The organism is Bacillus mycoides (assembly GCF_018742245.1).
GTDB classification, from domain to species: Bacteria; Bacillota; Bacilli; order Bacillales; family Bacillaceae_G; genus Bacillus_A; species Bacillus_A cereus_U.
This window is the reverse complement of sequence record NZ_CP036134.1, coordinates 1-52,218: the sequence shown is the minus strand read 5'-3', so window position 1 is coordinate 52,218 and position 52,218 is coordinate 1. Positions and strand designations below refer to the sequence as shown.

The window sequence follows — 52,218 nt, the reverse complement described above, 5'->3', positions numbered from 1 at the left end:
CTTTAAATCCAGGGATTTGGCTACCCTTTGCATTGCTGTTACCGACATTGTTTTTCGCTCCTTTTTCATTTAGATAACCTTCAAATTTAGTTCCGAATAACGTTTCTGGTCGTAAGTACTGGTTCATATTCGAATCAGTAAGCCATTGTACTGTTTTGATATCAATAACTTGTTTAAAATCTTCTATAGTAAAGCCGTCCTTAAACCTAGCGTTGATTAAGGTTCTTGTTTTGGCTGTTTTATGTTTAAAGGATTTACTAGCTTTTTCATTTAGATAAGAAACAATATCCTCATAAGGTATTAGCGATTCCTTGTCGTCTTCGTCAGAAGAAGACATAGTATTTTTTTCTTTTTCTTTTTCTTTTTCTTTTTCTTTTTGTCCCCGTATCGTGGACGTATCGTGGCACGTATCGTCAAGACCCGCATAAACACTGACTTTTTGTACTAATGACGTGTTTTCCGTTCGTTCTAGCACCATTCGTACTAACGATAAATCTTTAATGCTTTTAAGTTCTTTTTTGATACAATCCTCAATTGGCTTGCCACCTTTGTTAAGGTTGTATTTACCCCAATTTAGTATGCAAATTTCTCTTGTTTCCTCGTTATAAACCACCAATTCATGATGATTCATAAAGCGATCTAATAAGGCTTTTGCACTTTCGATTGAGTAACCTAATTCAAAAGCCATTTGTTTTCTAGTTATCTGATAAACCCCAATTTGGTTTGTATGTTCGTTTGTCATTAGATAGAGGTAAAAGTATTTATCCTCTGGTGTCATCTCTTCTGAAACTCTTGCATCTGACCAGAATGAAGTCTGTACGTGTCTGTATTTAGCCATTTAACGAAACCTCCATAACGCCATCTTTGAAAGCTTTTTGTATACCTGTGAATTCTAGGTCTGGAAGTTTAACAGTTGGTAAGTCGTTTGTCTGTCCATCAGTGTTCAACTTCGGTTTTAAAGTAGTGATATAGTACATCTCGTAAATATGAGCATCACTTACTGTTTCGGTTAGTGTGTAAGAAAAGCAGCTAGCTTGTCTTTCTTTTATCGAACTTGGTATTCTTTCTCCTAAATTAGATGTGCTTTTTCCGATATATATCAATTCACGATTTTCATCGTATAAGAAGTAAATGCCAGCTCGTTTCGCTAAGTCTTTTTGTAATTTAATGAACGCGTCCGTATATTCTCTAAACCCTTTATCTTTAGGTAAATACACGCGTTTTTGAGGTGTGATTCCCTTGTAATAGTTGGCATATAGATAATCTTTAGCTTCATCGTTTAATTCGTCTGTTGTAACAGCTTCTAAATATAGATTGTGTACGAATTTGTAGTAATCGATATTCTCTTCAAACTCTTCTCCCGTTGTAGATGAATTAAGCAAGTAAGTTAAAATTCTAGTTGGTTCGCGAAGTTCTAATCTGTAAATTACATCAGTGTAATCTTCATTAAATCGGAATACTTTATCTGTCATCATTTTCAATTCTGCTCGCTCTTGCGAATCTAATCCAATACCGTTTTTCTTTAGAAATTTCATACAAACATTAAAGTAGTGTATATTGCTTTCGTATTTATAACTCACTTAGTTCACCTTCTTCATCCAACATTCATAGCTCGCACGATCTTCCATGCCTGTGAATCGAATTTTGTCCTTTCCTTTAAACTTTCCGTCGTTATAAAATGTCTTTTCTGCTCTATACACCTTTTTGATAGGAGTTATATAGTCATAACCTCTAGCTTCTAAATCACGAACTGCTTTTAACATTTCTTTCATTGATCCACGTCTTACTGGCACTTGGAACATCACGCATTCTCCCTTTCGCATATCGCTATACCATCTTTAACACTAGATACTTTGTAACCTGGATAGCGATCAGGAGTGATGTACTCAATCGCCTTAGCTTTTGCTTCTTTCTCATTTCGTGCGCCCTTCCATACCCACGCCGGAAGGACGACTTTAGATTCTGTTTTATCTAACATGGTTTCATCTCCTTATTAAGCTGATTGTTGATTCGCTTGGAACATCATATTTATAGCTGTTTTTATCCGATCATCTGCCTTATCGTTTTTTACTAGCCATTCAAGGTAGCCTTTATTCTCTTTAAATATTGTTCTTAATGTTTTCCCTTCATGTTTACCAAATGTAAGAACTATCTCTGCGCCTTCTGTAGCATTGGTTGGTAAAGGCAAATCTTCTTTCTTTTGGTTATTTGGAGCTTGTCCACTATTACTCTTTTGATTAGGTTTGTTACCTTTTCCGTAAGTAGCACCGTTTCCGTCATCATCTTCACCAGTATTCAAGCTAAGGAATGCTGCTAATGAATACCTTCTTGCGTAAGTAATGCAACTTCCCACTGCTTGTGGATCGTTCTTCACTGGCTTCATTGTTAGTTCGTCTGACTCAAGCCATTCGCCACTCTCGTGCAAGAGAAGTGTTTTTAACGTTACATTTTGACCGTCACCGCTTGGTATTTGCATGATGCTTAATCCGTGTTTAGAAAGGATTGGTCTAATTTCGTCTATAATTGTGTCTAGCGTTGCGTAATTGTTTTTGAAGAAAGGATTGTCTGCATCCTTAGCAATTTTGTTAACCTCTGAATTGAATTTCACTAACGCTTTAGCTAATTCAGTAATCGTTTCGCTTTTATTCACTCTGTTCAGCCCCTTCTGTCATAATCTCTAGTGTCGAAAGAGTTTCTTCTATATCTACAATCGTTAGTTTTACATCTGCAATGCCCTCGCGAAGTGAAATCTCGTGTTCTTTCAAATTCTTTAACTTATACTCATAATCACTTAACTTCCGTTTCTCGACCCCAAGTGACTTTTGCAATTCCTTTATCGCTCGTTTCAAAACGGAATCACCTCTTCTTGTTGACTAACCTCGTAAACTTCCATAAGCGCTTGTAATCCGCATTCATAAGCCACAACCATTGATGAGGCACCAGGTTCTTTACTTTGCTTATATCGTTCAACCAAACTCATAAGAATTTGAATTTCAGCTTCAATTTTGTTTTGTAATCCCATATCATTCACCTGCCACTTTCGCTATCGAACGATCTTTTACGAATTGTTTAATACAATCAGCCTCTGCATGTATTGGATCTCCATTACAATCAAGATATCCTTCGCCATAGTAGATTTCTCCACCGCAGCCAGTGCAGTAATCCATAAAGTCTCTTGCTGATGAATCGTGAGTATTACCAATCAACATTCCGTTTTCTAACATTTATTATTCCTCCTTGTTTTTAGGAGAAAAGATTTGGTATAATGTAAGTAGAAAGTTTTACATTTCTTTTCTCCAAACCACATTAGGCGTAGTGTGGTTTTTTATTTTGTCTTGATTCCTTTTCCCCAGCATTTATAGATAGGGATGATTGGCATAAACTCGACAATGTCAGCCTTCCATTCAGGCGGTTCACCTTCAAAACGACTATCCACTTCATAATGTTCAAATCTGCATAAGTACTTGTTTCCTTCTAAATCATTGCAATATGTTGGTTCGAAACAAGGTGTCATATCAATCCCTCCTTAATTCTTTTCCCATCTACCGATCCGAGTTAAATCATTCATAAACTTTTCTTGATTCATTTCGATAACCGCTTCATGCGTAATGTGTATACTCGCTCTCTTCAATACTTTTTCTTTTAGCCAAAGCGTTCTACCGAAATAGTAGACATAATGGGTTCCGTTCTCTTTTTGCTGTAACATGACATTTCCATACCGTTTGAATGTGTTTCGGATTTCTTTCACTAATTCGTCCCACTCTTTGTTAGCGAACGATGTTTTTATGTCGTTATACCAATTGATTTTTTGATAATCCGTATCATCATCTGGATCGCTAGTACAAACTTCTTTCCCGCGATTTTCTTGCGTTAAATATTGTTCATACGTAAGTTGTACCTGCTCTTGTATCTCAACATGATAGAAATAACCTTGCTCTTTTGGTTTTGGGCTATAAAAGTTACTCATTTTCATTCCCCTTTCTTGATGCTTTACGCATCGAAATATCCAGGAACAGTTGTATTGGTGGGGGCACCAAGCACTTTAGGTTTTATGTAGTTCCTGGACATTTCGACAAGCAAAGGCTTGGCTTGTCCTATTTGTTTACTAGTAGTTGTCGCCAAATGTTTCTAAATGCTCGTCAGTGAAATCAAGTAACTGATCTGTGAATTGAGGGTCGTTTGCCATCGCTTCAGCTATTTCATCAAATCGACCTTCTGAAATCTCCCATCCTTTTTCATCGACTAATAATTCCAATTGATGACGAATTACCATTTCATACGCTTGTCTTAATCCCATTTTCCAATTCCCCTTTATCAGTTATTTAGTTCACCATTCCGACAAGAAATCATAGTCTATATTTGTAAATTTGTGGTATCATCAGATTATAAGGTTGGTGACTCGACCTTATACCCTTATACAATGAGTCTTGAGCTTCACACTCAAGGCTCTTTTTCTATTTAGCTAGAGTTATAAACTCCTTATGCATTTTCTCAACCTTATCTGCACTGTTATCTACCCCTCTAGCTCTTAAATCCTTTATGATCCATAAGAGTTTCTTTTGTTCGTATTCATCTCGCTGCTGTTTATCCATCACTTTTCATCCTTCATAATCCGTTTGTCTATCCGATCCATCAGGTAGATGAATCCTGCAAGTCCGATAACTGCCACCAATATCATTAAATGTGAGAATGTGCTTTCTTCCATTGTTTACACCGCCTTCTGTTCATTTTCTTTCTTCAGTCGGTCTATGATGTAGGCTTGTCCTTTATGTTTTTATCGATATACATCTGCAAATTTTGAATTATGCCATCTAACCTGCTTTTTTCTTGTTTCATATGGTTATCCTGTTCTTTAATAACCCCCAGTACGTATTGGGAAGTTTGTTCCTTGAAAAGCGGATGTTCTAGTAACATTCCTGTATCACCATCACAACAATCAGTTATAAACTTTTCAATTTTAGACTCTGCATCAAGTTTGACTTTGTATTGAAACTCGAGAAAGATAAAAGGGCTATCAATACACTGACACACATCATATTTAACGCAAGTTATACCTAGTCGTTTTGCAACCCTTAAAGCATGTTCTGTAAAGTCATATCCCATAACGACCATTTCAATATTTTTCGGATAGTCGTCTGGATAACTAAGCATGTAATCAAATACTTGATATAAATCTCTACCTTTCACCTTGTCCTTTTTCAGTTCAATTATCATTAGGTTGTTTACACCTTCTATAAGTAGATCAATACGACCACCTGCAACTTTTACTTGTCTCTCAACTTTGTAATTTTCGTCCCAGTTCTCTATTTCCGCATAAATAACGTCTTCTAGATAAATTTCTTTGCTAAATCGGTATGTCGAATTAACCTTTTCAAGAGCTTTGTTATATTGGTTTTTAATTAGGTAGTCATTAATTGTTTTCATTCCAATTAAGGAAGGCAAATCATTAGACCAACTAGCGGCCATTCTCATTGAGTTGTTACTTTCTTCAATTTCTTCTCCAAATTTTTCTATAACGCTATTGTTATAAATCTCGATTATTTCTGCGTATCTTCCTCTGCCGAATTCTTGGAATTTACAATACGAGAAGATTTTAATAAAAGTCATATATGCTAACGGCGAATTAATTGTCATTTTTTCACCGTATGCCCTCTCCATGAATTCGATTGCTTCTTGTCCGTACAGTTCTTCAATTTCTTTAGGCGTTACAATGTTATATTTTTTAGTTTTGATTTTAGATTGTTCCATTTCTTTATTTCCTCCTTTAAACTAATCTTGGTCGCCATGCATTTATGTAAGATAAAGCTTCATCAAAGTCTTTTTGGCGGATGTTGCAATAACTGTTTACAGCGAATGCTGCTTTTACGTCTTTCCAAATCGCTGAGAACAATTTCTTTTTGTTATTATGTACTGCTTGGTTGACCGTTCCATCTTCCCAAAGCTTGTACACTCTGCGTGCGACTGAATTTTTAATAGAAAGTTGTTGGCTGTAATCCACTGTCATTCGTTCTTGTACTGTATGTTCCAACTTCCCTAAGCGATCACCGTGATTCATCATTTCCGTTGTCATGATGTTAATCATTTGTAGCGGATGCATTTGTTGTTTAATGTGTTGTTCCATTCGGTTAAACTCGTTTATGTATGACTCTTTCATCTGCGCTGCTTTTTCCCCCGTATATCCCATTACCAGGAACATGAGTCCGTCACGCTTAAGAAGATATTTCTTATTTCGCTTTCCGCTACGATCCTTATATTCACTTGCGCCAAAATTGGCTTCAGTAAATTCTTTGCTGCACTGCAGTTCTTCTATAGAACGAATAACTTTTGCGTGTTCTTTTCCAAACACCTCAGAAACTGTTAAACTGTCAGTTACAATTTCATTCCCTTCCATAAACACCAAATGACTAACTGGATGCTGTACAACTTGCAATTGATTCATTTTCTTTCCTCCTTTTGCATTTAAGGTCAAGTCTTAATTTTTTAACATGACCCTAGGTCAAGTTTATATCCTTTAAAAAATGACCTTATCCTACTAAGTCATCCATTGTTGTTGATAGTGAATTTGCTATCTTTTTTAGGTTTTCTATACTTGTTGATTTTTCACCTGATTCAATCTTGCAAACCATACTCTCACTGATATCAGAGAGTATTCCGAGTTGCTTTTGTGTAAGGTTATTTCTTTTACGAAGTTCTCTTATGTAACTCCCTTTTATTTTCATCAGCTTCACCTCTCGATTACATTTTCATTGTATAACTAACATGACCCTAGGTCAAGTATTTATTTAAAATATATTTTTTATTAAACAAGAAATGGACTGTGGGTCAAGTTTTATGTAGAATATAAACTATAGATAATAAAACAAAAGCATTAAAATAAATATAAAAAAAGATTTCAAAGGGGAATTTAATTATGTTACCTATACTATCCATTAGGATAAAAGAACTTAGGAAAGAGAGAAAGTGGTCTCAAAAAGAATTAGGGGAAAAAGTAGAAGTTAGTGAATCGTTTGTTTCTAAAGTTGAATCTGGAAAGAAGCAACCTTCAAGAGAAGTAACTACTAAAATTGCAGAAGTGTTAAATGTAACAACTGATTATTTATTAGGGAGATCGGAAGACCCCGAGTTAAATGAAGAAGAAGATAAAATTGTTTCTGAAGAAGGAAAGAACATGTTGGCAATAATAGAGAGTCTTCCTGAGAATGAGCGAAAGAGAGCTTTGGAACAATTAGAAATGTATGTGACTTATATGCAAAGTAAAAAGAATGACTAATCAAAGAAGACTACCTCACGCGGCAGTCTTCTTTTTTATGTATTAGGTTTCTCTTTATATGATTCGTCTAAAACGATTTTTAAAATATCCTCTGCCTTTGGATTACCCTGTTTCAATCCTAATTTAGCCGCCATTCTTACTAATTGCTCTTTTGTCATCCCCAACATCCCTCAATATCTTCATAGTAGTTTGTGATTTTTTCACAATTGGTAAGTGTTTGCTGAAAATGAAAAACACTTACCAATCCCTAGAAACAGCGAATGACATCGCCATTTTGACGATGTCATTCATATATATTATATTTAATTATTTATTCATCAAATTTGTTTTATATCAACCGGAACCAGTTCCAGGATCAACCATCTTATATAGTACTGGAGCTGTTGAAGCTTCTTGTTTAGGAGCTTCCTTTACTGGTGGATTCAGTAAAACTGCTCCAACTAATAGTAAAGCTGGTACTACTCTAAGGATTTTACGCATAAAATACCTCCTTAATTTTCTAAGTATATTATACCATATTTACTATATTATCCCTAGGTTTTTCTTCGGTAATTGGGAGTAAAAAATATTACCTAATTGCTCGAACTTATTTAAGGACTCTGCGAATAATTTTTTATCATTTTTGGCTAAAGCTAGATAATATAACTGAAATGCAGATAGTTCTCCATTTTCCTCTTTGAGACGTTCTAACATCCGGATAGCTTTTTCATTATCCCCTAATTGAATTTCTAAATAAGCTTTCTCAGCTATATGGATCGGATGAACATTATTTAATCCAACTTTCCACATTATTTTTAAAAATTCAATCGTGTTTACCATCATATCGTTACGTAAACTCATACGAGCATTAAGTTTCTTCTCTAACATTTCAATTGCTTGGTTAATGTAATGTGTTGCTGTTTCAAAACTTTCAAAAGTGTACGATTCTCCTAAGGTTCCATATGCAGTAGCTACAATCATTGGAAACCGTCGTCGTAACTCTTCTCTATTTATAATTTCATGACATGTAGTTCTTGCTTTTTCTACTTCACCTGACATTAACAGTCCTTGAATCATACATTCTTTAATTTTGTATTCAAAAGAGAGCTTTAAATAAGGATCTGAAATTGAATCAACCTCTTCCAATAAGATAGCGGCAGTGTCATTCAGCAATTTGAAATTCCTTCTATCAGCTGTTGCAAATAACGATAAGATTTCAAATAAAATTTGCATTTCGGTTGTAGATAACTTTATTTCCTTCTTTGCCTGATGTAGTCGTTTTTGCAATTTCCTCCCTGACAACTCGCCCTTATTACGTAAGTAAATTAGTTCATAAACATAAGCCCATTCACGATTATCTTTATCATGAGATGTTTTTTCGTCGTCAATCAATCGTTTTAATAACTCTAGCTCTCCATGTACGGCAAGAAAATCCATTGCTATTCTTTTATTAATGGGCTTATCTGTTTTGGAAAAATATCTTTCACAACATGTTCTTCTTGTATTTACATCGTCAGGGAAAACTTCTTTTAATAATTCACCATAAGTATTAGACCTCATTTGAGACTTCCCATTAAGAAAATTCGAAATGGTAACATGCGTTGTATTGATCTGTTTTCCTATTTTACGAGTGCTCATTCTGTGAAAACTGATTTTATTTGAAATCTTATTTAATACTTCTTGCACAGTGCTTGTCCTCCTTGTGGACAAAAGACACGTAAACCCCGTTTTATTACATATAAAGGAAAACGCGCCACTTTCAATCTAAGTTGTGTTATAATAGGTATGTACAAGATCTGCGACAATGTTCCCTAGGTGGTTAGGGGGCAGTGTAAGAGTGCGTCAACACTACTTACACCGCGGGTCTTTTTTACGTCCGTTTTTTTAGTTACTTTCATAATAACATAAATTTGCCAAGATTCAGTCATGGAGTTATCAGATAAATCTTGAGAAAGTTAGAGAAACGCTGTATATCAACGTTTCTCATGTTTTACGGAATAAAATATACAATGACGTATTAAAAGCTCATGTACATATATTACCATACAATCGAACTTTTGTTCTATTTTTATTTAGAGGATGACTAATAATTTATCATTATACTACATTTGACAATAAATCTATCATTTATAGTATATCGATATTCATATAACTATACTGATAGTATGAAAACTTTAGGTGAAACTTTAAAAAAACTTAGAAAAAGTCGTTCGTTAAGACAAGCGGATTTAGCTCATGATCTAAACCTTAGTCGGAGTCAAATTAATAACTACGAAAATGGTTTTTCTGAGCCTGATCTTACGACAATGTTTCATCTCGCCTCCTATTTTAACGTAACGTTAGACGTGCTTACTGGACGTACTGACGCTACGAATGATGAAATGCTACATAATACTCTCAATGGTGTTCAAAAAACGTATGGAGCGTTATCTGAAAGCCAAAGAGAAAACTTCTGCAAACAACTTGACTATTATGTGAGGTTCTTGGGTGAGAATGATGAAATACTGTGATTAAAAGTGGAATGTTGTTCTTCTGTTGCTTCCATCATAAAAGAAAACATTTCCAATATCTAGAGGTAAAATTTTACATAATTTGACCAATTGTGGTAAGGGAGCAAAATGCTCTCTTTTTTTATTCCCTTCGACAAAATACGACAAATAGGTGTATCTATTTCTGTTATGATATTTCGAGAATCTTACATATTACATAACTGGAGGAAACAAAAATGAAGAAACCGTTCTATAAAAAATGGTGGTTCTGGGTTATCGTTGTAATTATCGTTGCTGCTGCTGCGGGTGGTAATAGTAGTGAAGATAAAGAAGAAGCTAAAACAACTTCTACTGAACCAAAACAAGAGGCTAAACAAGAAACGAAGAAAGATGAACCTAAGAAGGAAGAACCTAAAAAAGAAGAGCCTAAAAAGGAACTTTCTAAAGAAGGTGAGTCTTCTAAAGTTAAAATCGCTGTAGGATCTGTTGAATCAATCGATTCTGTAGGCGGAGAATATTTAAAAGAGAAAGCGCAAGGCGTATTTAAAGTAGTTGAAATTACTATTACAAACAATCAAAAAGACGCTATCACTATTGACGCTAACAGCTTTAAATTAGTTGATAACCAAGATCGTGAATTTAAATATTCTACACAAGCTCAAATGGCTTTTGATGTTGGAAATGGTGGCAGTTCTGATTTCTTCTTAAAACAACTTAATCCTGGTTTATCCCAAACAGGCAAAGTTATCTTTGATGTTCCTGCTGATGCACAAGGCTTAGTTTTAAAAGCTCGCGGCGGTATGATGGGTAAAGAGATTAAGTTAAAAGTAGAATAGTTGAAGGCACTCAAAAGAGTGCTTTTTCTTTATGTACACTATGAAATTTCACGTACTATATCTGAATGATAAAACCAATTTCAGAAATAGGACATAGTCTAACAATCCCCCACCATAATAAAAACCCCCTAAATAGGAGGTTCATAGAATAACTAGCTTTAAGAGACACACTAGTACGCAATACTACAAGGGCCCATATAACTATGCTTTAAAGGACAGACCCTGGGACACTTATATTAGTTTTATTAATCTAGCTACTACAGACTTAGAAAAACCAGTTATTTCAGCGATTTTTCTACTTGATAAATCTGGATCGTTATCTAAAACACTTCTAACTTTTTCTAATTTTTCATCTTTCTTTTGTTTTTCGTTTGCTAAATAAGATTCTCTCTCGACTATACCGTTTTCTCTTCGCTTACTAACTTTACGTTTATACTTTTCTTTGTCGTCAATTAATGTATCCATAATTTCAAGCTCTTCTTCTGTCAGTTTAATATCTAACTTATTAAAAATCGTTTCTGTTTTCATTGGCTTTATTAAACCGTAGGGTAATCCTTGTTTACTGAAGTTGTTAGCCGAAAACGCATCAAAAAACGCAATTGCATCTTTGTATGCATCTTTCGCTGTCCGTTCTATTTCTTTTCGTTTCTGTGGTTCTTTGAACTTATTGTTTAATTGAAACGTCATTTCTAACGTTGCTGTTTGGTTTTTAACGATTAAAGCAGTGGTAAAGGCATAAATGTATGTCATGTCGTGTCTGTGCTCAATTTCGCCGTTTCTGAGCGTTACAATCTTCTCTAAATCGGATTTCCTTTTTGTATTCAAACTATAAAGGTTCATCACGCCTTTTTGACTCGGAAGAGTTGAAATTGACCCTTTTCTACGTGTCGCGGTGCGTTTTGGTTGCCTCTTCTTCTCTAAAGGTGGAACGTAATCATATAATTCTTGTAAATCGTGCTCACGTCTTGTCCAAATTTCAAGACCTATTTGCTTTCCCGTTTTACTATGAGTCGTGTAAGGCATACGTAAAACCCTTGAAAGGTCACTGCATGATCCGTCGGCCCCTAATGGCATTAACATCTTTATGAAATGATTCGTTATGTATTGAGATAAAAACGCCATTTGCGGCGCTGCTCCACCTTGTACAGTGTAAATCAATTGCATTCCTCTTCCGTACATTACAAGGTTTGGACATGGTAACAATCCTTCAGCAATACAATCTTGTAAATTCCGAATCACGTATTCTTTTGAAATATCCAACTTGTAAAAATCTAAATCCACGCCAATATTTCGTATTTGCTTTAAATCCGTCGCTTTCCTACTTCCGAATGTGAAACTATTCAGAGACAGATAAAAGTCCTTATTTGAAGGATTAGACATATTTGAAAGAGTTTTAACGTCATTCGTGCCTATCCATAATTGTTTCTTCTCGCTACCGCTTAAATCTAAAACGGCTATATATCCACTTTTTTTGTACTCTGATAGATAGCATTCATGCCACTCATCAATAAATGATTCCTGTGATTGCCGTATAGCTAACACAAATAGACCTCCTTAGAGAATAAAAGGAAGCCACACAAGGATATAAAAGTATTTACCTTATTGATTAAATTTGATATCATAGAGACATAAATTAATTAACAACAGGGTATACACCTTGTGCAACTTAACAGAGAGTCTTAATCCTTCCGTCGACCAAAACATTAGGATTAAGGCTCTTTCTCATTTATTCGATTATTTTCTACAACAATTGTAATACAAGTTACATAGAGTTACAAGGAGAAGGAAGATAAGCGTGAAGCTTGTCTTCTTTTTTTATGGTTAATAAGTTTTTAGGGGATTTCAACGAATCTTAGGGAGGACAAGCCTATGTCTTCCCTACCTCGCAACATGCATTTTTATCGATATTGCGAAGCCGTTGCAAAGAAAATGGAATCGCTAAGTTATCAGGAATAAAAATAACTGGAGTTTAATAGTATGATTGTGTAGAGTTTTAATATTTTTATTGAAACACAGTCAGTCTTCTGTATAATTAATTTATAAATAATAAAGTTTTATACAATTATTCGAGAAAGGTTGTGTATTTTGTGAAAAAAGTATTAGTAATTGACCATGGTAATGGAAATATTAAAGGTAGAAGTGAAGTTGCAGCAGGAGTATTACCTTCATTAGTGGCTTTTAAAAAAGATGTAGGGGAATCAATCACAGGTAAAAAGACGAAATTAAAGACTTATGAAATTGAAGGTATCGAATATGTTTGGGGGAAAGACATTACAAAAGTAAAAGATGTCTTTGCAACTTACGGATTCCAAAATAGATATAAAGAGCCTTTATACAAAGTGTTAACAAGTATCGCTCTTGCTGATCTTGCTCTTAAAAGTAAAGTGCAACCAACTGATGAAGTAATTGTAATCACAGGAGTACCGAGTAATGAAATTGGTACAGAAGCTGCTAATGATTTAAAAGCGGTGTTTGAAGGACTACATACAGTAAAAGTTGATGGTAAAACAGTAAAAGTTAATGTAGAAGAAGTTATCATTCTACCTCAACCAATTGGAACAGTAATGGGCCAATACTTAGATACGGATGGGTTCGTAGCAGACGAACGTTATGAAGATATCCATGTAGGAGTGATTGATATCGGAACAGGAACAACAGATTTAGACTCAATCACTGGACTACGTCGCGAAAATGAGTTCAAGTCAGTTGAAGCTGGAATGAAGGATGTTTATCAAGAAATCGCGGATTATATCAATTCTCAAAACTCTAATGCAAAAGTGGAATACTACCATGTTGAGCCTTTCTTTGAATCAGGACAATATAAACTTTCAGAGCGTCACATTATTGATTTCGAAGAAATTAAACCAAAAGCTGTATTCCAAGTATCTGAAAAGATTAAACAAGGTATTAAAAACGCATGGAAAACGTTTGACCGTTTCGATGAAATCATTATTACTGGCGGTGGAGCAGAACTATTTGCAAGTGCTATTGAAGATTTAGTTGGTGGTGTGAAGGTAGCAGAAAAGCCGCAACAAGCGAATGCAGAAGGATTTTTCAAATACGGAATGTTTAAAGTGAGTGAAGAAGATGGCGAGTAAAATTTATCAACTCCCTTATGATGATGTGTTAGATAAGGATATTGAAGATTTTTTAAAAAAGATTCCAAGAAGTCGTAAGGCTGAAACGTTACGTCATGTGATACGTTATTATATCGCTTGTAATGGTGGTAGTAGTGGCATCCATATGCCTAATACAAGTGGAGCACCTATCGTGACAGTGGAACCACAAGTCCAACAAGAAGCACCTAAAAAGAAAAGACCGACGCTACCTAAAGATGGTAATTTCGGTTACTAAATGATTATTTAACAAAAATATAACCCCTCCCTCCCTTTTCTCAAAAAACAGCAGGAACGATAGCATGTTGGAATTATGGCCCTGAGAATACAGAGGGGGAGGAGGTTAAAATTGAAAGGGGAGAGCATCATGAGCAATGTTAACCCTATGTTCGAGACTCCTAAAAAATCTACTACAATAACAAACCCGCAACCTCGAAAAACTCGTTCTGATAAAAAGAAAGACGTAAAAATCCCCGTAAATGAAATACAAAGACAACTAATAAGAACCTCAGCATTCCAAGAAGGAATAACCACTACACAATATATGTCCAAATTAATCACAGAACATCTCAGAATCGATTATATCAGCGAAATACATGCATACGAATATAGAGACACTAAAAAGTACATTCATGCGAAATTGGAGCAGGAAACGCATTCTAATCTTGTCCAATTAGCAATCGAATGGGGAGTTTCACAAAGAGCAGCTGCAACACGAATCTTATGCTTTGCATTACGCACAATGTGAGAGGTGACAGCATGTATAGTAAATACGATGTGATGACAAAGGAAATACAGTTAATGAGTGCCAATAACTGGTGGGAACGAACTAAGATTGAATGGACCTTAAAAGAGAAGTATCGATTTGAAGTTAAAATGCTAAAGATTTATTTGTTCAGAATGAATATCATAATTGAAGATATGGAAGAAGAGGAATACGAATGTAACGCAAGTGATTTAGCTGAAATACTCGTTGAGGACTTTCTCGAACATATAAGGTCTAAGAATAGCATGGAACAGTTATATCAGATTCTAGAAAGTAAGAAGCACTATACAGATTACGAATTAGAATTCAATGAAAATGATGAACGATACGGAATGATAACTGTAAAGATTGATAGAAGAACATTAAGGCGGATTGAAGTATTCTTTTCCGATATGGCTCATTCATTCCCACTACATGGATATACAGCTGATAAATTGATTAATATCCTAATGTGTGACTACATGAAGTATTATGCTGAAGAACCAGGAAAGAAGCTCTCCTTATTGAAACGTAGATTTTCATGATGTTTAGAATTCCTATTTTCGGGATGTTTAAAAAATGAAATCTTTGACCACTCTTGTACTAAGAATTAAAAACAGGAGTGATTAAAATGGGATGGCTTATTTCTGGTAAAGGGAGAAAATCAAAACTCTCCAATTTTCTGGAGAAAAACAAAATTACTCAACAAGAATTAGCGGAAAGAAGCGGTGTCAGTAAATCTACAGTTAGTCGTGTATGCCAAGGGGATAAATTCTCACCGACTATGAAGAATGCACAAAAGATTATTAAAGCGTTGAAAAAGTTAACGAATAAAGATGTCCATTACGATGATTTTTGGATGTAAATAATAAAAGCCGCCCAACAGGACGGCTTTTATTATTGTCAATCAAACTATTCTTTTGTATAGAAGTATTTAAGTCCTTTAGCATCTAACCATGCTGTTGCTCGATCTAGTTCATTCCCTTGACGATATGCTGTTTCAAATCTAACCAACCCTTGTTTATCTCCATAAGAGATGATACGGGATTCATAACCGAGGGCATCCATCATTCCTAACATTTCTGGCACTAACGCTGTACCAAACTCATAAGTAACAACTTTACTAAATTTATTCACTGTAATTTCCACCTCTCTATTATTTGTACTTGATTGAATTGTTTTACCAACAATAACTTCAGCTACAGCTTTAGCGGCCTTATCGAAGTTAGCGCGGTATTTCTGCATGTCCATTTCATTATCGATAAAACAGATTTCCGGAAGTAGGCCAGTTTTCGTTTTATTGATCCAACCTAATTCAGTAGAGAATTGAATTCCCCGATTTCTTAATCCAAAAGCATCAGCCATTGCTTTTGAAATCTTTGCTGCTAGTTCTCTATTACCATATGAAGGATGTAACCAAACTTCACAACCTGTACCACCTGGAGAAGCGTTTAAATGAAACTGTAAATCTACATCGCTATCTTTCACACGTAAATGGTTATTAGCTGCATTGCTCCAAACTGCGGTTTTTGTTGTTCCCACTTCATCTGAACAGTTCACATACTTCCATCCAGCTGCTTGTACATATTTAGCAACTGCATCAAGGAACTTTCTATCCTCCACATGTTCAATTCCATATTCACTATTTGCACCTGGTACAATTTTGTTATGACCACCTGAACCAGCAAATTTACCCATTATTGAACATCTCCTTTTTTCTCTTCTTGTTTTTGTTTACCACCTAAGATTTCAACTGCATTTGTTAATGCTGAAGGTAGCGGAATTCCCATACGACCAGCATTTTCTAAAAGGGAAAGCAATTCGTTTCCGATAAAGAAAAAGATTGTCGCTTCACGAATAGCACTATTGCTACCAAACGCTGAGTCTAGCTGTGCTGCCACTCCAACCAAAAGAAAAAGCACCACCTTTTTGGCGATGCCTTTGAATCCTACTTTACTTTTCAATTCTCCGTTATATCCTGCTGCGAACACTCCTGTTATATAGTCGATCGCTGCCATGATTACTAAAACTTTCAACGTCGTATCCCACCCTCCTAAAAAGTACCCGCAGAAGGCACCAAATGCAGCTACAAATGTTTTCATTAATACATCAATACGATCCATATTTCCATCTCCTTTTTGGCAATAAAAAAAGACCAGCTTATTGCTGCTCCGGTTTCTTATTTATTAATTGTCGTAGTAGTAATTCTTCTAATTTTGCGATTCTGTTTTCTTGCGTTGCTAACTGAGTAGCTTGCGCCTTGACAGTTTCCTCAAGAGTTTCAATGCGCTCTCTATCTGCAAGTTGCTCAATACGGATTTTTTGTTGTGAAGCGATGCTCATAGTCACTAGAGGGTAAGCCGATACAGCTTTTCTATCATCAGTAGCTAAGCAATCAGGCATATCCTCAGCAATAAATCCATACTCCATGGGGACGTCCTTGATAGTTGGCATTGGCTCTTTGTAGCCACCTTCAACGATAGCAGAACGTTTAGCATAAAGCTTAGCCATTTCATTCTTACGGTGATACTGCTTAGGCTTCAGCTCCATAAGAGTCTCAAGAGCATCTACTTGAATGTCCTTAATAGCTGTTTTTACTTGCTTAGTTGATTCCCACATGTTTTGAGTTAGATATACTTTATCTACACGGATATTCTGCAAGGCACTACCAGACCCATTATTAAACTCGACTCCATACTTAGTATATTGGTCATGATTTGGAACACGTAATATGACTCTATCAGCAATCTTGATATCTACGGATTCCCATTCCTCATTCATACGAGCCCTTCTATCGTGAATTTCTACAGTACGAGTTCTATAATCATCAGCACCCTTACTAGGACGACTATGGAAGCCATACACACCACTATAAGCTTCAAACTTCATTGAGCTAAGAGTCCTCATATTTATATCCTGTAATGAATTAGGGGCTTGAGTTGTATCTACTTTAAAGTGTCCTTTAGTAAAGAATGATACATCTCGTCCAGAATCAATCCTTATATCTCCCATGTATCCCATTTTGATGAGCGACTTGTAGTTGATGTCATTACCGTTACGAGAATCGGCCATACCTATGCGGACATCCATTAGAGAATTATCTCCAAACTTTGGAGTCCTTTGCTCTACAAAGAGAGTCCCTGCAATGTCAACCTGATTCGTGCCATTATAGTTATTCCCTAACACCAGAGCAGTCCTTACAACGCTATTATCTAGAGGGACAAATCCTAAGTAGCCTCTCACGAGATCCGCCCCTGATTTAGTTTCAATAAGGGATAGATTCTGCTTCTCAAGTTTCATCCAATAAGGGGAGTTCGCTAAGTCTGCTGTAGTGATAACTACTCCGTCGAGACGTCCTGACTTAATAGAGTCAGCCGTGACAGCCCCTCTAAGGTTTATCTTTTCCGCTTGAATCAATACAGCTTGAGCTGTTTGGTTAATCGTTGAAGCAATATCCCCCGATTTAACTCGTAAGTCGATCTGCTCGGAGTTTAAATTAATTTGTGACTCATGGCGCTCAACCATTGCTTTATCACCAAAAGTACCGTTAGCTTCTTGCTTTGTATATACTTCCTCTTTCACAGCTCTAAGATTAATAGCTTGCGTGTTTTGTTCGATAGCCGTCTGCATCGTAGTTACTTTTTGGTTGAACTCAGAAGTAGCAACTTTCTTCCCTATCTCGCGGACCATTGCGTTATAGTCTCCCATATCCTTAGTGTTAGGGATAAATACGCTCTTAGTTGTCCCTTTTTGGAACATAGGGTTACTCATGTATATAGATCCATTACGCCTTACACCACAAGTTATCTGTAGGTGAGTTACCGCTATTTTCATAGCAGGAAGAGTAACAACAAACTCTTTCCATACGCCGTTTTCGATTACCTCATTAATGTTAGAACCTACAGCCCCTACTAGCTTGTTACCGTTAAAAGCTTTAATCTCTGCATAGAGACCGTCATCTATGGAGTTTTTATTTGTAGTGTAAACCATAGCCCTATATGTGTAGTCACTATTGATATCTACATCGCCTATAACTTGGTTGATACCTGTCCAAGATTTATCCTCATGGAAGTCAGCGCAATAGATATTGATTGAGTTTTCTCCACCGTATTGAGGTTGTACAACTGGCTCGAATTTTCCTTTAGAAGTGTCAACCGTATATGTTCCCCACTTATCAATAGAAGGCAAGTCTTGAATAGGGTCACCGTATTGATTTATCTCTTTCCACCTAAAGGGAGCATTTAATATAAGGTTTGGCTCTCCTATGGTCCCTACATAGTCTTCCATCTGCTTCTCAGATACTTTCAAGCTAATCTGATTGTTTAGCTGTGTGATAGCGCTTGTGTTTTGTTGAATAATGTCCCCATGCTGACCTTGTGTTTGCGTTAGCGTTGTGATGGTTTGAGAATTTGAATCTGTAGTCTGCTTAACTTCGTTCAGCGTTGTTTGCATTGTTCCTTGGTCTTTTTGTACTTTTGAGATTGTAGCAATATTCTCATCTACCGTTTGTTTAATCTCGTTAGTCTTCTGAATAGCGTGGTTTGTATCTTCAGGAGCAGCCCTCCAAGTGTAGACTTTATCCCCAACGGTAATCTGTGGAGATGCTTGTTGATACCATTGGTCACCTGCTAAGCCTTCCCATATCTCGACACGTAGCCAGTCTTCAGTGTTCCACCCTTCAATGTTCATCATATTAGCTGTTACCTCAAATGATACACTTGATCGACTCCACTCGGAAGTTACAGGAACCATTTCTGTACCGGTCTTACTCCCAGTGAAGTAGAAACTATGGCGCTTCTCGCCGCTAGGCAATCCCTTAATACGAGTGTAAATTGAATAGTTAAGAATATCTCCTGTTTTAACTACTTTACGTCGCACTAAATCTGCGAAGTTATAGGCGATGCCTTGCCACGCGCTCTGAGTTTCTGCTACACGGTTACTCATGAAAGTATCTTCTGCAATTCGTACTGCTGTATCATTCTTTAACCACCAACGATTAGTCCTATCGGGTCTAGTTAATGCACCCTCAAATGTCCCTGATTGAATCATTAAGTTTGTTACGTTGTCATTGATGTTGCTAACTTTAGTCTCAACACTAGTAATCTTCTGAGTATTCTCATCTACTGTTTGCTTAATCTCATTCGTTTTCTTAGTTATTTCTTGTTGAGATATTTGGATATTGCTCCAAGGAGTAGCAAATGAGCCTTTTTCTACTTTTAAGTTTCTAAACCATATTTTCTTTCCGTCTGACTCTGCTCCTTGTGGGAATCTGATGCGAAACATCCAGGCTTTGCATTTTACATCTAACTGGAATGTATATGACAATCTTCTCCAGTCGTAAACTGTCTCTACAAACTTACGTGTGGGCGCTGTCCATTGACCGCTCACATATTGAAATACAACTATCTCTACTGTAGAAGTCTCTGCTGATAAGTCTGCTGAAATAGTAATATCTTTCAGTACATCAAAGCCTCTCAGGTCATTTTGTAAGTAGTCACCAATTTGGAAAAAGGAATCTTGGTTGTTTGTACATACCATTGTTGTATAGTCATTTTCAAATGTGTGAGTAGCTTGGTGGAAGTGGCTAGATACTGGATCATTACCGATGATAAACTTAGGGAGCACATGGTCAGCAGAAGAATCATATAGGTGGTTCTCATTATTGATAGAACCCTCTATTTTTGTAATTGTAGCTGTGTTTTCCTCGGAAGTTTGCTTTACAGTGTTCACCGTTTGTTTAACCTCTGTTAAGCCATCGCTTAATTGATTTATTTCTGTTTTCTCAGCTTTTTGAGTTAAAGCTTCCTCTGTTTGCTCTACAGTCAATTTCATATCTGTGAAACGTCCATCTTTAAAGACAACATCAGGTATTTCTATAACCTCTTGTTTTAATTTGTTAATGTCTTGCTCTGCTTTTGATACAGCATCTTGTAAATCACGAGCTGCTTCTTCAAGAGGTTTCGTATCAGGAGTAATTCTTACCCAATTCCCATCTTTCCACAGTTTCATAACTCTATTGTTCGGGTCCGAATTGTCCACCCAAATAGTTTTACCGTCTTTCAATCCCTCTGTAGGTGCTGTTGGTTGTTCAATAACATTTGCTGTATTTTGTTCTACATAATCAGCTGTAGCTTCCGCTAAGTCCTTAGCTGTTTGACTTTCTTTCTCTGCTTTCTCTGCTGCTTTCTTAGCTTCCTCAGAAGTTAACTCCGTATTACCTACACGGTTAGCAAGCTCATCGAATAGCTCTTTTGGGACCTTATCCCCTAAGCTAGATAGAATACGTTGATATAGACGACGTAGCTCTGCATTAGGATCTACAATCTCTCTATAGTTACCGAATTTATACTTAGTAGCTCTGTTATCCTTGAAAGACTCATCTCCTGCGATTACACGAGCTTCTAAGTATAATGGAGGCGTTAAAGTGATATCTTTAATACGGATAGTATCACCTTCATTTACTGCTTCATGCTCAAATCCCGGGATACGTGAGATATCAACAGCGTCCACTTCATAACTAACTATGGTATCAATACGCTTTTTGATTTCTGTCTTACCAAGCTGTAACAGTCGTGCAGGAGTCATATCCTTGTTGTCAGTCTCTGGAGTGTAGAATCCAAAACGATGCTTCCCGTTACGGTTCCAACGTTGATACGCGTCTTCATCTACAATATAAGGTACTCCATTGTTGACGGACTCAATAGTAATAATCTTCTCAGAGCCATCCTCATTTTCTCCCATAACGTAGGGAATCAATGCAGTGATAATAGCTTCAGAGTTTTCTGTACGGCGGATACGGTTAAGGTCTTTACCTACAGTGACCTCTTTGCCATTATCTCTGCCTCTACGCTCAATGAAGTCCACTTTACGCTTAATAGTATTAGCGCCTCTGATTTCCACTCTGTAGCGTAACTCACCCTTCTTCTCAAATAGTCCAGGTAGTTGTGAAATTAAACCAAGAGGAGAAACAAACTCTTTAGCTGTCATTGTACGTTTACCAGTTACCTCTACAATGCCTCGCTCCCAATCAGTGTTCTTAGTAGCAAAGTCAATATATTGCTCAGGAGTCCTAGATTCAAACTTTTGAGGTTTGATAAAGTCATCTGCATCCATTAGAATCCACTCACCAGAAGCGAATACCTTTAGAGTTTTATCTGTTGAGTCTTTATCTGTCTCGGTAATCACATAAGGGATAATTACGCCTGGGCGTGTTTCTTTTAGGATTAAGTTTTGCTGCTGCATATAAGGTGCAAACTTTGACGTTTCCAGAATAGTTACATCTAAAGTATCAACGTTGTTTTGTAACTCCCAATGGCGTATGTCCTCTACGTATTCACTAGGCTTCAATGACGCAATAATTTGCTGTGTTTTATAATCTACTATGTGTAATTCGCCACTTGGTTTTCTCATGCCTTATAGATACCTCTCTCTATATTTTAGTTTAGCCCTTCCCACTGAAGCAGGACGGACAATTATTTCATTTGCTCCTTCATCTACTGTGGGATATTCACTAAATAGATCCTTATAAGGCATCGCACTTCTTCCATTGATGCTTACAAGTGAATTAGCTGTATCGATAACTACTTTGTCACCTGCATCTACAATGTAAGGCGTTTCATCTATGTTTAGGCTGTAGAGCTTCCACACGCTCAGCTCGTTAATTCTCAAAGTCATGATTGTATATTCGCTTTCATATTTAAGAAAAGCTATTGCTACTTTAGTTACTGGCTTCTTGGTAGCTGGATTACTGTCATCCTCATCCGTCCAGTAGTTAACTAGAGAAGTCCCATCTACTCCATTAGCCCCATCATACTTAGCAAAGTAAACGCTCCAAGTTTTCCCTCTACGAGCTACTGATATATGCCCGTAAAAGTCATTGAATGTAGTAGAGTAATAGCCTGTAGTATCAGCCATCACTTTAGATCCACCTATAACAGCATTCGCTTTTGTCATAACGTGAGAAGGAAACATATCATTCATATTTATCTCTGCTATTACTGAGTTATCATCCGCTAACATGAGCAGGACTACCTTTCCTACCTGATTAAAGTAAGATGAGAATAGTTCTACCTTCATATCTGCTTTAAAGTCGATGAGAGGACCTCCTGGGATTGGTCTTGAATAGATAGGACCGTGATAACCTGTACCGTCTCCATATAGCTTGGTAGCGAAGTATGAGCCTTCTCTTACTTCCATATCCCCCGCAGCAGTATATCCACCTATAGTGCCTGTCTCTTTAGTCCAGGGCACTACTGTATTACATTCATCAAAGATAACTCGATCTTCTTTCTTGACTACTTTAGTTTGAATCTCAGTAGGGTAACCGATACGAAAATATCTATCTTTGTTCCATACATCGATGTAAGGCGTCTCTTTCAATACGTCAATCTCTATGACTGGTTCTGAGTGGACTGTCCCTTTATTGTCGAATTTAGCACTCAAGTTTGAATTCGTGATACTCATCTCATACTCTTGCGGCAGTCCCAACTTGTACGGCATCGGGCAGATAAACTTAATTGTCCCCTTACCTCGGAATACTAACTCATCAAGCTCTGCGCTATCATTGATAACCGCCATGTATACCCTATCTTTCTCATCATCAAAGATAAGCTCTTTAGCTTCACCATGTACGAGCCACTTTGCAAGGTCTTCTTTCACCTTCTGCATAGCAGACTGATCAGTGGCTTTTAAAATTACAGGGACTTCTATTTCCCTTACGTTTGTATTTGTTTGTATAAGATGTGCTCCAGGCATTCCTGGGACATTTAATAGTTCTCTTTCAACAGGAGACCATGCCGGACGGCTGAATCCCATTAGAATAAAGATGTAGTCTTTACGTATTCCATTAAATGAAAAACTTCCTGACATGTATTTCTCTCCTTTCAGTGCATATAAAAACACCTCCACTCATTAGAATGAAGGTGTTACAGTTGGTTTAAATTGTGCTAGACGTTGTTTTCGTCTGTTATTTGTTGTTTCGACAGGTTGTGCTAATACTTCACCGACAATCTTTTTATCCATTACGATATAAGTATCCCCTGTAGATCCTGCTCCTGTGCTATCCTGTGAAACGTTCTTTTTAGTTACAACTGTTTCCACTCCAGTTACAGTTGCTTGCTTCATGATTGGAGGTAGTTTGATAGATCCACTTGTAAGGCTTGCAATATCAGGCATTGAACCAGTTATGAAATCACCTAAGGCAATATCCTCTCCTAATTCATCAAAAGCTCCAATAATAGCGTTTGCCATTCTCTCAGTCTCCTTAACAGCATAACTACTAAGGGATACGATACCGTTAGCAAGTCCTTCAGTTACGAACTCCCCCATACCATACATTAAGCGAGAAGGTGAGTGGATATCAAAGAAGTCAGCAATTCCATCTTTAATACTAGAACCGACCTTTTTTACAGCAGAAACGGCTTTTCCAACCATTCCAGTGATACCATTAATTAAACCTTGAATAATATTTTTACCTGCGTTTACAAGCCAGTTTCCTGCATCTGAGAAACATTTAGTTATCCCGCCAATTACTTTACCTGTGATGGTTGATAGAAGCTGTCCTATTAATGATAAGATACCTTTAATCAGTTCTGCGAGAATCTGCATCCCGGCTCTCCAAATCTGAGGTAAATTAGAGATTAAAACCCTTACTATTTCAACGATAAGTTTTAGCGCGGTAGAGATCAGCTGAGGTAAGATCTGAATAATACCTTTAATCAGCTCTTGTAGGATTTTCATCCCCGCCTGCCAAATTTTCGGCAGGTTATCTATCAAAATTCTCACTAGCTCTATTATGATTTTTATCCCCGCATTTATCAGATCAGGTAAAATTTTTATAATTCCCTTAATGAGCTCCATTAAAATTTTCATCCCTGCATCAAGTAGCTTAGGGAGATTCTGTAGTATCATATCGCAAAGTTTAGTAATCAGAAGTATAGCTGTCTGTATTAGTTGGGGTAATACTTTTATAATTCCATCTATCAGCGCCATTAGGATTTTTATTCCTGCATCAATAATTTTGGGCAGAAGCGACACTAAAGATTCGACTAATTTATTTATTACCTTGATACACGCATCAATAATCGCAGGTAAACTTTTTACAATTCCGTCAATTACTGCCATTAGGATTTTTATTCCTGCGTCTAGCACTAGAGGTAGCAGGACACCAACCGTATTTACCCATGAATTTATCATCGTAGTGACCACATTTACGATTGTAGTCACTATTTGAGGTAGGACCTGCACGATCCCCTCTATTACCTTAGTCAAAATTTCGATTCCTTTGTTGAGGAATTCAGGGAGATACGTAGTGATTAGCGTTACCGTTGAAGTTATTATGTTGGTAATTGAGCTAGTCAGAATTGGCAACATCGTATTCATTCCCTCTACTATCGTAGGAAGGAAACGTGCTGCAGTGATTAGTAATGCAGGTAACCCGCCTAAAAGTAAAGAAATCAATGTAGGCATGATTGTCATGAAAATCTGACCTAGTTGAGAAGTGTCTCCACCTAATGCTAACTTGAATGCCTCTACTAAACTTAAAATTGATGTCTTAATAGATGTAACCATATTAAGGATAATGCTACCCATGAAGTCCGCTACTGGTTGCCATGAAGCGGGTAAGTGCGTAAACCAGTCATTCATCAAGTCACCGTCTAATATGACACCTAGAAAGAATTTACTTAGGTTTGCTAGATTCTGACCGAACTGAGTTATCACGGGAAAAGCCCCAGTAATAGCGTTACTCATAGTAGCAATTATTCCGCCAATCGACTCTGCTACTGGTTGCCATGTCGCAGGTAGATGAGTAAACCAGTCATTCATTGTATCTCCATCTAAAGCAACACCTACAAAGAATCGACCTAGGTTTAATAGATTCTGACCAAACTGTGTAATTACAGGGAATAGTCCAGTGATACTGTTACTTATCTTTGCTAACACTTGCCCAATCGCTTCAGCAACTCCTTGCCAACTCTCGGGCAGATGAGTGAACCAGTCATTCATTGTATCTCCGTCAGCAATTACACCTAAGAAGAATTTACCTAAGTTGAGCATGTTTGTGCCAAAGTTTTTAATGGCTTCTATACAACCGTTAACGGCGTTTCTAAATGTCTCACTAGTTTTATAGAAATGGGTGAAACCTACTACGAGTCCTGATATAGCTGCCGCTAGAATCCATACAGGGGCGCTCATAGTAGCAAACATTGTAATGATAGGCATCATGATAGGTCGTAGCGCAAAGAGGATTGCTCTCAGCCCTTTAAAGTAGCCTATCCCTAAAGCTAATGGTGTCATAACTACCATTAAAGCAGGGACTATCATCAGCATACCTTGAATGAATTTTGCTATCGTAGGATGAGCCTCATTGAAGGCTATGACCATTTCAGCAATCTTTGCTATGAAGTTATACATAGGAATCATAACCGCAGCAAAGGCTTGTCTCATAGGCTCAAACGCCTTAGCAAGCTTTTCTAACATGTTGTTGAATGCTTCAGCGTATTGCGTATTCTCTTTCATTACAGATCCATGTAGAGCTCCGTAGAACTTAACAGCGCCTGCTGTAGCGAGTCCAAACACTATAGGCATGTGCATCATCTTAGCATTTAAATCTCGGATGAAGTCATTATATTGCTTTACAGAAGCATTAGCTCCTAAGAATTCAAGGGCTAACTGTTGAGGTGATCCGCTACGTGCTAACCTGTCTAGAGCGTCTGTAGCATGTAAGGCAAGCCTAGCCGTACTATATAGAGGGTTATTCATTACAGTTAGATTGTTTTGCACACGAGAAGCCATAGAGGACATATTATTCATAGCCCCTATAGTTTGCAACATTGATTGCATATACATGCGGTTACTATTCATGGCTTGGTCATTAGCTGACTTCATAGCTTTCCCATAAGAGTTAGCTTGTGAGATTAACTCATTGACGCTACCTGTGTAGTTTCCTGTCTGTTGTCCTAATTGGAAGAATCCATATTGAGCCTCTATCTGAGCCTCTCGCACAGCTTGCATACCTGCTTTTTGTTGGCGAGAGGCGTTTTTCATTTCATTCATCATGTCCATATGAGCTTGTGACACTTGAGTATAGCCTCTAGCAATATCTCTATTCATCTGAGTAAATTCACTTCCGAAAGTATTACGCATTTCCCGCGCAGTACTTCCCATATTAGAACCTACTCGGCTTAATTCTCTATTGGTTTGCTCGACGTCTCTTCTAATATTCGAACTATCGAGCCTGGTTTGTATCTGAACTTGTCCATCAGCCATAGCGTATTTACTTCCTTTGTTTTATTTTTTAGAGGGCACTCCTCATCCGTACAGATGCAAGCATTACAAACCCTATAAAAAAACTCAGAATGCTCTATGCGAGCTTCTATTCTTGCTCGGATGCATTTGCTTTCTGTGCAAGTCCCATTTCTCGTATAGCTCTCTTACGTGCTTCCTGCTGTTGTTGGAATTCTTTAAGTTGTTGCGCTTCACGTTGCGCTTTAGCTTGCGGCAACTCATAGTGCTCCTTCATCTTCCTAGCGTGTTTCACTTCATCAGCATTTTCCTTTGTCTTCTTAGGAATCTCGCTAGTTCTATGCTTGATTGCTATTTTCATTTGAGTATCATCAGAAAGGTTATTGAAGAGTGCTATAAATTGATTCCATAAGAGTTTTCCTTGCTGTTCAATCAAATCAATCCGATAGTCATAAAGAAAGGATGAGTATATTCTCTCAGCGTCAATAGTGAAGTCCACTACAGGAACACTGGAAGATTCCTCATCCTTGTCTTCTCCACCTGGGGAGCTGTCTGTATGCAATTGATTGCTTTCTAATTCACCTTTCTTGCCGTCCTTTTCTAATTCAACATTAAGTTTCTCTCGGAATATGAGTTTAAGTAGATCCATCTTCTGAGTAGTATCTAGTTGGGCTAGCAGGGAGTTTTCTACTACAAGCATATGCAGAGCGGTGATTGGCTTTTGGTTTTCTCTTACAGTAGCATCATCAAATAATTGGAACATAAGCAGGATATTATCAAAAGAGAGGTTAAGTTCTACAGCTACCCCTCCAAAGTAGACAACATCGTAACTTCTTTCTGTGAGACTGAATAATGACTTATCCATATGTCAGCACCCTTTGTTATTACTTCTTGATATTAGCTAAATACTTGTTGTTTACTTTGCCTGCACTCTTCTGTAACTCATCTTGTACCAGGTCCATCATGTAATCGATTAGGCCTACTAAGTTCATGCTAGAGCGTCCAGCTTTATCATAAAGTTCCTCGAAAGTGTCAGCACCTAAGAAGATCTCGATAGCATCTCTCATTAGTTCCTTCTGCTTCTCAGCCATCTCTTTAAGTTGCTCCACAGTTGCCTCCTGTACGTCTGGTACTAGCTTCTGAGCTTCTTGTACTTTAACTTCATACGCTTTAAATGACACTTGATATTGAAGCATTGAATCATCATCAAAAGCTACACGGTAAAGCTTACCTGCAACGTCGATTTCCTTGTAAGTTTTATCGAAATTAAATTGTAATACGTTTGATACAGCGTTCATTTCGTTTGTCATAATTGGTAATCTCCTTTTAAGTTGGTTTTGTATTATCTCCGTCGAGACTGATTTAAAGATATTCGAATACATTTAAATGCAATATGTTAGTCATTATTGATAAATGAGGGACTAGAGAATACTGCTCCCTAGCCGTCTCATATGCTTACTACTTAGCCATATCTACCTTAAGGAGCAACTGGCTCAGTGTACTCAGGGACGCCGTCAAACGAGATAGTGAACTCAATCTCACCTTTAGACACAGCGTCACCACCTGGAACTTTAATGTCAGAAATAGTAGCTCGACCTTCAAATATTCCTCCATCAGGCTCAGTTACACGGAATGGAATCTTACGGGCTTCACCTGTTTGGTTAGCCAATCGCATAATGTAGTTTTGAGCTTCGTCCTTATAGTCACGGTGGCCTTCAAATCCGTAAGACATCATGAATCCGATAACATCACGCTCAGAGGCTCCGCCTCCGTCGAAATAAGCATTCTCTTCAGACTCTTCATTGTTATCAGGGTCTAAAGAAGAAATACCGCGAGCAATGCGTGTCCATTTAGGTGTAGCTGATCCTTTTCCTAAGTCGATGTCAAATTTGTAAAGATGATTTAATAAAAATGCCATATATTATTTACCTCCTATTTCTAATTCCACACTAAATAGTGCCGTATATATAAACTCGTTAGCATCTGTTTTCTCAACGAAATTAGGCTCCACATACACATTCAATCGTCTTAGTGTATAGGAGCCATCTATAGCGTTAAAAACACGCTTATGAACGTTATTCAATTCACGTGCAATTGCTTCTGTAGTGTTATTAACCTCTAATTGGTTATCACTCTTCACAAGCACTTGAAACTGCTTATTTATAATCTCACCTTCGAAATATTGTTCGCCAAGAGCAGACGGGATCATCCGCATGGCAATGCTTTTTCTTGGAGTATTGTTAGTTCCCATATCTAACAAATCAGCCTTTATATTAGCGAACATTATTTTCGGTGGTAATGTAGTGTCTAAATGATTTTTCACTGAATCTATCAACCATTTCATATGAATTACCTACAAATTGTCTTTCGTTTTTTGTTCTACTATTCGAACCCAGTCATCTAAGTGGGCAGCTTTAGCAGCTTCGAACCATAAGCCTTGAGCATTAGTATTGGTATCGTGAGAAAATTTATATTGCGGATTGTAATACAAGCGCCGCGCATAAGGAGTGTTCCATTCGACATGACCTTCTCCCAGTTGACTGAATCTAACACCAGAACGAATTAACTCACCAGTATCTTCCGGAGCATAATAATTACTGTCCTTTAGAACTTGCTGATCTAGAGCAAACTGAGCTTTTTCAGTCGCACTTATTACCTTGCTTTCAAGCATACCTGTATCAACTTGAACATTTACCCGAATCATACAAGTATCACCTCCACATGGTGAAGTCTGCTGCGATCATACAAATCACTGACTTTGCTAACGGTCATTTCTTTTCCGTTAAATATGACTTTGGATTTCTCTTTGAAAGTAACTGGAGTTGAATGTACTGCATCATGGAATAACAGTGTTTGCATAACGACACTATCCCCATTACCATTCAATACAACTGATCGTTTAGGTTCAATTCGAACTCTTTCAATCGTTATAGCGGGTGCATAGTTATCATTACCACCCCAAGTATCATCCTCGCCCTTATAATCCAAATACTCGACTGTATGGATTAATAATGACCGTCTAATTGGTTTAGCCATTCACGCACAACCCTGCATATAACAAACCAGTCGGTCTAAGAAACTTCGTAACTGAAATTGCATACTGAGTATAGAAATTAGCTGCGGTATTATCTCCTGCGCTCGTTCCGTTTTCAGAATAAGCACCAACAGAGAAACCACCGCCACCTTCACTTACAGTTGCGGAAGTCTCACCATTGATTACTAAGAATTCAACTTGTGCAGCAGTAGCTTTTTTCACTTGGTCACGAATAAAAGGAGCGACTTTATCAAAGTCAACTCCTTGAAGTTTGTAACCTATGACGCTATCTATCTGTTCACTGGCTCTTTTTATCATTCGATTTAATAACGCTACATCTGACACTGGAGTCCCTTCGTAGTCGTTATTATAGTAATCAACATCTATATAAGGCATATGACCACCTACTTAACAGCTTTTTTCGGTGCTTTTAACTCCGCTAATTCAGCCTCTAGCGCATCGATTTTATCAAGTGCTTGATTGTACTCTTGTACCGAAATGTTACGGCCGCCAGTAGCACGTTTCAGAATCTTGCCTTCGTCGTTAATTTGGTCGTAACCGTCATTAAGATAGCTTGCTAAAAAATCTTTTTCGATATTAAGGACTTTATTTAATCGTTTTACTTTTACTGCACTACTCATGTAACCACCATTCCTTTCATAATAAAAAGAGAAGCTGTAAAAGCCTCTCTTATGCAGAAGTAATATTGAATTTAACGCCGTCTACTTTAGCTCCTAAGATAAATACATCCCAATATTTACGCTCGTAGTAAAGGTATTTTCCACCTGTTGTCGCGCTTGGTTGATCTAAGCTTACGAATTCATATTGTTGTGGTGATACTACTGATAGCGGATGAACTAAAATCATGTTGATTTGTTTTGCAGCCGCATCAGCTACAGCTCCGTTTGTAAAGTTGTAAGCTGTTTTCATACGAGAAGAAGGAACAGAAACGATAGTTACATCATCAAGTGAATATACACCGCGATTCGCATCATTTTCCCCTCTACCCTTGATATCAAGATTGCGCTGAATACCCTCTGCTTCTTTTAGCAATTTCTTAATAACTGGCGTTACATAAAGGATACGTCCTTGTTGTGGAACTTCCGCTTCATCTTGCTCTAACATCATTTGATCAAATACACCTAACACATTCGATTTATCTAATACAGTAACGTCAGCTGTTTTACCTGCTGCAGTATATTCAGAGTAAAGTTTAGAAGCCATGTATTTATCATGTTCTGGTGTTGCTTCTTCATCGTTGAATACGCGTGTAATGTTCGCGATTGTTAAAGCCATGTTTGTTTCGTCAACGTCAACTGGATCAACTAAAGTACGGAATTCTCGGTCATGACCTAAAGTTTTTGGCTCAAATGAGTTATCGACACGACGAGTAGTGTTACCTACAACATCACGGTTAACGTCAGTATATCCACCTACTTTAATGCGTGGAATTTGAATCGTTTTAGCACCAGACCATTTTACGATTGCGTTATTAGGTGTATTGTATAATGCTCCGAAAGATAAACCTTGTGCGAATTTTTGAACAAGCACTTCTTGATATTGTGTAGCGTAATTTAAGTTAGCCATTAATAAATCTCTCCTTGTTTTAAATGATTTTTAGCAAAACAAAAAGCCATCTATAAAGATGACTCGTTTAAAACCTATTGCTTTTTAACTCCGAATGCAGTAGCCCACTTTTCGGATTCGGTCATCGATTGTTGTTGATGTTGGCCGTTAGAGAATGTAGGTTTCGGTTTACCTGGATCGGCAGGTGGTTCTTCCACTACACCTTTGAAGTAAGGGTGCTTTTCCACAACCATTTCAATAGCTTTTGTGATGTCTACATCATCACTTACCTTTGTTTTAGCAAGAGTAATAACATCGTTTATACTATCTTCTTTAATACCTGACTTAATCGCAGCGTTCTCTGCTTGCAAATTAAAAAGAGACTCATTTTTTTCTTGTAACTGAGTCTCATACGTCGTTAACTTTTCATCTCGCTTTTGCTGATCTGTTTTTAAAGATTCTTGATGCTCATTCCAACCTTTTAATGTATCTTTTAGTTGGTTTAAGTCTTCTACACCGAGTTTCTTTAGTAGCGCTGCTTCTTGCTGTTGTTTAGCTTCATCCATCTGCTCTTGTGTGAAAGTAACAGGTGGAGTAACATCAGGGTTTACAGGAGGCTCCGGCGGTGTTGCAGGTGGCGTTACATTTGGATCACCTCCTTCCGGTACAGGTGGTGTTGCGTTTGGATCTTCGGAAAAATGTTGCATTCCGTTTAGTCGTAATCTAAATGGTTTTAACATATTAAAGAGCCCCTTTCTCTGTAAGTTCGCATTGCAAACGGTATCCTTCTAATTCCCAAATCTTATTAACGATTCTTTCTTTGCAACATTCAACGCCAATTTTCACATCATAATTAGCAGGATCTACACATACGCTTGATTCAGTAAGAATAAATCCGTTTGGTAATTTGGCAACTACTACTGTGCGCTTCCCATGAAACTCTTCTATTGTCCAATGAGTCTTTTCTAAAATACTATTAATATCTTCCTGAGTAATCGTGTTTTTCATTATGATTCACTCCTATATAATTTGTTCTCTATTAGATTGACGTTTTCTACCTGTAGCTTTTATGAAGTCCCTCATGTTAGCCTGACGTTGTGATACTTTGTTTTTAGCAAATTTTACGCCATCTGCATCACCAATAGCTTCTAACATCTTCACTTCTCTTTTTGCTTTTTTGATTTGTCTTTCTAATGATCGCTGTTGTTGACTTTCTTCATACGCTTTTTCATTTTCGGATTCGTCGTATGGTTCGTATGTTTGTTTAGACATACCTTCGATATAGACATACTTAATATGACGACAATTGCAACCTAATAAGCCGGAAGCTTCTCCGTATGTTGTCGTTGAAAATGCAGGATACTTTTTGCTCTTTCCGCTCATTGAATAAATCTTACCTTGATACGGAGCGCATCCGGGCCTAGCGGATAAATGCGAGCTTACTTCAACTAAATCAGCGTCGTATTCCTTCATACGTTCATCCTGCATCTCATTAGCAACGTTATTACTTGTGGACCTGCAGACAAGATTCACATATCCTTCTGTACTCCAACGTCTCCCTGCCTTATCAACTAAAGCAGGAATACCTTTCTGAGCCCATTTAGAAATAGTCTGTCTAAGTGCTTGTTGCGGCGTTATAACACCACCAAGCACTTTCCCTACCGTTTGATTTAAAACATCAAGATAGACTTGTTGAGCCTGATTAAGCATCGTTGTATTAACGAGATTAAAAGTCTCTAATGCTTGTCTTTCATATGCATTTAGAATGCTGATTAAAGCAGCGCTTGTTGATATTGGAGGCGCTACTTTCAATAGTCCTAATTTAACAGCCTTTGTATAAATACTTTCATGCTGATCTATCGCGGCTGAACCTGCATTTTGTAGCATTGCTTTCACTTCTTCAGCCGTTTTACCGCTATGACGGGCGATAGTATTTAATTGCTGTTTGTTTAGGACTCCTAATTTATTTAATTGAACCATTCTCCAGTGTTGATATTGTTCGTTACTATCAGCAGTTAGCAGCAGATCCATATCGTTTTTAAGGATTCTGGCCATGTTTAAAAGCAACTCTTCTTCAATCGCATTGTAAATATCAACTACGAATATAGAGAGCTGCTGTAATTTCTCAGGAGGTAATGCCATGATTACTCAGCTCCTGGATCATTATTTTTCTGTTGATTCCCTTCCAATCCGAAGAAATCAACATTTTCAGGAAGGGCCATTCTATTCTCTTCCGTTATTTCTTCTAATAATTGTTCTGCTTCTTCTTCAGAAACACCGTGTATTTTCATGATAGCTTTTTTCTTACTCGTTAGATTGGCTGAAACAAGTAAGATTTGCTTATTAATCTCGGCTGTTTGGTCCTCGGCAATAGAATCATCAAAAGTAACTGTCACTTCATAGTCATCAGTACTTTCGAATTCTTCATATAAAGAAGCAACTTCGATAATAATGTCCACTAAATCGCGAATTCCATCTTCAATAATCGTTTCATGTGACTGCTTCGTTTTAAATGTCTTGGAGTTCTCGCTAACAACCTCTGTAGCTGTTTTAACTCCTTGTCCATCAAAACTAAATGCTCCAGTTGAGAAGCCCGTTTGCATCGAAAGGTAGTTTAATAGAGCGTTAATAGCTGCTTTATGTTCTTCTACACGTAACTCGACAGAAATATCTTGTATCTTCTGTGCGTTATCTTCGAATTTCATAGCTTCATATACTTCATCTGTAGCATCGAAATATCTATGAGACATACCAGACTGTGGATCAGTAACGTGTTTAATAGCAGAAGCAGGTACAATAATACGTTTCTTCCCTAATACGAACTCCCTTTGGAAACTATCAAAAGCAGTATCTAGAGCTTTCAATACATCTAGTGAATTCGCATAAGTAGAGATGCCGAGCGGTGAATATAAGTCGAAATTATTCGCTGTATTCGGTTTGAAGTAAACGAACATCGGTTTAGATAAGTTATCAATACGAACTTCTTCTTCTAAATCAGCATATAGAGCGGATAAAGAAACCTTTGTGCCTAATTCACCTTTATTTTTACTTTCATACAGTTCATTTTTAATTACATGCTGTTCTCCTTCGATTAAATGCCATTCGAGCAGCGTGTAATACTTGTCGCCTTTAGTCGATTCATTTATAAATACACCTTCAGTGACTTTGTTGTTGTCCCACGATACAGGGATAAAGCAGTCTGCTGTAACGTACGATAGTTTGATACCACCATCCCAATACACTTTGATAACCATTCCACCAAGAGCTAACATGTATTCTAGGTATCTTTGAAATTCTCTTGTAAAGTTATTCTCATCTAAAACATTTTTAATATCACTTGAGAGCTTTTCATCTGAGATATTAATAGAACATTTCTCATTAAAGATAAGAGAAGCCATCTCTTGTGATACGACTTTTGCCATGTTCAATGAAGCCATACGGCGTTGTTTTTGCCCTTCAATGGTTTGATATTTAAGATCGTGCCATTCAGCAAAATGTCCGGTGTAAATAGCTTTCCACATATCGATTAACTGATATGATTCTTCTTTAATGGAGATTTTTCTATTATCGGTAACTTTCTTGATACCTTTTAATATGCCCAACTTATAAAGCACCTCCTTGCATTTATTGATGATCGCTTTAAACATGCTTTCACCACCTTATTTAACATAGTTCTTATAGAAGTAATTGTTTGAATAGCGAGCTTCGTCTAAACAATGGTTAAAATTATCAATCGGACTTCCGTTGTCTAAACGTACATACATACCAATCTCTTTTAAGAAATGGTAATGATCATATTCGTCACACTCAACAAGAAAGAATTGCTCGTTTGTAATGGAGTTTTGAAGTCTTTCGATACCAACTTCAATACCTTTCGCTGATCCAGTAACATCATGCGCATTATTGTCTGCTCCAGTTGTATTAATTCCTATTAAGTGAAGTTCTTCTCTCAATGACTTACAGGCCGGATCGACAAACACTTCTGTATAACGCATTTCAAAGCGTTTAACGCACCATTCTATAAACATCTTTATTTCTTTAGCGTAAGTGGACATTGCTTTAACTTGTCCTGTTTCACTACCGCTATGACAGTAGTTAGCAACTCGGAACATTCTAAATTTACCCTGAAAACGAGTTATTATATTACAGCTACATGAAGTCGCATCACTTTGCCCACCATCCGCCGTAAAGAACATTTCAAATCGTTCGCCTAATATCGCATGTTCGATATTTTTATTCATATCAAACATCGAATAAATAACACCTTGAGGCATTACACGTTTACCGTACCAATCTCGCTCCAATAGATACGGATTCTTTGCCAGTGTATCGTGTATTTCCTGTTTCCTTACATCTGTTAATATCGGGTTATCTCGTGGAGTCCAATGAGTCCAGCGTGTGTTTTGAACGTCAAATACTTCCGATATAACAGGATGATTAGGAGCAGGAGGGTTTAAGTCTGCCAAATGGTAACGGTCCTGCGCTGCGAATGTACGTCGAAAACATTCTTGTATCATTCCCATATTCAATAGATTAATTTCGCAGAATACAACGCTACCAAGTGACATCCCTGTAATAGCTCCGACACTGTTGCTTTTCCCTCCACCTTTATAAAACACTTTCTTAATACCATTCGGCGTATGGATTTCTAAATGAGATCCAAGTTCGTTATGCTTTATCTCAGCTAATTCACCGAAAATATGAATTAAACCAGTACCGTCGCCATCAATAAATAATCGCTGTGCTTGTTCTTGGTTGTAAGCAACAATTAAATGGTTCGCATCCCTGGAATTAATTAAGTATCTTGCATATCTAAAATGACCTGCAGTTGTCTTTCCGGAACGTGGCGTTATGTACCTTCGTTCACTTCTAATGTGTAGTTAAAAGGAGCTTTAATTACGCTCTTTTGCTTCTCAGAAAAAATGATCTTAGGCATAGCACCACCCCCTTTTATTACTCCAATACATCCATTAAGGATTCTAACAATGAAGTATCTTTCGTTTGACCGCGTAATTTTTTAGCACGTAATTCAGCGAATTCTGTTTCTGCTTTCGTCTTATCAAGTGTTAGACGCATGTTAGCTATCTTCAGCAATCGTTCATCATCCTCGTGCGCTAATGTCACGAAACGAGTGATTAAATTGGATAGTGTAGTCATAGCCTTTGAATAAGCCTGAAGCAGCTTTGCCTGTTTATCATGAGCAAAGTCTATCGTGTATGTGGTGCTTTCTCCAGACGACGTTATTTCCTCTGACATATCATCCTTATCCCTAACATGCATGATGCGTTGTGAATTCATAATGTTAAAGTATTGTAGATGGATAGCACTCCATAACATATCTATTTCAGTATGGTTTTGTATTTCATCAAGTAACTCCATTGCGTGCGGATCATCGTTAGGAATTATCTTTTTGAATAATCCATGTGTAGTTGCATTGTCATTTCCTTTTGGTGGACCATGACCTACAGCATTCTTATTACCATACTTAGGACTCTTGTTACCAGGATTACCAACTGCATTCTTATTATTAAGGGGTGCACCTGTTTTCTTGGTTTGGGTGCATCCTTTTTCATCATTTGGGTGCACCCCTTTTCGATTCCAACCATGCCTTTTTCTCCAAGACTTAATTGTATTCACACTAACCTCGTATTTCTCAGCCAGTTCCTTATACTTCATACCTTGCATGTAATCTTCTTGAGCTAACTCGTGTTTTTGTTTCACTTCACATCACCCACCACCTTCTATATTAATAGGAAGTAATTTGTCTAACTCCTCCTTGTGCTAAATGCTTTATAAAATTCGCTACTGTAATTGTTCTACTATCTCATTAAATAACTTCTGCCCTTTTTCCGGATATCTTTCTAATCCGCCATCAGCAAAGTATTCACCTTCGTTACTAATCATTTCAATCAACACTTCTCCCTTTTCCCAAACCTGTAAAGAGAATGCTACACATGATTCAAATTCTTTTAGTGCTCCCTCTCTGTCTGTAGTAGCTAACATAATATCCATATCAGCATTGTCCCACATCACAACTGTATAGATCAGCATGAAATCACCTCACACAAAATAAAAAAAGCAGCTGTTAGGCTACTTTAAAGTAAATGATTTAATCTTGAGTTCCCTATGCTTTTTAGACCAGATAAAGAGTACATAATATCTTGATGTTTAACCATTCTTTTATGATTGCGCGGTATCTTAAAATCTTTTCTATGCCCTTTCAATAAGTTAATGGTTTTTATATCCATATTAAGTGCATCGGCTAGAAGATTAGGGTTATATCCACTATCTAGTAAGGAAAGAACCTCGTAAAACATTGATGTCCCACCAACCAAATTAATTAACTCTTTTTTAAGTTTGTTTCTTTCTCTGACTCTATTCTTCTGCGCCTCCAGTATTTCTGGTGTTGTTTCACGTTGCTTTCCTTTTTCGATATCTCTAACAACATCTTCAATTGCAGCTTGTTCAAACGCTTTATCTCTTTTAGCAACAAGTACAATAGAACTGTATTTTTCATTTGTACTTTTAATGTATTCTGTATATAGATCAGGGAATTCTTCTTGTACTTCTTTATTCAATACTGTCTTATATTCAATCATACAGGTAATCTCTAATAAGGAGCGTTTTAATGGACTGTCTTCAATGATATAAGCGACTTTATTAAATAAATGTGAATGGTCTTTTGTATTTGAATAGCCTTTGAAATGAGCTTGAACTCTATTTTTTATCCTATGAGCTTTACCAACATAAACAATCTTATCGTTGTGGTCTGCGATTAAGTAAATGCCACTGTCGAGATTGTGTATTGTATTATAAAAATCTTGAAAACGCATGAAATTTAATTCTCTCATATCGTTACTCATCCTACATAATCCCCTTTTCTTTTGCTCTCTCATAAAGAACCGTACGACTTACTCCAGTAACTTCGCATATCTTTTTAACTGTGTAGCCATTATCTTCACGATTAGCGAGCAACTCTAAAGCATGCTCCATTTTAGGGTTTTTATCACCGTATTTCTTGGGTCTTCCTTTATATACGCCGCGTTGTTTAGCAAGGTCTATCCCTTCTCTTTGGCGCATCTTGAGTAAGTCCCTTTCCAACTGGTTAACACCAGCCATTACAGTGAGTAGGAAAGTACTGTATGGGTTATCACTAGTCGTATCAAGCCAAGTATCTTTTATTGATTTAATCGAAGCACCTTTACTCTTAATCACTTCGATTAGCTCAAATAAATCCTTTGTACTACGGCTAATACGAGTTAAATCAGTAACAACAATCGTGTCACCTTCTTTTAAACTATCGAGCATCAATTGTAGTTCTTCTCTGTTTGTTGTTACTCCGCTTGTTTTCTCTTCATACACATGATCACATCCATAATCATTTAGCTGTTTCAATTGTCTAGCTAAATTTTGTTCTTGTGTAGAAACACGAGCATAACCAATTATCATAATATCTTCCCCTTTGTCCGTTAACGTGTTCGGAAATTAATTCTAAGTACATAATACCATTTATTTTCCGTACATGTAAACAGGACGTTAAGAAATATGATGAATTCGTTTACTCTTTTGCGTCCGTATAGGGTAGACCTAAACAGGACATTTAACTACCTCTATTTCCGTTCGTTGTGTTCGTTTGTTTTGTCAGACTCAGCAAGCTCATCAATGATATCATCAAACACTTCTGTTCTATCAAATTGTCCCCATTCACTACCACTATAGATTTCATTATCACATGCACTACAAGTTAGGTCGTATTCATATCCCTCACAACCACACGATGCCCCACACGTTGTATTCATATAATAAATATCACCATCATCGTTAAGATGACCACACTTCTTACATTCGATCGTCTTTGTCATCCCCTCACCCCTTATCATCCCTTAACAACAAACAAGACGCCACCAAGATCACGGTAGCACCTACGATAATTGCTATTGGTTTAATCATTGTTACAGTAGCAATCCTAATTCCCGTTGAATTCCGGATAACGTGTGTCCATACGCATAACCTACAATACGAATACCTGGAGCGTATCTATGCTCTAAGTCTTCATTGTAAGTTTTCTTGTAATACTCTAGTTTTAAAGCAATATTGTGTTTATCATTAATAATTAACTCATCACTAGGGAATTCGTCCATTTCGATCTGTACAGCTACATAGTTAGCCTCTACATTTGCCGCTTCATTAAAACACTCTTCTAATCCTTCTAATGTTAATTCCATATTCATCCTCCTATCCAAATATCCACTTCATTCATATTCACGTTTAATATGTAATTTCTATATAACAAAGAAAAAAGCACCCGTTATGGATGCTTTTCTTACCTTTTATTATAAATTTTCAATAATCTTCCCGATTCTACTATTCACTTCGTCAATATTCTCTCTTAATACTTTTAAGAGTTCTTCAACTTCAGAAATATCTTCGATTTCGTCCCTGATAATTTTATTTAAATGAAATTCGACATCTTCAAATTTATAAAAGAAATCATAGAATACTGCATCTTGAATAACTTCTCTTTCGTGATGAAACATTTTCGCCTGTAGACCGTTTGTTAAAGCTTTATTTAAAAACCCTAAAGAAACTAAATATCTAGAATCATTTTCACGTTTTTTAAGGACGCTACATGCAATACTAATGTCATTGTAGGCACGTCGCATTAAATGTTCCATTAGGAAAAGATCGTGTTTAATTTTATCATTCATAGTTCATTATCCCCTCCTCCCCATTCTATCTATTCGACAGAAAAGAAGGATATCCTACAAAACAAAAAGCCATCACCGAAGTGACAGCTTTCTTTCAAGGGGATGGGAGAAAAGAGAGAAAACAAATGGCAATAAGTATCTCTACATTCAAGATTGAGGTGAGGTACTCTCAACCTTCTCCAAGCCACCGCATCAACTAGTATGGCTACACGCCCCGTGTTCGGTGACTGGGAGAAGAATAAGAATCTTCTCGTTTATACTCCGTGGAGTCGGTGATACGAACACCCTTTTTGTTATATTTCGTCCCGTGACAGATGAAATAACAACGTGATTATATAAAGGGAATCAATCTTTATATACAAGACAGTACTGCATTTTTCCACTGCCTTACTCTAGATAACAAGATTAGTAGGGGGACATACGCGGACAAGGGGAATTATCCGTCTTATTATCTAGAGTAAAGGAGTGACTAGTTCCTTTACACCCTGTTTTATCCCAATAGTAAAAATCGTGAGTAATTACTATAGGTGATAATTCAAGTTACGTATACAACCATTTTATAACGTGTGACTTTTTAGAACGAGTTCACTCAATCATGAGCAACCCCCCATTCTAGAAATCAACATAACAGGAATACTGATTTTTATATCAATATTCAATACAGAAGGTGGATTCTGTACTGATCGATTGATACAAATTATAAACAGCATGACGAATGCGAGTTATCTCACACCCGCCACACTGGAATATGTCATTGTAATTCATTCATTGGTCTTTTCGTCTTAACGCGGATTCTTACCGCCTAGCCCGCCCTTATTGCGGTATACGTTACCGTGACATTCTCGCATAAGAACGTTTCACTTATAGGTGTACTAATCCTCTTCGATATGCGGTTGTCAAAGGGCTGTCCAAAGCTCTTTAATGAGCTTGTAAGATAATGATAATTCGAATCGAGCATTTGCTTATCCGCTCCTTTATCGTTAATTTATCCGTGTTTTATCCGTGTTTTCAATCTAAAAATTATACAGTAATAAAATAAACTTCCTGCGCAAAGGATCTACCCTGCAAGAAATATTCCACATCAAAATATATGTTTCTCCTAAAATTCAATATAAGCTCATCCGCTTCATTTATCCCCCAAATATTATGATGTGTAATTTCTCCGTATTGTTTATATGCCCAAGAATCCTTCTTCCATTGAACTACAACTACATCGCCCTTTTTCAGCTTATTAAATTGCTCTTGATTTTCTAACTTAATAGATTTCATTTTATTTAACTCCCTTACCAAAACACTTTATGCAAGTTAATTTTATCCCATCCTCATATAAACCAAACCCATACTTACCAGTGTCTTTTATTTTCGTGATAGTTTCAAACTTAAAACCTTTTCCGTCGCATGCTTTGCATTTTTTATTCTTCATTTGATATTCCCCATTCCCTAAAAAGCATTTATATAATCCTTAGTGCTGTAGCAATCGCCATAATCGCATTCTTCTTCTGAGTATAGAACCAATTGTTTTCTAAAAACATTTGAGCCTTTACATTCTTATCACTTGTCATTCCATTTCTAAGATACTTCCGTTCGATAATCTCTCTTTGCTCTGGATCTAAAGCATGTTCCAACGCACGTTTAATCTGAATGTATTTATAATCATTAATTTTCTTAGTGTCACGTAATTCCGGGAACAAGGAGATATTTTGATTTGAGCATTCTTCCTGATTCTGCATACGAACCATCAAAACTCTGTAACTGAATAACTCCTTTGCTACTTCTTTTTGTATTAATTTATACTCCTCATTCGTGATTTCTGGAAAGAATGCTAATTGCTCCATCTGTAATCCCCCTATTTCTGAATTTGTCTTTTTAACATCACGTAAGGTACGTGAAATTTTACTATCTCTTTGTTGAATAAGGGAATGATGCCTACAATACAGCCCGTTGTCAAAACTTATAAACCTTTATATTTTCAAACAACAAAGCTCAGTAAAGTAGCTCGTTGCCAAAACCTCATAAAAATCTATAAAGTTTGCTTGCTTCCTGATTCTACGTGTCCGATTTTGCCAAAGCTACTCTCGTTTGATATAACACTCCACAGGCGTAAATTCGGATACAACGAATCCTACATATTAGCAGTAACTTTCAAAGTGTCATTCTGCTAATTTATATCGTGATAAGTTTATTGCGGCATTTAAATCCCTATCAATTACATTCCCGCAATCACATTTATAGACTCGATCAGAAAGTTTCAGATCCTTTTTGATGTTTCCACAACATGAACATATTTTTGATGAAGGATACCACATATCAGCCTCTACAAACTCAATTCCATGCTTTTCACATTTGTATTTCATTTTCTCTTTAAAATCATGGAATTTTTGTTGCGCTATAGCTTTTGATAAGTGTTTATTCTTCATCATACCTTTGACATTCAGCTTTTCCATAACAACTCTGCAAGGTTTGGTTTTCACGATTGCATTCGTCGCTTGGTGGATATGATTATCACGTATATTCGTTAATTTCCGATATAGCAACTTTATTCTTTTTTCGATTTTTATAATATTATTAGTTTTGACAAACTTAGTTCCATCCTTATTCATTTCGTATTTACGGGAAAATTTCCGTTGTAATCTACGGAGTCTCTTTTCTAATTTCTTAATAACTGATGTTTTATTGATATTTTCAAATGTCTGTCCATCTGAACATACAGCTAGTTCTTTTATACCTATATCTATGCCAATGCTTTCATTTGTAAGTTGTTGTTTCTCTGTTTCAATCTCAATACCTACAGATATAAACCAATACTTCCCATCAAAGCTAATACGAGGATTTGTATATCTATCTGACGTTGGTATTGTTTCGGATGTCTTAACCCATCCGACTTTTTCAATAATGACACTTTCTCCTTTTACTTTTAACCGTTCATTATCGTTATAAAATGTAGGTTTAGAATGTTTACGACTCTTAAATTTCGGTTTATTTGATTTACCTGTGAAAAATCTTTTGTAAGCTTCACACAAATCTTTTATGGCTTGCTTAGTAATATTGTTTGATACATCATACAACCAACTGTATTCATTCGTTTTCTTCATTTTTGTTAGTTCCTTACGAAGCGCACCATGTGAAATGAATTTATTGCCAGCTTTATATGATTCTTCTTGTTTTTCTAGTGCCCAATTATACGCCCATCTTGCAACCCCACTAGATTTCCAAAGTTGTTTCTCTTGTTCTTCCGTCGGTTTTAAACGTATCTTTTTTGAAAGAATCATTTGTTACTCACCTCCATAATTCAATTATACATTTAACTACATGTAGTTGCAAGTAGTTTTATTTTATGTATAATTTATTATGAGGTGATAAATTATGAATAACCGAGGATTAAAAAATCGTAAAACAATATCAAATGCTATCGATAAAGATCTACATGAACGTTTTGAAAAACTAGCTCAAGAAACACGTATACCTAAATCTAAGTTACTAGATGAAGCTATTGGCGATCTTTTAAAGAAATATCAAGACTCTACAAAATAGTTGTAGGGTCTTTTCAAAGTAGCCCCCACCAATCTACTCTGCATTGTTCCGTTATCCATTAAGCTGTCACTCTTTTGTTAACGGCTGCTGTTCTCTTATCCTCATCATGGATTGCCCAGCCTTCTTCTAAATGTTGCATCAACTCTTGATACTTAAATACATCGGATATCCAAACGTACTGATTACTCCCAAAACCCGGTTCTTTCATATACAACATGTATTCTCTTGTACCCTTGTATCTTGGAATCATCTACTCAGCCCCTTTATGATCTTGTCCATTCACCTAACTTCTTGTCCCATATCACAACGATTAACTCTTGTTTGTATAAGTACTCCCATAACTTCTTACGTATTGGAAATCCTTCATTGATAGCTCGTTTGCTCCCTTTAACATCACAGACCTCTACACGCCCATCTGAGTACGTTACTTTAAAATCCGGTGCAAACCTCATAGCTGACTTTTTCGACTTACCTGACTTCGTTATACTGCTCTTAATCTCAAAAGAAGGGATTAATGTATAGCTAGGGTGGCACTCTATATGAGTGACGTCACCCCTGCTTTTTAAGTACTTGTAATAGTTCATTTCTGACTGTGAATCGAAATTTATTCCGTCATAGGTCACTTTCTTCTGTTTAATTCGTGGTGCGTTCTTCTTAGTTGCTTTTCTCTTTCTAATCAACTAGTAACCTCGCTTTCTATTCAAAGGATTATCTTATTCAAATTTCTTTTTCTCCAAACATTACTAATATGTTGTTTGCTAAATCAACTGCATTTTGTTTATCTAGATATACATAGTTCATTGTTCTTTCTTCATGATTGACTATTTCTATATTCAATTCTCCTTCTGTATCCTTGTACACTCTGACTATTTCATCAGATAAAGTGCAATTATATTCCTTTTTAAAAGACACCTTTATTCATCCTCCATTTCACAACCAAATATTTCAGCGTCAGCTTTTTTATATACCTCTAGTTCTTTAACTCCATTCTCTTCAAGATTTCTTAATAGCTCTTCTGCCATGCTCATACGGTAATAAGTATCTACAGGAATTACTACACTGTCTGGACTACTCCATTCTTTAAGTTTTTCTATAAGTTCTACAATCCCGTCGTAATAACTCTCTTCTACTAAAAGGACTTTCCCGACTCCTTCAATATTCATCCTCTCCCACAAAGATTTATCTTCTTTAATATCATGAGGTTTCATTTCACATTCTCCTTTTACTCATTTATCTTCTCGTCAAGATTGATCTCACATTCTTCACAAATTACCTCTACCGTTCTATCCTCGTTACCTATCATACATGTGAATAACTTATCGTGATGCGGAATACCTTCATGTTCAAATTCCCACCGTTTAATACATATTGGACATATACAATCAATCTTTTTCCCTTTAAGAATCATCTTTACTCTTCCTCCTCATGCATATAGTCAAAGTAGCAGTAACTTATCTCATCAGCCTCTCTCACAAGCTGGAAACATCCCTTTGAGCGTTTATTTTCTATTACGTCAGCATGCTTTTCTTGGCACTCTTTACAGATAGCAACATAGATCATTCTGTTTTCCTCCCAATAATACTTTTACTGAAATTTATTTAATTAGAATTTCATCATTTCTACCGTAAGTTTTCATTGTCTCTAACGCACTTTGTATCGCTATTTCTTTATTAGAATGGAATTTCAAGCACCAGGTATCTCCATTTTCATCTACACCATGAATCTTAGATGTTCCATTTGGAAGACTTGTAATTGTTATCATATTTTTCACTCCCATTCTCCTAACCTCGCTTTCTATTCCATTTGTCCTTTGCACTCTTCAAGAAAATCAATAACTTCCTGAACATGCTCCTTTGTTGTCATACTCTCCATCACGTATCCTGCATCGTTATAAACGTTAACCTTACTTCCTTTAAACTCCATTCCTAACATCCCATCGTCACCTAATAGCTTTACGTTATCTTCCATTCTTTTAACCTCGCTTTCTATTAAAAAGATTATTTTGTTTGGTTTTCAATTTCTAAATTTATAGCTTCCGCATCATCTAACATAAGTAATAAACTTTCTACAACATGCTTTGATTCTGGATTGTTATACGTAACGTAATTACCATCTACCTCTACAATTGTCATTACTCCAGAATGAGTTACCTTTACATCTTTCATATTTCTTCCTCCTTATAGATCAGTACTTCATCCTTCTGAAACTTCAATACACATTCGCACTATCCCATAACTCGATAAAGCTAGTACTATGAAACTACCAATCGCCCACCAAGCGACTCTCCATGATGTTTCAACGCAAGCATGTATTAGTGCACTTGCACTGAACACCATTAAACTTAATGACCATAAGATTGAGTAAGTTATGATCATCTAGTCACTCCTTATATTCCGTTGCTACAACCTCAGCAACCCTTATTTCTTGTTTCACTAAATCCTCTAAGAAGTAGAACGCTTCATACTCACCTTCATCTGCTTTTATGTTTTCAAATTGTTCCCTTTGATTTTCATCTAACTCATATTCAAACGTTACTTTTACTTTCATTTCCCTCTACCCCCTGAATAAAACTCAATATTCCGTCAATACTGTATATGACATTAGATTTTCTCCTTGTTCCCCCTTGGAGAACCGAGCAGTTAGCTTTTGCTAGCTGCTCTTTTGCATTCTGCAATCGCTGTATAAAGTTTCCCTTCCTTGATTTGTTTAATGATTTCTGCATCAACAGATTTTTCAACACTATCCATAAGCTCAATTAATTCATTATTACCTTCCTTGTGAGATATCTTATTTAATCTATCCCAATAAGCGCCCTTTAAAGTGCTCATATCCATTCCCCTTTTCTACAAAATGTTTTTTATAATAAACCTTCAATCTTTGCTATTGCTTCAAATATCGGATAAATTTGCTGAGGCACGACGGCATTGCCCAGAAATCTCAATCTATCTTCGTCCAATCTTGTGGCAGTCCCATCATCCATTCCACAAATTGCGGGTTGATTTTCTTCCCAATATGTTCTGGAAAGTGTTCCCCGATTGATCCCGGCAACGTTTTCCCGTGGCTGCCGTTTGCTTCTGAAGGGCACAACTCTCGGATCGGCTTGTAATTTTGACTTGTCGTTGGAGTGGCCAACAATAAATGTCCGGTATCTTTGATGTGGCGAGCCGACACTGACAGCCGGTAATACGAACGTCCTTGTCGAGTAGTTTTCTTCTTCCAAGTCGGTGAGCACGGTGTCCAAGCCCATTGAGACGTGTCCAGCAACATTTTCTCCAACGAACCAAGTGGGTCCGAGTTCTCTAATGAGTCGGAAGACTTCTGGCCACAACCATCTTTCGTCTTCTGCACCTCTTCGCTTACCAACAAGACTTTCTCCCTGACAGGGATATCCTGCGGAAATAACTCCAATTGAATCAACGTCAACACCTCCATCTATTAATGATTGTTTCGTAAGTTTATATAAATCCGGGAAAATAGGAATGTTAGGATAGTTCTTTCTAAGTACCTTCTGATTGAACTCTTCTATTTCGCAAAAGGCTGCTGTTTCAATTCCAACCCAATCTGCTGCCATACTTATTCCTGCAATTCCCGAACATAGATCTAACATTTTCATTTCCTATTCCCCTTTTCTATTCAAATAACGCTTTTGTTTAGTTTTTAACCCAACAGTACATACGGTTCTTCATCGTCTGTATAATCACCAACAATATCAATATCAAATAAATCAGTGATAACCCCCTGTAGTCCGTAATGTGCTATTTTAATTGTTTCGTTGTCGTCATACTCTTCTAAAGCAATTAACAATTCCTCTTTAGTCATTTTCATTCATCCTTTCTTAACAAAATTCAAATTTGGTCTTAATATCCGATTTTCTGGCGTTGATGGTTCACTTCATTCTTTTCCATGTATGCCACTTCAATTTCTTTATCAGTGAAACCTAGCAATCTTCCTAAACCTAAATATTGTAAGAATACTTCCTCATAATTCTCGAATTCGGGTCCATAAGCGAATTTAGAAACAGACACGTAAATTTCTAAAAACTGTGCTGTTAAATTATTTCCTGTATAAACTTTTATATTGTGTTCATGCAAATAAGGTAAATGTTCTTTATCGTAACCTTTTAACAAGCCTAACGACAAAACGAAATGCACACCGTCCACATACTCCTCAAGTATCACTTCGCGCGGTGATGGCCCTTTCTTACTCCAATCTTTGAAACATCTTGTTTCTTTTGCACATTCACCAACCTCATCCAATAAAGCCAAAACAAGGTTATCAAACCGATCATGCGTGATATTATTCTCCTTAACAATTCGTTCATCCAACGCCTTTTGTATTTCAAATAACTTTTGTAAGTTAATCATTCCATTCCACTCCTTATAAGTAACTTTTCAATTTCTCTTTCTGTTTCTTCAACACTTCCAATGAAAGCTTCGTCTTCCGTTTCTCGTTATCCAATCCCACCAAGTGATATTCCATCTTACGAATCTCGTTTTCCACTACTGCGAGCTCACCTTCCAGCTGTATTTTGGTTTCTTTTTTCACATAATCCCTCCTATAGCCCTAACGCTTCCATAATCTCGCCAATGTTTTCATCAAACCCTCTAAAAGTATGTTTATCCTCATTATTTTCAACAAACACTAATGTCGGCAGCGTATTAGATTCAATTATTGAAACTAAATAATCTCTAGCGTCTTCACTTTCATCAATATTCCTTTCAATAATTTCAACCTCAACCGGACAGTTCTCTAACATTTCCTTTGCTCTCTTGCATTTTGGACAAGAATTTCCAGTGTATATAACGATCTTAGTTGCCATTCTCTTCATTCTCCTTCGCTTCTGCTAATAGTTGAGTTACTTCAAACGTGCCATGCTGTGTATATTTCATTGTGTTTCCTCCTTGTATTAGATCTGCATTCTCATAAATATTTCCTACAACAAACAAATCGTTAGTGAAATCTAATGGAGCATATATTTGTTCTTCCCGACCTTCTAAGTGTTGTTTCGTTTCATATGTGTACCAAGCTCCCTTAAAACTAACTACGCCTAACTGAGAAAACCCATCTACGCAGTCGTAATCGATGATACCTCCACCTGAATCGCGGTTTGGAACAAACGAATCTTGCTCCCAAACATGAACTATGTCACCTTCATAAATTTCGTTACCTTTCGAATCCTTTATCCCTGTGTACTGACTAACCGTTCCCCATTTAACTGGTACAAACCCTTGACCGGATTCCTCGATGTAAGCTAATTTATCGTCATAATTTACAATCGCATTCCCATAAAACCACTTTGTATCACCGTAATCCTCAATCGGCATTCCACGAAACTTAACCTCTCTCATTCTCCCCATCTCCTTTTATCAATTCGAATAACTCTTCTTCATCCATTTCCCAAAGTTGTCGTCCTGTATCTTCTTCCTTATAGATCCCTTTATGTAATAGAACGTCGATGTAGATTTGTTTCCTGTCCATTTACCTATCTCATGCCCTTCACATATTCTTCCTTCAGATCACGAATCAACATAATTTCTTGCGGTCCTGCTTCATGTCCGAGCGAATCCACCTTGTAAAAATACACTTCGCTAGCCATCGTTACACGCGTTATAGCGATATGCTCACCTGTCTGTTTATGAGTCCAGAAACCTCTTAATATAGCTCTCTCTTTGCTTGTCACGGCTTGTCCTCTCCTAACTGATTTGTTTCTTCTTATATTTACGCGGTGGTTTTGTTGCCGCTTCGTATGGATCCATACCTTTATCCATCCTTGCGTAAAACGAAGATGTGCTAATCCCGTTTCCCTTAGCTATTTTTATTAAAGATTCCCATTGTTTGTGTTTTTTTGGTGTTGTTACTGCTTCAAAAGGGTCCATACCACTTTTAAGCCTTTTATATAATGTTGTATGGCTAATTCCATTTTGTTCCGCTAGTTTTTTTATTCCAGCGTTTATTCCTATCCCATATTTTTTCTTTCTAACTGGTACCGTTATAGCACGTTCAATCTCCCATCCACGCTTATTAACTCGTAAATACACATTCATTTTGCTAATGCCGTTCTTAGATGCCTTCTCGTAATCTTCATCAGTAATAACAGGGCCGTAATACTTCACAACACTTCCTCCTTAATTTTTACTGAACAACGTCTACCTGTATTGATTGGCGGTGTTGTCGCCGCTTTTTCTAAATCCCATCCATGAGTATTAACCCTCGACATAAACGTTCGGTAACCAATCCCATTTTCTTCCGCAATATCCAGCCAATATTTTCTATCGGATTTCAATTCATTTGCTGGCCTAGTAGCCGCCTCTTCACATTCCCAACCAAGAAGGTTTATTCTGCTATAAAAAGTACTAATATTTATCCCGTTTTCTTTAGCTTTTTTAATCCATTTTGAATATTTTCTTTCGTATCCATGATTTACTGTTCCCGGCTGGGCCGTCATTGCTTCTTTAATATCCCATCCTAATCGGTAAACCCTGCGATATAATGTGTGATAATTAATTCCGTTCTTCCTAGCAATTGATCGTTCCTCATCAGTTAACCAACGATTTAAAGTCATTTATACCACCGCCTTCTTAGCTCGATGTTTTACGTTTGGAGGAGTCGTTATAGCACGTTCTATATCCCATTTAAGTACAAATACTCTCGTTCTTAACGTTTGTTTCCCTATCCCATTTTTAAGTGCTATATCATACTGAACTGGCTTTATAATGTCCGTTTTACAGTGCGCTCTTAGGGAACATTCACCTGGTGTTAAGATCGGTGTTGTCGCTGCTTCCATCGGGTCCCATTTGTAACGCCTGATTCTGTTGAAGAAATTGATATATGGGATTTCGTTTTGCTGCGCTATCTCCCATTCTTTTGCATACTTTTCTTTCAAACTTACAAACAATGGCTTGGTAATCGCTTCCTCTTTATCCCATCCTTGAATATTGATTCTTTGGTCAACCGTGGCTCTCTTGATACCGTTCTTTTCAGCTAACTCGTAATCTTCCCAATTCGGCACAGGATTGTATTCCATCCCCATTCCCCTCCTAATCTAACTCCATGATTTCAGCTAACGTCCTATCCGATATATAAGTATTGATAATTTGAATCCGTCCGTATTTATCTTTAGCCATTCCCACGGCTTCGCTCTCTGACTTCGCTTCGAACCAACGAAGCTTCCATTTGTCATCCTTATCGTAAAACTCTACTGAGTACGTTATGACGCTTGTGTTACGCTGTAAAAACTTCTCTGAGGTGCTCTTTGCTGAGTAATCAAAACTCCCAACAACATCTTCCAGTGTTAATTGCTTCATGCTACTTCTCCAGCTTTCTCTAACTGTTGTAATCGATACGTTTCTTTTAATCTCTCAATGACTACCTGACGTCTCCTGTCCACTTCTTCAGGTGTAATGTTTGCTGCTTCGCAAACACATGATGCGAATTGATACATCCCTGTTCCTATATCGTTTCTGATTACTCCCGTTCCGTTACATGCACACATCTTAATTCCCCCTTATATTCAAATAACGCTTTTATTCAAAATCCTCATCCCAACGTTCAACTCGACCTCTTGTATAAGACCAAATCCCGTTTTTCTGAAGTGTCTCTAATTCAATTTCTACTGGAATGTATTCATCATCTAATTGCTGACTAATGAAATCTTCAGCTGCTTCTTTTGTAGGTAAGAAACAAGTCTCACTTAAATCCAAAGTAGTCTCTTCTATTGCAAAGTCATAAAAAACATCATCTTGATATTGATAAGCAAGCGCCCAAAACTTCATTCTTTGATTCCCTCTTTCTTAATAAAATTCAAATTTGATAAGTTTTTTTAAACGGTAATGCTTTTCTCCTGTAATCCTTTTTAGAATCCTAAATGTTCAATACGTTTATCTGACGTTTCCTTAAATACAATCGCTTCAGCTTTATTTAAAATCCGACTACCGAGCTTCTTGTCATATTTCTTGAATATGTCTCCACTTGATAAGTTAGTTGTTGTGATAGTTACTTTCCCTTGTCTTCCGTTTGTCACGGCGTATAGTACACGTTGGATGAAGTTGCTTGCTTCGTCCGTTCTGTTCATAGATCCACTCTCTGCGCCTAAATCATCAAGTACCAGGAAGTCAACGCTTGTTAATAGCTCCACGCAATATTCTTCTGTATACTTAGAATCTTTGTTGTTAAAGGAATCCTTGATAAGTCGCATTAATTGTTCAATCTCTACATACAAGCAGCTTTTCATTTTTTGATAGAGTAGTTCGTCATTATCCTTCTCGCCATCTGAAATTTCATAGAAATGGTTTCTTAATTCCTTTAGAATCGAATAAGCTAAATGACTTTTACCTGCACCCTGTACACCTACAATAAATACGTTTTTAACCATTCCTTCTTTTAAACTCTCTATAATGCCTTCTACGAGCTTTTTATTTGTTCTAGTCTCATTACATTCCGTTCTATAATTAGATAGCGTAGCTTCGAGTATTTCCTCGTTACTAATGATGCTGTGCTTTATAAGCATGTTGAATTTCTTAGATCGTTTGATTTTCTTGTAATGATTGTTCGCCTGTTCTTTTAATACTTTGTCGTTTTCCTCAACAACACATCGGGGGCAAACAACTTGTCCTTTAAATTCAATCATTTGAACAGGTTTAACGAATTTTTGACCACCTATTTCGTAAGAATGGTTCATGCATTTATCAGAATGGAAGTTCAC

General features: G+C 36.9%; 83 protein-coding genes and 2 pseudogenes. 9 read left to right on the top strand and 76 right to left on the bottom strand.

Annotation, left to right across the window (positions count from 1 at the left end; translation table 11 throughout):
• The 15 genes and pseudogenes from EXW56_RS26720 to EXW56_RS26645 all read right to left on the bottom strand — a co-directional run.
• Window positions 1-838 (bottom strand): conserved phage C-terminal domain-containing protein (locus tag EXW56_RS26720; protein ID WP_215597672.1); only part of this gene is annotated, 838 nt, incomplete at its 3' end.
• On the bottom strand, window positions 831-1,580 hold the full coding sequence (locus tag EXW56_RS26715) for a GIY-YIG nuclease family protein (protein WP_215597671.1): 750 nt from the start codon (window positions 1,578-1,580) through the stop codon (window positions 831-833). The genes EXW56_RS26720 and EXW56_RS26715, both read right to left, overlap by 8 nt.
• Window positions 1,581-1,802, bottom strand: coding sequence for a hypothetical protein (locus tag EXW56_RS26710; protein WP_098756700.1), 222 nt, complete (start codon window positions 1,800-1,802; stop codon window positions 1,581-1,583).
• The gene (locus EXW56_RS26705) at window positions 1,802-1,978 is read right to left on the bottom strand and encodes a hypothetical protein (protein ID WP_215597670.1); all 177 of its coding nucleotides are present in this window, start codon (window positions 1,976-1,978) and stop codon (window positions 1,802-1,804) included. Before EXW56_RS26705 ends, EXW56_RS26710 begins: the two co-directional genes overlap by 1 nt.
• A gap of 15 nt (window positions 1,979-1,993) precedes the next feature.
• The gene (locus EXW56_RS26700; protein ID WP_252197304.1) at window positions 1,994-2,650 is read right to left on the bottom strand and encodes an ERF family protein; all 657 of its coding nucleotides are present in this window, start codon (window positions 2,648-2,650) and stop codon (window positions 1,994-1,996) included.
• Window positions 2,643-2,849, bottom strand: a complete 207-nt coding sequence (locus tag EXW56_RS26695; protein ID WP_252197303.1) for a hypothetical protein — start codon at window positions 2,847-2,849, stop codon at window positions 2,643-2,645. Before EXW56_RS26695 ends, EXW56_RS26700 begins: the two co-directional genes overlap by 8 nt.
• Window positions 2,846-3,022: a hypothetical protein gene (locus tag EXW56_RS26690; RefSeq protein ID WP_215597669.1), complete on the bottom strand. Its 177-nt coding sequence runs from the start codon at window positions 3,020-3,022 to the stop codon at window positions 2,846-2,848. The genes EXW56_RS26695 and EXW56_RS26690 overlap by 4 nt, the downstream gene beginning before the upstream one ends.
• Window position 3,023: 1 nt before the next feature.
• Window positions 3,024-3,224, bottom strand: a complete 201-nt coding sequence (locus tag EXW56_RS26685; RefSeq protein ID WP_215597668.1) for a hypothetical protein — start codon at window positions 3,222-3,224, stop codon at window positions 3,024-3,026.
• 101 nt (window positions 3,225-3,325) lie between these two features.
• A complete protein-coding gene (locus EXW56_RS26680; protein WP_215597667.1) occupies window positions 3,326-3,514 on the bottom strand; it encodes a hypothetical protein in 189 nt (62 codons plus the stop codon).
• Window positions 3,515-3,730: 216 nt separating this feature from the next.
• Window positions 3,731-3,910 (bottom strand): annotated as a pseudogene (locus EXW56_RS28020) (hypothetical protein); the annotation flags it as partial.
• 195 nt (window positions 3,911-4,105) lie between these two features.
• Window positions 4,106-4,297 (bottom strand): hypothetical protein, encoded by a 192-nt coding sequence (locus EXW56_RS26665; RefSeq protein ID WP_215597666.1) that lies wholly within the window; start codon window positions 4,295-4,297, stop codon window positions 4,106-4,108.
• Between the two features lie 157 nt (window positions 4,298-4,454).
• A complete protein-coding gene (locus EXW56_RS26660; protein WP_215597665.1) occupies window positions 4,455-4,592 on the bottom strand; it encodes a hypothetical protein in 138 nt (45 codons plus the stop codon).
• Between the two features lie 154 nt (window positions 4,593-4,746).
• Window positions 4,747-5,748, bottom strand: coding sequence for a PDDEXK family nuclease (locus EXW56_RS26655; RefSeq protein ID WP_215597664.1), 1,002 nt, complete (start codon window positions 5,746-5,748; stop codon window positions 4,747-4,749).
• 16 nt (window positions 5,749-5,764) lie between these two features.
• Window positions 5,765-6,439: a Rha family transcriptional regulator gene (locus EXW56_RS26650; protein WP_215597663.1), complete on the bottom strand. Its 675-nt coding sequence runs from the start codon at window positions 6,437-6,439 to the stop codon at window positions 5,765-5,767.
• A gap of 85 nt (window positions 6,440-6,524) precedes the next feature.
• On the bottom strand, window positions 6,525-6,719 hold the full coding sequence (locus EXW56_RS26645; RefSeq protein WP_215597662.1) for a helix-turn-helix domain-containing protein: 195 nt from the start codon (window positions 6,717-6,719) through the stop codon (window positions 6,525-6,527).
• Between the two features lie 191 nt (window positions 6,720-6,910).
• Here EXW56_RS26645 and EXW56_RS26640 point away from each other — a divergent pair, with 191 nt between their 5' ends.
• Window positions 6,911-7,270, top strand: a complete 360-nt coding sequence (locus EXW56_RS26640; RefSeq protein WP_215597661.1) for a helix-turn-helix domain-containing protein — start codon at window positions 6,911-6,913, stop codon at window positions 7,268-7,270.
• A 35-nt stretch (window positions 7,271-7,305) separates the two neighbouring features.
• Here the strand turns inward: EXW56_RS26640 and EXW56_RS27890 are convergent, their stop codons facing one another.
• From EXW56_RS27890 to EXW56_RS26630, 3 genes are all read right to left on the bottom strand, one after another.
• Window positions 7,306-7,428, bottom strand: a complete 123-nt coding sequence (locus EXW56_RS27890) for a hypothetical protein (protein ID WP_002170420.1) — start codon at window positions 7,426-7,428, stop codon at window positions 7,306-7,308.
• Window positions 7,429-7,603: 175 nt separating this feature from the next.
• Window positions 7,604-7,750 (bottom strand): hypothetical protein, encoded by a 147-nt coding sequence (locus EXW56_RS26635; RefSeq protein ID WP_180228647.1) that lies wholly within the window; start codon window positions 7,748-7,750, stop codon window positions 7,604-7,606.
• Window positions 7,751-7,792: 42 nt separating this feature from the next.
• Window positions 7,793-8,935: an AimR family lysis-lysogeny pheromone receptor gene (locus EXW56_RS26630; protein WP_252197301.1), complete on the bottom strand. Its 1,143-nt coding sequence runs from the start codon at window positions 8,933-8,935 to the stop codon at window positions 7,793-7,795.
• Window positions 8,936-9,414: 479 nt separating this feature from the next.
• On the opposite strand from EXW56_RS26630, the gene EXW56_RS26625 reads away from it, so the two are divergent.
• Complete coding sequence (locus EXW56_RS26625; RefSeq protein WP_215597660.1) at window positions 9,415-9,759, top strand: helix-turn-helix domain-containing protein; 345 nt, start codon at window positions 9,415-9,417, stop codon at window positions 9,757-9,759.
• A gap of 215 nt (window positions 9,760-9,974) precedes the next feature.
• Window positions 9,975-10,574 carry a DUF4352 domain-containing protein gene (locus EXW56_RS26620; protein WP_215597659.1) on the top strand — a complete coding sequence of 200 codons (600 nt, stop codon included), beginning with the start codon at window positions 9,975-9,977 and terminating at the stop codon, window positions 10,572-10,574.
• 231 nt (window positions 10,575-10,805) lie between these two features.
• Here the strand turns inward: EXW56_RS26620 and EXW56_RS26615 are convergent, their stop codons facing one another.
• Complete coding sequence (locus EXW56_RS26615) at window positions 10,806-12,116, bottom strand: AsnC family protein (protein ID WP_215597658.1); 1,311 nt, start codon at window positions 12,114-12,116, stop codon at window positions 10,806-10,808.
• 545 nt (window positions 12,117-12,661) lie between these two features.
• Between EXW56_RS26615 and EXW56_RS26610 the strand changes: the two genes are divergently transcribed.
• From EXW56_RS26610 to EXW56_RS26590, 5 genes are all read left to right on the top strand, one after another.
• The gene (locus tag EXW56_RS26610) at window positions 12,662-13,672 is read left to right on the top strand and encodes a ParM/StbA family protein (RefSeq protein WP_215597657.1); all 1,011 of its coding nucleotides are present in this window, start codon (window positions 12,662-12,664) and stop codon (window positions 13,670-13,672) included.
• Window positions 13,662-13,928, top strand: coding sequence for a hypothetical protein (locus EXW56_RS26605; protein WP_215597656.1), 267 nt, complete (start codon window positions 13,662-13,664; stop codon window positions 13,926-13,928). Before EXW56_RS26610 ends, EXW56_RS26605 begins: the two co-directional genes overlap by 11 nt.
• A 129-nt stretch (window positions 13,929-14,057) precedes the next feature.
• Window positions 14,058-14,438, top strand: coding sequence for a hypothetical protein (locus EXW56_RS26600; protein WP_215597655.1), 381 nt, complete (start codon window positions 14,058-14,060; stop codon window positions 14,436-14,438).
• Window positions 14,439-14,449: 11 nt separating this feature from the next.
• Window positions 14,450-14,980, top strand: coding sequence for a hypothetical protein (locus EXW56_RS26595; protein ID WP_215597654.1), 531 nt, complete (start codon window positions 14,450-14,452; stop codon window positions 14,978-14,980).
• Between the two features lie 86 nt (window positions 14,981-15,066).
• Entirely contained in the window at window positions 15,067-15,300 is a 234-nt protein-coding gene (locus EXW56_RS26590; RefSeq protein WP_215597653.1) for a helix-turn-helix transcriptional regulator, read from the top strand.
• A 47-nt stretch (window positions 15,301-15,347) separates the two neighbouring features.
• Here the strand turns inward: EXW56_RS26590 and EXW56_RS26585 are convergent, their stop codons facing one another.
• From EXW56_RS26585 to EXW56_RS26440, 30 genes and pseudogenes are all read right to left on the bottom strand, one after another.
• Entirely contained in the window at window positions 15,348-16,133 is a 786-nt protein-coding gene (locus EXW56_RS26585; RefSeq protein WP_215597652.1) for an N-acetylmuramoyl-L-alanine amidase, read from the bottom strand.
• On the bottom strand, window positions 16,133-16,558 hold the full coding sequence (locus tag EXW56_RS26580; RefSeq protein WP_215597651.1) for a phage holin family protein: 426 nt from the start codon (window positions 16,556-16,558) through the stop codon (window positions 16,133-16,135). Before EXW56_RS26580 ends, EXW56_RS26585 begins: the two co-directional genes overlap by 1 nt.
• 37 nt (window positions 16,559-16,595) lie before the next feature.
• On the bottom strand, window positions 16,596-21,845 hold the full coding sequence (locus EXW56_RS26575) for a phage tail spike protein (RefSeq protein ID WP_215597650.1): 5,250 nt from the start codon (window positions 21,843-21,845) through the stop codon (window positions 16,596-16,598).
• A gap of 3 nt (window positions 21,846-21,848) precedes the next feature.
• Window positions 21,849-23,303, bottom strand: a complete 1,455-nt coding sequence (locus tag EXW56_RS26570; RefSeq protein ID WP_215597649.1) for a distal tail protein Dit — start codon at window positions 23,301-23,303, stop codon at window positions 21,849-21,851.
• A 42-nt stretch (window positions 23,304-23,345) separates the two neighbouring features.
• Window positions 23,346-26,702: a phage tail family protein gene (locus EXW56_RS26565; protein ID WP_215597648.1), complete on the bottom strand. Its 3,357-nt coding sequence runs from the start codon at window positions 26,700-26,702 to the stop codon at window positions 23,346-23,348.
• Between the two features lie 106 nt (window positions 26,703-26,808).
• A complete protein-coding gene (locus tag EXW56_RS26560) occupies window positions 26,809-27,543 on the bottom strand; it encodes a Gp15 family bacteriophage protein (protein ID WP_215597647.1) in 735 nt (244 codons plus the stop codon).
• 19 nt (window positions 27,544-27,562) lie between these two features.
• A complete protein-coding gene (locus tag EXW56_RS26555) occupies window positions 27,563-27,988 on the bottom strand; it encodes a hypothetical protein (protein WP_252197300.1) in 426 nt (141 codons plus the stop codon).
• Between the two features lie 167 nt (window positions 27,989-28,155).
• Window positions 28,156-28,596 (bottom strand): phage tail tube protein, encoded by a 441-nt coding sequence (locus EXW56_RS26550; protein ID WP_215597646.1) that lies wholly within the window; start codon window positions 28,594-28,596, stop codon window positions 28,156-28,158.
• 3 nt (window positions 28,597-28,599) lie between these two features.
• On the bottom strand, window positions 28,600-29,022 hold the full coding sequence (locus tag EXW56_RS26545) for a minor capsid protein (protein ID WP_215597645.1): 423 nt from the start codon (window positions 29,020-29,022) through the stop codon (window positions 28,600-28,602).
• 9 nt (window positions 29,023-29,031) lie between these two features.
• The gene (locus tag EXW56_RS26540; RefSeq protein WP_215597644.1) at window positions 29,032-29,382 is read right to left on the bottom strand and encodes a minor capsid protein; all 351 of its coding nucleotides are present in this window, start codon (window positions 29,380-29,382) and stop codon (window positions 29,032-29,034) included.
• Window positions 29,379-29,714 carry a putative minor capsid protein gene (locus EXW56_RS26535; protein ID WP_215597643.1) on the bottom strand — a complete coding sequence of 112 codons (336 nt, stop codon included), beginning with the start codon at window positions 29,712-29,714 and terminating at the stop codon, window positions 29,379-29,381. Before EXW56_RS26535 ends, EXW56_RS26540 begins: the two co-directional genes overlap by 4 nt.
• On the bottom strand, window positions 29,707-30,108 hold the full coding sequence (locus EXW56_RS26530; protein ID WP_215597642.1) for a head-tail connector protein: 402 nt from the start codon (window positions 30,106-30,108) through the stop codon (window positions 29,707-29,709). The genes EXW56_RS26535 and EXW56_RS26530 overlap by 8 nt, the downstream gene beginning before the upstream one ends.
• An 8-nt stretch (window positions 30,109-30,116) precedes the next feature.
• A complete protein-coding gene (locus EXW56_RS26525) occupies window positions 30,117-30,353 on the bottom strand; it encodes a hypothetical protein (protein ID WP_215597641.1) in 237 nt (78 codons plus the stop codon).
• Between the two features lie 49 nt (window positions 30,354-30,402).
• Window positions 30,403-31,299 carry a capsid protein gene (locus tag EXW56_RS26520; protein ID WP_215597640.1) on the bottom strand — a complete coding sequence of 299 codons (897 nt, stop codon included), beginning with the start codon at window positions 31,297-31,299 and terminating at the stop codon, window positions 30,403-30,405.
• Window positions 31,300-31,373: 74 nt separating this feature from the next.
• A complete protein-coding gene (locus EXW56_RS26515) occupies window positions 31,374-32,018 on the bottom strand; it encodes a hypothetical protein (RefSeq protein WP_215597639.1) in 645 nt (214 codons plus the stop codon).
• 1 nt (window position 32,019) lies between these two features.
• The gene (locus EXW56_RS26510) at window positions 32,020-32,286 is read right to left on the bottom strand and encodes a Gp49 family protein (protein ID WP_215597638.1); all 267 of its coding nucleotides are present in this window, start codon (window positions 32,284-32,286) and stop codon (window positions 32,020-32,022) included.
• A gap of 12 nt (window positions 32,287-32,298) precedes the next feature.
• Window positions 32,299-33,420 carry a phage minor capsid protein gene (locus EXW56_RS26505; RefSeq protein WP_215597637.1) on the bottom strand — a complete coding sequence of 374 codons (1,122 nt, stop codon included), beginning with the start codon at window positions 33,418-33,420 and terminating at the stop codon, window positions 32,299-32,301.
• A 2-nt stretch (window positions 33,421-33,422) separates the two neighbouring features.
• Window positions 33,423-34,925 (bottom strand): phage portal protein, encoded by a 1,503-nt coding sequence (locus EXW56_RS26500; protein WP_215597636.1) that lies wholly within the window; start codon window positions 34,923-34,925, stop codon window positions 33,423-33,425.
• Window positions 34,926-34,937: 12 nt separating this feature from the next.
• A pseudogene (locus tag EXW56_RS26495) lies at window positions 34,938-36,214 on the bottom strand (PBSX family phage terminase large subunit).
• 17 nt (window positions 36,215-36,231) lie between these two features.
• Window positions 36,232-36,999 carry a phage terminase small subunit gene (terS, locus tag EXW56_RS26490; protein WP_215597635.1) on the bottom strand — a complete coding sequence of 256 codons (768 nt, stop codon included), beginning with the start codon at window positions 36,997-36,999 and terminating at the stop codon, window positions 36,232-36,234.
• A gap of 81 nt (window positions 37,000-37,080) precedes the next feature.
• Window positions 37,081-37,329, bottom strand: a complete 249-nt coding sequence (locus EXW56_RS26485; RefSeq protein ID WP_215597634.1) for a hypothetical protein — start codon at window positions 37,327-37,329, stop codon at window positions 37,081-37,083.
• 44 nt (window positions 37,330-37,373) lie between these two features.
• A complete protein-coding gene (locus EXW56_RS26480) occupies window positions 37,374-38,129 on the bottom strand; it encodes a GIY-YIG nuclease family protein (protein ID WP_215597675.1) in 756 nt (251 codons plus the stop codon).
• Between the two features lie 13 nt (window positions 38,130-38,142).
• The gene (locus EXW56_RS26475; RefSeq protein ID WP_215597633.1) at window positions 38,143-38,727 is read right to left on the bottom strand and encodes a recombinase family protein; all 585 of its coding nucleotides are present in this window, start codon (window positions 38,725-38,727) and stop codon (window positions 38,143-38,145) included.
• A 161-nt stretch (window positions 38,728-38,888) separates the two neighbouring features.
• Complete coding sequence (locus EXW56_RS26470; protein WP_215597632.1) at window positions 38,889-39,140, bottom strand: transcription initiation factor TFIIIB; 252 nt, start codon at window positions 39,138-39,140, stop codon at window positions 38,889-38,891.
• Window positions 39,141-39,230: 90 nt separating this feature from the next.
• On the bottom strand, window positions 39,231-39,503 hold the full coding sequence (locus tag EXW56_RS26465; RefSeq protein ID WP_215597674.1) for a hypothetical protein: 273 nt from the start codon (window positions 39,501-39,503) through the stop codon (window positions 39,231-39,233).
• 108 nt (window positions 39,504-39,611) lie between these two features.
• Window positions 39,612-39,986, bottom strand: a complete 375-nt coding sequence (locus EXW56_RS26460; protein WP_215597631.1) for a hypothetical protein — start codon at window positions 39,984-39,986, stop codon at window positions 39,612-39,614.
• 1,020 nt (window positions 39,987-41,006) lie between these two features.
• Window positions 41,007-41,255 carry a hypothetical protein gene (locus EXW56_RS26455; protein ID WP_215597630.1) on the bottom strand — a complete coding sequence of 83 codons (249 nt, stop codon included), beginning with the start codon at window positions 41,253-41,255 and terminating at the stop codon, window positions 41,007-41,009.
• A 1-nt stretch (window position 41,256) separates the two neighbouring features.
• Window positions 41,257-41,409 (bottom strand): hypothetical protein, encoded by a 153-nt coding sequence (locus tag EXW56_RS26450; protein ID WP_215597629.1) that lies wholly within the window; start codon window positions 41,407-41,409, stop codon window positions 41,257-41,259.
• A 28-nt stretch (window positions 41,410-41,437) separates the two neighbouring features.
• Entirely contained in the window at window positions 41,438-41,821 is a 384-nt protein-coding gene (locus EXW56_RS26445; protein ID WP_215597628.1) for an ArpU family phage packaging/lysis transcriptional regulator, read from the bottom strand.
• Between the two features lie 315 nt (window positions 41,822-42,136).
• Window positions 42,137-43,255 (bottom strand): RNA-guided endonuclease InsQ/TnpB family protein, encoded by a 1,119-nt coding sequence (locus tag EXW56_RS26440; protein WP_215597627.1) that lies wholly within the window; start codon window positions 43,253-43,255, stop codon window positions 42,137-42,139.
• A 94-nt stretch (window positions 43,256-43,349) separates the two neighbouring features.
• On the opposite strand from EXW56_RS26440, the gene EXW56_RS26435 reads away from it, so the two are divergent.
• Window positions 43,350-43,517: a ribbon-helix-helix domain-containing protein gene (locus tag EXW56_RS26435; RefSeq protein ID WP_001065203.1), complete on the top strand. Its 168-nt coding sequence runs from the start codon at window positions 43,350-43,352 to the stop codon at window positions 43,515-43,517.
• A 58-nt stretch (window positions 43,518-43,575) separates the two neighbouring features.
• Here EXW56_RS26435 and EXW56_RS26430 read toward each other — a convergent pair whose 3' ends face one another.
• The 27 genes from EXW56_RS26430 to EXW56_RS26300 form a co-directional block, all read right to left on the bottom strand.
• Entirely contained in the window at window positions 43,576-43,767 is a 192-nt protein-coding gene (locus EXW56_RS26430; RefSeq protein ID WP_215597626.1) for a hypothetical protein, read from the bottom strand.
• A gap of 13 nt (window positions 43,768-43,780) precedes the next feature.
• The gene (locus tag EXW56_RS26425; RefSeq protein WP_435868472.1) at window positions 43,781-44,101 is read right to left on the bottom strand and encodes a DUF1064 domain-containing protein; all 321 of its coding nucleotides are present in this window, start codon (window positions 44,099-44,101) and stop codon (window positions 43,781-43,783) included.
• 133 nt (window positions 44,102-44,234) lie between these two features.
• Window positions 44,235-44,429, bottom strand: a complete 195-nt coding sequence (locus EXW56_RS26420) for a hypothetical protein (RefSeq protein ID WP_215597624.1) — start codon at window positions 44,427-44,429, stop codon at window positions 44,235-44,237.
• 2 nt (window positions 44,430-44,431) lie between these two features.
• On the bottom strand, window positions 44,432-44,725 hold the full coding sequence (locus tag EXW56_RS26415) for a hypothetical protein (protein ID WP_215597680.1): 294 nt from the start codon (window positions 44,723-44,725) through the stop codon (window positions 44,432-44,434).
• A gap of 14 nt (window positions 44,726-44,739) precedes the next feature.
• Window positions 44,740-44,925: a hypothetical protein gene (locus EXW56_RS26410; protein ID WP_215597623.1), complete on the bottom strand. Its 186-nt coding sequence runs from the start codon at window positions 44,923-44,925 to the stop codon at window positions 44,740-44,742.
• A gap of 2 nt (window positions 44,926-44,927) precedes the next feature.
• Window positions 44,928-45,077, bottom strand: coding sequence for a hypothetical protein (locus EXW56_RS26405; protein ID WP_215597622.1), 150 nt, complete (start codon window positions 45,075-45,077; stop codon window positions 44,928-44,930).
• A gap of 34 nt (window positions 45,078-45,111) precedes the next feature.
• Entirely contained in the window at window positions 45,112-45,279 is a 168-nt protein-coding gene (locus EXW56_RS26400; RefSeq protein WP_215597621.1) for a hypothetical protein, read from the bottom strand.
• A gap of 32 nt (window positions 45,280-45,311) precedes the next feature.
• Window positions 45,312-45,485 carry a hypothetical protein gene (locus EXW56_RS26395; RefSeq protein ID WP_215597620.1) on the bottom strand — a complete coding sequence of 58 codons (174 nt, stop codon included), beginning with the start codon at window positions 45,483-45,485 and terminating at the stop codon, window positions 45,312-45,314.
• 29 nt (window positions 45,486-45,514) lie between these two features.
• Window positions 45,515-45,682, bottom strand: a complete 168-nt coding sequence (locus tag EXW56_RS26390) for a hypothetical protein (RefSeq protein WP_215597619.1) — start codon at window positions 45,680-45,682, stop codon at window positions 45,515-45,517.
• Window positions 45,683-45,709: 27 nt separating this feature from the next.
• The gene (locus EXW56_RS26385) at window positions 45,710-45,892 is read right to left on the bottom strand and encodes a hypothetical protein (protein ID WP_215597618.1); all 183 of its coding nucleotides are present in this window, start codon (window positions 45,890-45,892) and stop codon (window positions 45,710-45,712) included.
• A gap of 4 nt (window positions 45,893-45,896) precedes the next feature.
• Window positions 45,897-46,064 (bottom strand): hypothetical protein, encoded by a 168-nt coding sequence (locus EXW56_RS26380; protein WP_215597617.1) that lies wholly within the window; start codon window positions 46,062-46,064, stop codon window positions 45,897-45,899.
• A gap of 92 nt (window positions 46,065-46,156) precedes the next feature.
• Window positions 46,157-46,345, bottom strand: a complete 189-nt coding sequence (locus EXW56_RS26375) for a hypothetical protein (protein ID WP_215597616.1) — start codon at window positions 46,343-46,345, stop codon at window positions 46,157-46,159.
• A gap of 29 nt (window positions 46,346-46,374) precedes the next feature.
• Window positions 46,375-47,130 carry a DNA cytosine methyltransferase gene (locus EXW56_RS26370; protein WP_215597615.1) on the bottom strand — a complete coding sequence of 252 codons (756 nt, stop codon included), beginning with the start codon at window positions 47,128-47,130 and terminating at the stop codon, window positions 46,375-46,377.
• A gap of 44 nt (window positions 47,131-47,174) precedes the next feature.
• Window positions 47,175-47,336, bottom strand: a complete 162-nt coding sequence (locus EXW56_RS26365; RefSeq protein ID WP_215597614.1) for a hypothetical protein — start codon at window positions 47,334-47,336, stop codon at window positions 47,175-47,177.
• Window positions 47,337-47,374: 38 nt separating this feature from the next.
• Complete coding sequence (locus EXW56_RS26360; RefSeq protein WP_252197299.1) at window positions 47,375-47,881, bottom strand: dUTP diphosphatase; 507 nt, start codon at window positions 47,879-47,881, stop codon at window positions 47,375-47,377.
• A gap of 13 nt (window positions 47,882-47,894) precedes the next feature.
• The gene (locus tag EXW56_RS26355) at window positions 47,895-48,062 is read right to left on the bottom strand and encodes a hypothetical protein (RefSeq protein WP_215597613.1); all 168 of its coding nucleotides are present in this window, start codon (window positions 48,060-48,062) and stop codon (window positions 47,895-47,897) included.
• 10 nt (window positions 48,063-48,072) lie between these two features.
• Entirely contained in the window at window positions 48,073-48,336 is a 264-nt protein-coding gene (locus EXW56_RS26350) for a glutaredoxin family protein (RefSeq protein ID WP_215597612.1), read from the bottom strand.
• On the bottom strand, window positions 48,326-48,865 hold the full coding sequence (locus EXW56_RS26345; RefSeq protein WP_215597611.1) for a YopX family protein: 540 nt from the start codon (window positions 48,863-48,865) through the stop codon (window positions 48,326-48,328). Before EXW56_RS26345 ends, EXW56_RS26350 begins: the two co-directional genes overlap by 11 nt.
• Window positions 48,852-48,995 (bottom strand): Fur-regulated basic protein FbpA, encoded by a 144-nt coding sequence (fbpA, locus tag EXW56_RS26340; protein ID WP_215597610.1) that lies wholly within the window; start codon window positions 48,993-48,995, stop codon window positions 48,852-48,854. The genes EXW56_RS26345 and fbpA overlap by 14 nt, the downstream gene beginning before the upstream one ends.
• Window positions 48,996-48,999: 4 nt before the next feature.
• Entirely contained in the window at window positions 49,000-49,197 is a 198-nt protein-coding gene (locus EXW56_RS26335) for a hypothetical protein (protein WP_215597609.1), read from the bottom strand.
• Window positions 49,198-49,210: 13 nt separating this feature from the next.
• Window positions 49,211-49,630, bottom strand: a complete 420-nt coding sequence (locus EXW56_RS26330; protein ID WP_215597608.1) for a hypothetical protein — start codon at window positions 49,628-49,630, stop codon at window positions 49,211-49,213.
• On the bottom strand, window positions 49,627-50,079 hold the full coding sequence (locus tag EXW56_RS26325; RefSeq protein ID WP_215597607.1) for a nucleoside permease: 453 nt from the start codon (window positions 50,077-50,079) through the stop codon (window positions 49,627-49,629). Before EXW56_RS26325 ends, EXW56_RS26330 begins: the two co-directional genes overlap by 4 nt.
• Window positions 50,080-50,541 (bottom strand): hypothetical protein, encoded by a 462-nt coding sequence (locus EXW56_RS26320; protein ID WP_215597606.1) that lies wholly within the window; start codon window positions 50,539-50,541, stop codon window positions 50,080-50,082. It lies immediately after the preceding gene.
• A gap of 13 nt (window positions 50,542-50,554) precedes the next feature.
• Window positions 50,555-50,821 carry a hypothetical protein gene (locus tag EXW56_RS26315; protein ID WP_215597605.1) on the bottom strand — a complete coding sequence of 89 codons (267 nt, stop codon included), beginning with the start codon at window positions 50,819-50,821 and terminating at the stop codon, window positions 50,555-50,557.
• The gene (locus EXW56_RS26310; RefSeq protein WP_215597604.1) at window positions 50,818-51,009 is read right to left on the bottom strand and encodes a hypothetical protein; all 192 of its coding nucleotides are present in this window, start codon (window positions 51,007-51,009) and stop codon (window positions 50,818-50,820) included. The genes EXW56_RS26315 and EXW56_RS26310 overlap by 4 nt, the downstream gene beginning before the upstream one ends.
• Before the next feature lie 31 nt (window positions 51,010-51,040).
• Window positions 51,041-51,289, bottom strand: coding sequence for a hypothetical protein (locus tag EXW56_RS26305; RefSeq protein WP_215597603.1), 249 nt, complete (start codon window positions 51,287-51,289; stop codon window positions 51,041-51,043).
• A gap of 80 nt (window positions 51,290-51,369) precedes the next feature.
• The coding region (locus EXW56_RS26300) for an AAA family ATPase (RefSeq protein WP_252197298.1) at window positions 51,370-52,218 on the bottom strand (849 nt) is incomplete at its 5' end.

Excerpts from the sequence above, each read along its gene's own strand:
- EXW56_RS26710 (WP_098756700.1), bottom strand. The coding sequence starts at position 1,802 with ATGTTCCAAGTGCCAGTAAGACGTGGATCAATGAAAGAAATGTTAAAA.
- EXW56_RS26705 (WP_215597670.1), bottom strand. The coding sequence starts at position 1,978 with ATGTTAGATAAAACAGAATCTAAAGTCGTCCTTCCGGCGTGGGTATGG.
- EXW56_RS26690 (WP_215597669.1), bottom strand. The coding sequence starts at position 3,022 with ATGGGATTACAAAACAAAATTGAAGCTGAAATTCAAATTCTTATGAGT.
- EXW56_RS26685 (WP_215597668.1), bottom strand. The coding sequence starts at position 3,224 with ATGTTAGAAAACGGAATGTTGATTGGTAATACTCACGATTCATCAGCA.
- EXW56_RS26680 (WP_215597667.1), bottom strand. The coding sequence starts at position 3,514 with ATGACACCTTGTTTCGAACCAACATATTGCAATGATTTAGAAGGAAAC.
- EXW56_RS26665 (WP_215597666.1), bottom strand. The coding sequence starts at position 4,297 with ATGGGATTAAGACAAGCGTATGAAATGGTAATTCGTCATCAATTGGAA.
- EXW56_RS26660 (WP_215597665.1), bottom strand. The coding sequence starts at position 4,592 with ATGGATAAACAGCAGCGAGATGAATACGAACAAAAGAAACTCTTATGG.
- EXW56_RS26655 (WP_215597664.1), bottom strand. The coding sequence starts at position 5,748 with ATGGAACAATCTAAAATCAAAACTAAAAAATATAACATTGTAACGCCT.
- EXW56_RS26650 (WP_215597663.1), bottom strand. The coding sequence starts at position 6,439 with ATGAATCAATTGCAAGTTGTACAGCATCCAGTTAGTCATTTGGTGTTT.
- EXW56_RS26645 (WP_215597662.1), bottom strand. The coding sequence starts at position 6,719 with ATGAAAATAAAAGGGAGTTACATAAGAGAACTTCGTAAAAGAAATAAC.
- EXW56_RS26640 (WP_215597661.1), top strand. The coding sequence starts at position 6,911 with ATGTTACCTATACTATCCATTAGGATAAAAGAACTTAGGAAAGAGAGA.
- EXW56_RS27890 (WP_002170420.1), bottom strand. The coding sequence starts at position 7,428 with ATGACAAAAGAGCAATTAGTAAGAATGGCGGCTAAATTAGGATTGAAA.
- EXW56_RS26635 (WP_180228647.1), bottom strand. The coding sequence starts at position 7,750 with ATGCGTAAAATCCTTAGAGTAGTACCAGCTTTACTATTAGTTGGAGCA.
- EXW56_RS26625 (WP_215597660.1), top strand. The coding sequence starts at position 9,415 with ATGAAAACTTTAGGTGAAACTTTAAAAAAACTTAGAAAAAGTCGTTCG.
- EXW56_RS26620 (WP_215597659.1), top strand. The coding sequence starts at position 9,975 with ATGAAGAAACCGTTCTATAAAAAATGGTGGTTCTGGGTTATCGTTGTA.
- EXW56_RS26605 (WP_215597656.1), top strand. The coding sequence starts at position 13,662 with ATGGCGAGTAAAATTTATCAACTCCCTTATGATGATGTGTTAGATAAG.
- EXW56_RS26600 (WP_215597655.1), top strand. The coding sequence starts at position 14,058 with ATGAGCAATGTTAACCCTATGTTCGAGACTCCTAAAAAATCTACTACA.
- EXW56_RS26595 (WP_215597654.1), top strand. The coding sequence starts at position 14,450 with ATGTATAGTAAATACGATGTGATGACAAAGGAAATACAGTTAATGAGT.
- EXW56_RS26590 (WP_215597653.1), top strand. The coding sequence starts at position 15,067 with ATGGGATGGCTTATTTCTGGTAAAGGGAGAAAATCAAAACTCTCCAAT.
- EXW56_RS26585 (WP_215597652.1), bottom strand. The coding sequence starts at position 16,133 with ATGGGTAAATTTGCTGGTTCAGGTGGTCATAACAAAATTGTACCAGGT.
- EXW56_RS26580 (WP_215597651.1), bottom strand. The coding sequence starts at position 16,558 with ATGGATCGTATTGATGTATTAATGAAAACATTTGTAGCTGCATTTGGT.
- EXW56_RS26575 (WP_215597650.1), bottom strand. The coding sequence starts at position 21,845 with ATGAGAAAACCAAGTGGCGAATTACACATAGTAGATTATAAAACACAG.
- EXW56_RS26570 (WP_215597649.1), bottom strand. The coding sequence starts at position 23,303 with ATGTCAGGAAGTTTTTCATTTAATGGAATACGTAAAGACTACATCTTT.
- EXW56_RS26565 (WP_215597648.1), bottom strand. The coding sequence starts at position 26,702 with ATGGCTGATGGACAAGTTCAGATACAAACCAGGCTCGATAGTTCGAAT.
- EXW56_RS26560 (WP_215597647.1), bottom strand. The coding sequence starts at position 27,543 with ATGGATAAGTCATTATTCAGTCTCACAGAAAGAAGTTACGATGTTGTC.
- EXW56_RS26555 (WP_252197300.1), bottom strand. The coding sequence starts at position 27,988 with ATGACAAACGAAATGAACGCTGTATCAAACGTATTACAATTTAATTTC.
- EXW56_RS26550 (WP_215597646.1), bottom strand. The coding sequence starts at position 28,596 with ATGGCATTTTTATTAAATCATCTTTACAAATTTGACATCGACTTAGGA.
- EXW56_RS26545 (WP_215597645.1), bottom strand. The coding sequence starts at position 29,022 with ATGAAATGGTTGATAGATTCAGTGAAAAATCATTTAGACACTACATTA.
- EXW56_RS26540 (WP_215597644.1), bottom strand. The coding sequence starts at position 29,382 with ATGATTCGGGTAAATGTTCAAGTTGATACAGGTATGCTTGAAAGCAAG.
- EXW56_RS26535 (WP_215597643.1), bottom strand. The coding sequence starts at position 29,714 with ATGGCTAAACCAATTAGACGGTCATTATTAATCCATACAGTCGAGTAT.
- EXW56_RS26530 (WP_215597642.1), bottom strand. The coding sequence starts at position 30,108 with ATGCCTTATATAGATGTTGATTACTATAATAACGACTACGAAGGGACT.
- EXW56_RS26525 (WP_215597641.1), bottom strand. The coding sequence starts at position 30,353 with ATGAGTAGTGCAGTAAAAGTAAAACGATTAAATAAAGTCCTTAATATC.
- EXW56_RS26520 (WP_215597640.1), bottom strand. The coding sequence starts at position 31,299 with ATGGCTAACTTAAATTACGCTACACAATATCAAGAAGTGCTTGTTCAA.
- EXW56_RS26515 (WP_215597639.1), bottom strand. The coding sequence starts at position 32,018 with ATGTTAAAACCATTTAGATTACGACTAAACGGAATGCAACATTTTTCC.
- EXW56_RS26510 (WP_215597638.1), bottom strand. The coding sequence starts at position 32,286 with ATGAAAAACACGATTACTCAGGAAGATATTAATAGTATTTTAGAAAAG.
- EXW56_RS26505 (WP_215597637.1), bottom strand. The coding sequence starts at position 33,420 with ATGGCATTACCTCCTGAGAAATTACAGCAGCTCTCTATATTCGTAGTT.
- EXW56_RS26500 (WP_215597636.1), bottom strand. The coding sequence starts at position 34,925 with ATGTTTAAAGCGATCATCAATAAATGCAAGGAGGTGCTTTATAAGTTG.
- EXW56_RS26485 (WP_215597634.1), bottom strand. The coding sequence starts at position 37,329 with ATGCTGATCTATACAGTTGTGATGTGGGACAATGCTGATATGGATATT.
- EXW56_RS26480 (WP_215597675.1), bottom strand. The coding sequence starts at position 38,129 with ATGAGAGAATTAAATTTCATGCGTTTTCAAGATTTTTATAATACAATA.
- EXW56_RS26475 (WP_215597633.1), bottom strand. The coding sequence starts at position 38,727 with ATGATAATTGGTTATGCTCGTGTTTCTACACAAGAACAAAATTTAGCT.
- EXW56_RS26470 (WP_215597632.1), bottom strand. The coding sequence starts at position 39,140 with ATGACAAAGACGATCGAATGTAAGAAGTGTGGTCATCTTAACGATGAT.
- EXW56_RS26465 (WP_215597674.1), bottom strand. The coding sequence starts at position 39,503 with ATGGAATTAACATTAGAAGGATTAGAAGAGTGTTTTAATGAAGCGGCA.
- EXW56_RS26460 (WP_215597631.1), bottom strand. The coding sequence starts at position 39,986 with ATGAATGATAAAATTAAACACGATCTTTTCCTAATGGAACATTTAATG.
- EXW56_RS26455 (WP_215597630.1), bottom strand. The coding sequence starts at position 41,255 with ATGAAATCTATTAAGTTAGAAAATCAAGAGCAATTTAATAAGCTGAAA.
- EXW56_RS26450 (WP_215597629.1), bottom strand. The coding sequence starts at position 41,409 with ATGAAGAATAAAAAATGCAAAGCATGCGACGGAAAAGGTTTTAAGTTT.
- EXW56_RS26445 (WP_215597628.1), bottom strand. The coding sequence starts at position 41,821 with ATGGAGCAATTAGCATTCTTTCCAGAAATCACGAATGAGGAGTATAAA.
- EXW56_RS26440 (WP_215597627.1), bottom strand. The coding sequence starts at position 43,255 with ATGATTCTTTCAAAAAAGATACGTTTAAAACCGACGGAAGAACAAGAG.
- EXW56_RS26435 (WP_001065203.1), top strand. The coding sequence starts at position 43,350 with ATGAATAACCGAGGATTAAAAAATCGTAAAACAATATCAAATGCTATC.
- EXW56_RS26430 (WP_215597626.1), bottom strand. The coding sequence starts at position 43,767 with ATGATTCCAAGATACAAGGGTACAAGAGAATACATGTTGTATATGAAA.
- EXW56_RS26425 (WP_435868472.1), bottom strand. The coding sequence starts at position 44,101 with ATGAACTATTACAAGTACTTAAAAAGCAGGGGTGACGTCACTCATATA.
- EXW56_RS26415 (WP_215597680.1), bottom strand. The coding sequence starts at position 44,725 with ATGAAACCTCATGATATTAAAGAAGATAAATCTTTGTGGGAGAGGATG.
- EXW56_RS26410 (WP_215597623.1), bottom strand. The coding sequence starts at position 44,925 with ATGATTCTTAAAGGGAAAAAGATTGATTGTATATGTCCAATATGTATT.
- EXW56_RS26405 (WP_215597622.1), bottom strand. The coding sequence starts at position 45,077 with ATGATCTATGTTGCTATCTGTAAAGAGTGCCAAGAAAAGCATGCTGAC.
- EXW56_RS26400 (WP_215597621.1), bottom strand. The coding sequence starts at position 45,279 with ATGATAACAATTACAAGTCTTCCAAATGGAACATCTAAGATTCATGGT.
- EXW56_RS26395 (WP_215597620.1), bottom strand. The coding sequence starts at position 45,485 with ATGGAAGATAACGTAAAGCTATTAGGTGACGATGGGATGTTAGGAATG.
- EXW56_RS26390 (WP_215597619.1), bottom strand. The coding sequence starts at position 45,682 with ATGAAAGATGTAAAGGTAACTCATTCTGGAGTAATGACAATTGTAGAG.
- EXW56_RS26385 (WP_215597618.1), bottom strand. The coding sequence starts at position 45,892 with ATGATCATAACTTACTCAATCTTATGGTCATTAAGTTTAATGGTGTTC.
- EXW56_RS26380 (WP_215597617.1), bottom strand. The coding sequence starts at position 46,064 with ATGAAAGTAAAAGTAACGTTTGAATATGAGTTAGATGAAAATCAAAGG.
- EXW56_RS26375 (WP_215597616.1), bottom strand. The coding sequence starts at position 46,345 with ATGAGCACTTTAAAGGGCGCTTATTGGGATAGATTAAATAAGATATCT.
- EXW56_RS26370 (WP_215597615.1), bottom strand. The coding sequence starts at position 47,130 with ATGAAAATGTTAGATCTATGTTCGGGAATTGCAGGAATAAGTATGGCA.
- EXW56_RS26365 (WP_215597614.1), bottom strand. The coding sequence starts at position 47,336 with ATGACTAAAGAGGAATTGTTAATTGCTTTAGAAGAGTATGACGACAAC.
- EXW56_RS26360 (WP_252197299.1), bottom strand. The coding sequence starts at position 47,881 with ATGATTAACTTACAAAAGTTATTTGAAATACAAAAGGCGTTGGATGAA.
- EXW56_RS26350 (WP_215597612.1), bottom strand. The coding sequence starts at position 48,336 with ATGGCAACTAAGATCGTTATATACACTGGAAATTCTTGTCCAAAATGC.
- EXW56_RS26345 (WP_215597611.1), bottom strand. The coding sequence starts at position 48,865 with ATGAGAGAGGTTAAGTTTCGTGGAATGCCGATTGAGGATTACGGTGAT.
- fbpA (WP_215597610.1), bottom strand. The coding sequence starts at position 48,995 with ATGGACAGGAAACAAATCTACATCGACGTTCTATTACATAAAGGGATC.
- EXW56_RS26325 (WP_215597607.1), bottom strand. The coding sequence starts at position 50,079 with ATGACTTTAAATCGTTGGTTAACTGATGAGGAACGATCAATTGCTAGG.
- EXW56_RS26320 (WP_215597606.1), bottom strand. The coding sequence starts at position 50,541 with ATGGAATACAATCCTGTGCCGAATTGGGAAGATTACGAGTTAGCTGAA.
- EXW56_RS26315 (WP_215597605.1), bottom strand. The coding sequence starts at position 50,821 with ATGAAGCAATTAACACTGGAAGATGTTGTTGGGAGTTTTGATTACTCA.
- EXW56_RS26310 (WP_215597604.1), bottom strand. The coding sequence starts at position 51,009 with ATGTGTGCATGTAACGGAACGGGAGTAATCAGAAACGATATAGGAACA.
- EXW56_RS26305 (WP_215597603.1), bottom strand. The coding sequence starts at position 51,289 with ATGAAGTTTTGGGCGCTTGCTTATCAATATCAAGATGATGTTTTTTAT.